At 62.2% G+C, this 57,671-nt stretch carries 43 protein-coding genes and 6 rRNA genes (1 of these 49 only partly in view); 41 read left to right on the plus strand and 8 right to left on the minus strand.

What is annotated here, in order from left to right; genetic code table 11:
- Nucleotides 1–96: 96 nt before the first annotated feature.
- Entirely contained in the window at nucleotides 97–585 is a 489-nt protein-coding gene (locus AYX22_RS01070; protein WP_024818962.1) for an inorganic diphosphatase, read from the minus strand.
- A gap of 212 nt (nucleotides 586–797) precedes the next feature.
- Here AYX22_RS01070 and dacB point away from each other — a divergent pair, with 212 nt between their 5' ends.
- The 20 genes from dacB (at nucleotide 798) to AYX22_RS01170 (ending at nucleotide 24,750) form a co-directional block, all read left to right on the plus strand.
- Nucleotides 798–2,240: a D-alanyl-D-alanine carboxypeptidase/D-alanyl-D-alanine-endopeptidase gene (gene dacB, locus AYX22_RS01075; protein ID WP_207597416.1), complete on the plus strand. Its 1,443-nt coding sequence runs from the start codon at nucleotides 798–800 to the stop codon at nucleotides 2,238–2,240.
- Nucleotides 2,241–2,301: 61 nt separating this feature from the next.
- The gene (locus AYX22_RS01080) at nucleotides 2,302–3,423 is read left to right on the plus strand and encodes a zinc-dependent metalloprotease (protein WP_207595730.1); all 1,122 of its coding nucleotides are present in this window, start codon (nucleotides 2,302–2,304) and stop codon (nucleotides 3,421–3,423) included.
- Nucleotides 3,424–3,542: 119 nt separating this feature from the next.
- The gene (gene tilS, locus AYX22_RS01085; RefSeq protein ID WP_207597417.1) at nucleotides 3,543–4,613 is read left to right on the plus strand and encodes a tRNA lysidine(34) synthetase TilS; all 1,071 of its coding nucleotides are present in this window, start codon (nucleotides 3,543–3,545) and stop codon (nucleotides 4,611–4,613) included.
- A gap of 31 nt (nucleotides 4,614–4,644) precedes the next feature.
- The gene (hpt, locus tag AYX22_RS01090) at nucleotides 4,645–5,196 is read left to right on the plus strand and encodes a hypoxanthine phosphoribosyltransferase (protein WP_011772910.1); all 552 of its coding nucleotides are present in this window, start codon (nucleotides 4,645–4,647) and stop codon (nucleotides 5,194–5,196) included.
- Nucleotides 5,197–5,356: 160 nt separating this feature from the next.
- Nucleotides 5,357–6,187, plus strand: coding sequence for a hypothetical protein (locus AYX22_RS01095; protein ID WP_207595731.1), 831 nt, complete (start codon nucleotides 5,357–5,359; stop codon nucleotides 6,185–6,187).
- Nucleotides 6,188–6,426: 239 nt separating this feature from the next.
- On the plus strand, nucleotides 6,427–8,496 hold the full coding sequence (gene ftsH / locus AYX22_RS01100; RefSeq protein ID WP_089593194.1) for an ATP-dependent zinc metalloprotease FtsH: 2,070 nt from the start codon (nucleotides 6,427–6,429) through the stop codon (nucleotides 8,494–8,496).
- 10 nt (nucleotides 8,497–8,506) lie between these two features.
- Nucleotides 8,507–9,142, plus strand: a complete 636-nt coding sequence (folE, locus tag AYX22_RS01105; RefSeq protein WP_089593195.1) for a GTP cyclohydrolase I FolE — start codon at nucleotides 8,507–8,509, stop codon at nucleotides 9,140–9,142.
- Nucleotides 9,143–9,147: 5 nt separating this feature from the next.
- The gene (folP, locus tag AYX22_RS01110; RefSeq protein ID WP_207595732.1) at nucleotides 9,148–10,053 is read left to right on the plus strand and encodes a dihydropteroate synthase; all 906 of its coding nucleotides are present in this window, start codon (nucleotides 9,148–9,150) and stop codon (nucleotides 10,051–10,053) included.
- An 11-nt stretch (nucleotides 10,054–10,064) separates the two neighbouring features.
- Nucleotides 10,065–10,424 (plus strand): dihydroneopterin aldolase, encoded by a 360-nt coding sequence (gene folB / locus AYX22_RS01115; protein ID WP_207595733.1) that lies wholly within the window; start codon nucleotides 10,065–10,067, stop codon nucleotides 10,422–10,424.
- Nucleotides 10,421–10,966 carry a 2-amino-4-hydroxy-6-hydroxymethyldihydropteridine diphosphokinase gene (gene folK / locus AYX22_RS01120; protein WP_207595734.1) on the plus strand — a complete coding sequence of 182 codons (546 nt, stop codon included), beginning with the start codon at nucleotides 10,421–10,423 and terminating at the stop codon, nucleotides 10,964–10,966. The genes folB and folK overlap by 4 nt, the downstream gene beginning before the upstream one ends.
- Nucleotides 10,963–11,484 (plus strand): DUF3180 domain-containing protein, encoded by a 522-nt coding sequence (locus AYX22_RS01125; RefSeq protein ID WP_207595735.1) that lies wholly within the window; start codon nucleotides 10,963–10,965, stop codon nucleotides 11,482–11,484. Before folK ends, AYX22_RS01125 begins: the two co-directional genes overlap by 4 nt.
- A complete protein-coding gene (locus tag AYX22_RS01130) occupies nucleotides 11,465–11,977 on the plus strand; it encodes a PH domain-containing protein (protein WP_207595736.1) in 513 nt (170 codons plus the stop codon). Before AYX22_RS01125 ends, AYX22_RS01130 begins: the two co-directional genes overlap by 20 nt.
- Nucleotides 11,974–13,596 (plus strand): PH domain-containing protein, encoded by a 1,623-nt coding sequence (locus AYX22_RS01135; RefSeq protein ID WP_207595737.1) that lies wholly within the window; start codon nucleotides 11,974–11,976, stop codon nucleotides 13,594–13,596. Before AYX22_RS01130 ends, AYX22_RS01135 begins: the two co-directional genes overlap by 4 nt.
- Entirely contained in the window at nucleotides 13,589–14,497 is a 909-nt protein-coding gene (locus tag AYX22_RS01140; RefSeq protein WP_207595738.1) for a DUF2520 domain-containing protein, read from the plus strand. The genes AYX22_RS01135 and AYX22_RS01140 overlap by 8 nt, the downstream gene beginning before the upstream one ends.
- A 5-nt stretch (nucleotides 14,498–14,502) precedes the next feature.
- Nucleotides 14,503–15,405: a pantoate--beta-alanine ligase gene (gene panC / locus AYX22_RS01145; protein WP_207595739.1), complete on the plus strand. Its 903-nt coding sequence runs from the start codon at nucleotides 14,503–14,505 to the stop codon at nucleotides 15,403–15,405.
- Nucleotides 15,406–15,510: 105 nt separating this feature from the next.
- Nucleotides 15,511–17,022 carry a DHA2 family efflux MFS transporter permease subunit gene (locus AYX22_RS01150; RefSeq protein ID WP_207595740.1) on the plus strand — a complete coding sequence of 504 codons (1,512 nt, stop codon included), beginning with the start codon at nucleotides 15,511–15,513 and terminating at the stop codon, nucleotides 17,020–17,022.
- A 784-nt stretch (nucleotides 17,023–17,806) separates the two neighbouring features.
- Nucleotides 17,807–19,326, plus strand: a 16S ribosomal RNA gene (locus AYX22_RS01155).
- Nucleotides 19,327–19,866: 540 nt separating this feature from the next.
- Nucleotides 19,867–23,024 (plus strand): 23S ribosomal RNA (locus AYX22_RS01160).
- A 154-nt stretch (nucleotides 23,025–23,178) separates the two neighbouring features.
- Nucleotides 23,179–23,295 (plus strand): 5S ribosomal RNA (rrf, locus tag AYX22_RS01165).
- Together the 16S, 23S and 5S rRNA genes form the textbook arrangement of a ribosomal RNA operon.
- Before the next feature lie 120 nt (nucleotides 23,296–23,415).
- A complete protein-coding gene (locus AYX22_RS01170; RefSeq protein WP_231941989.1) occupies nucleotides 23,416–24,750 on the plus strand; it encodes an ISL3 family transposase in 1,335 nt (444 codons plus the stop codon).
- Nucleotides 24,751–25,053: 303 nt separating this feature from the next.
- On the opposite strand, the gene AYX22_RS01175 is transcribed toward AYX22_RS01170, so the two are convergent.
- The 3 genes from AYX22_RS01175 to AYX22_RS01185 all read right to left on the minus strand — a co-directional run bounded on the left by AYX22_RS01175 (nucleotide 25,054) and on the right by AYX22_RS01185 (nucleotide 27,803).
- Complete coding sequence (locus tag AYX22_RS01175) at nucleotides 25,054–26,388, minus strand: ISL3 family transposase (protein WP_231941989.1); 1,335 nt, start codon at nucleotides 26,386–26,388, stop codon at nucleotides 25,054–25,056.
- Nucleotides 26,389–26,667: 279 nt separating this feature from the next.
- Nucleotides 26,668–27,021: an ankyrin repeat domain-containing protein gene (locus AYX22_RS01180; RefSeq protein ID WP_207595741.1), complete on the minus strand. Its 354-nt coding sequence runs from the start codon at nucleotides 27,019–27,021 to the stop codon at nucleotides 26,668–26,670.
- A 188-nt stretch (nucleotides 27,022–27,209) separates the two neighbouring features.
- On the minus strand, nucleotides 27,210–27,803 hold the full coding sequence (locus tag AYX22_RS01185) for an HhH-GPD-type base excision DNA repair protein (protein ID WP_207595742.1): 594 nt from the start codon (nucleotides 27,801–27,803) through the stop codon (nucleotides 27,210–27,212).
- Between the two features lie 546 nt (nucleotides 27,804–28,349).
- Between AYX22_RS01185 and AYX22_RS01190 the strand changes: the two genes are divergently transcribed.
- The 5 genes from AYX22_RS01190 (at nucleotide 28,350) to rrf (AYX22_RS01210) (ending at nucleotide 38,203) form a co-directional block, all read left to right on the plus strand.
- A 16S ribosomal RNA gene (locus AYX22_RS01190) occupies nucleotides 28,350–29,869 on the plus strand.
- 738 nt (nucleotides 29,870–30,607) lie between these two features.
- A complete protein-coding gene (locus tag AYX22_RS01195; RefSeq protein WP_242703473.1) occupies nucleotides 30,608–31,222 on the plus strand; it encodes a transposase family protein in 615 nt (204 codons plus the stop codon).
- 53 nt (nucleotides 31,223–31,275) lie between these two features.
- Nucleotides 31,276–32,610 (plus strand): ISL3 family transposase, encoded by a 1,335-nt coding sequence (locus AYX22_RS01200; protein WP_231941989.1) that lies wholly within the window; start codon nucleotides 31,276–31,278, stop codon nucleotides 32,608–32,610.
- A gap of 630 nt (nucleotides 32,611–33,240) precedes the next feature.
- Nucleotides 33,241–37,932: ribosomal RNA gene (locus AYX22_RS01205) — 23S ribosomal RNA — on the plus strand.
- 154 nt (nucleotides 37,933–38,086) lie between these two features.
- Nucleotides 38,087–38,203, plus strand: a 5S ribosomal RNA gene (gene rrf, locus AYX22_RS01210).
- Between the two features lie 61 nt (nucleotides 38,204–38,264).
- Here rrf (AYX22_RS01210) and AYX22_RS01215 read toward each other — a convergent pair.
- The gene (locus AYX22_RS01215) at nucleotides 38,265–39,128 is read right to left on the minus strand and encodes a LysR substrate-binding domain-containing protein (protein WP_242703474.1); all 864 of its coding nucleotides are present in this window, start codon (nucleotides 39,126–39,128) and stop codon (nucleotides 38,265–38,267) included.
- 71 nt (nucleotides 39,129–39,199) lie between these two features.
- On the opposite strand from AYX22_RS01215, the gene AYX22_RS01220 reads away from it, so the two are divergent.
- On the plus strand, nucleotides 39,200–40,078 hold the full coding sequence (locus AYX22_RS01220) for an alkaline phosphatase family protein (RefSeq protein WP_242703475.1): 879 nt from the start codon (nucleotides 39,200–39,202) through the stop codon (nucleotides 40,076–40,078).
- An 8-nt stretch (nucleotides 40,079–40,086) separates the two neighbouring features.
- Nucleotides 40,087–40,932: an EamA family transporter gene (locus tag AYX22_RS01225; RefSeq protein WP_242703476.1), complete on the plus strand. Its 846-nt coding sequence runs from the start codon at nucleotides 40,087–40,089 to the stop codon at nucleotides 40,930–40,932.
- Here the strand turns inward: AYX22_RS01225 and AYX22_RS01230 are convergent.
- The 3 genes from AYX22_RS01230 to AYX22_RS01240 form a co-directional block, all read right to left on the minus strand.
- Complete coding sequence (locus tag AYX22_RS01230) at nucleotides 40,929–41,762, minus strand: alpha/beta hydrolase (protein WP_207595744.1); 834 nt, start codon at nucleotides 41,760–41,762, stop codon at nucleotides 40,929–40,931. The genes AYX22_RS01225 and AYX22_RS01230 overlap by 4 nt on opposite strands.
- Before the next feature lie 80 nt (nucleotides 41,763–41,842).
- Nucleotides 41,843–42,697: an alpha/beta hydrolase gene (locus AYX22_RS01235; RefSeq protein ID WP_207595745.1), complete on the minus strand. Its 855-nt coding sequence runs from the start codon at nucleotides 42,695–42,697 to the stop codon at nucleotides 41,843–41,845.
- 9 nt (nucleotides 42,698–42,706) lie between these two features.
- The gene (locus tag AYX22_RS01240) at nucleotides 42,707–43,603 is read right to left on the minus strand and encodes an alpha/beta hydrolase (RefSeq protein ID WP_207595746.1); all 897 of its coding nucleotides are present in this window, start codon (nucleotides 43,601–43,603) and stop codon (nucleotides 42,707–42,709) included.
- A gap of 76 nt (nucleotides 43,604–43,679) precedes the next feature.
- Here AYX22_RS01240 and lysS point away from each other — a divergent pair, with 76 nt between their 5' ends.
- From lysS to AYX22_RS01310, 14 genes are all read left to right on the plus strand, one after another.
- On the plus strand, nucleotides 43,680–45,209 hold the full coding sequence (lysS, locus tag AYX22_RS01245) for a lysine--tRNA ligase (RefSeq protein WP_089593211.1): 1,530 nt from the start codon (nucleotides 43,680–43,682) through the stop codon (nucleotides 45,207–45,209).
- Nucleotides 45,210–45,211: 2 nt separating this feature from the next.
- Nucleotides 45,212–45,385, plus strand: a complete 174-nt coding sequence (locus AYX22_RS01250; protein WP_207595747.1) for a hypothetical protein — start codon at nucleotides 45,212–45,214, stop codon at nucleotides 45,383–45,385.
- A 129-nt stretch (nucleotides 45,386–45,514) separates the two neighbouring features.
- A complete protein-coding gene (locus AYX22_RS01255; RefSeq protein ID WP_172326157.1) occupies nucleotides 45,515–45,841 on the plus strand; it encodes an Lsr2 family protein in 327 nt (108 codons plus the stop codon).
- 370 nt (nucleotides 45,842–46,211) lie between these two features.
- The gene (locus AYX22_RS01260; protein WP_089593213.1) at nucleotides 46,212–48,704 is read left to right on the plus strand and encodes an ATP-dependent Clp protease ATP-binding subunit; all 2,493 of its coding nucleotides are present in this window, start codon (nucleotides 46,212–46,214) and stop codon (nucleotides 48,702–48,704) included.
- 156 nt (nucleotides 48,705–48,860) lie between these two features.
- A complete protein-coding gene (locus AYX22_RS01265; RefSeq protein ID WP_207595748.1) occupies nucleotides 48,861–50,078 on the plus strand; it encodes a glycosyltransferase in 1,218 nt (405 codons plus the stop codon).
- Nucleotides 50,079–50,195: 117 nt separating this feature from the next.
- Nucleotides 50,196–52,313, plus strand: coding sequence for a S9 family peptidase (locus AYX22_RS01270; RefSeq protein WP_207595749.1), 2,118 nt, complete (start codon nucleotides 50,196–50,198; stop codon nucleotides 52,311–52,313).
- An 83-nt stretch (nucleotides 52,314–52,396) separates the two neighbouring features.
- Nucleotides 52,397–52,906 carry an amino-acid N-acetyltransferase gene (locus AYX22_RS01275; protein WP_207595750.1) on the plus strand — a complete coding sequence of 170 codons (510 nt, stop codon included), beginning with the start codon at nucleotides 52,397–52,399 and terminating at the stop codon, nucleotides 52,904–52,906.
- 169 nt (nucleotides 52,907–53,075) lie between these two features.
- Nucleotides 53,076–54,524 (plus strand): FAD-binding oxidoreductase, encoded by a 1,449-nt coding sequence (locus AYX22_RS01280; RefSeq protein ID WP_207595751.1) that lies wholly within the window; start codon nucleotides 53,076–53,078, stop codon nucleotides 54,522–54,524.
- Nucleotides 54,525–54,536: 12 nt separating this feature from the next.
- Nucleotides 54,537–54,725, plus strand: a complete 189-nt coding sequence (locus tag AYX22_RS01285; RefSeq protein WP_207595752.1) for a hypothetical protein — start codon at nucleotides 54,537–54,539, stop codon at nucleotides 54,723–54,725.
- 183 nt (nucleotides 54,726–54,908) lie between these two features.
- Nucleotides 54,909–55,910, plus strand: a complete 1,002-nt coding sequence (gene dhaK, locus AYX22_RS01290) for a dihydroxyacetone kinase subunit DhaK (RefSeq protein WP_207595753.1) — start codon at nucleotides 54,909–54,911, stop codon at nucleotides 55,908–55,910.
- A 2-nt stretch (nucleotides 55,911–55,912) separates the two neighbouring features.
- Nucleotides 55,913–56,575 (plus strand): dihydroxyacetone kinase subunit DhaL, encoded by a 663-nt coding sequence (gene dhaL / locus AYX22_RS01295; RefSeq protein WP_207595754.1) that lies wholly within the window; start codon nucleotides 55,913–55,915, stop codon nucleotides 56,573–56,575.
- Complete coding sequence (dhaM, locus tag AYX22_RS01300) at nucleotides 56,572–57,258, plus strand: dihydroxyacetone kinase phosphoryl donor subunit DhaM (RefSeq protein ID WP_207595755.1); 687 nt, start codon at nucleotides 56,572–56,574, stop codon at nucleotides 57,256–57,258. Before dhaL ends, dhaM begins: the two co-directional genes overlap by 4 nt.
- A 90-nt stretch (nucleotides 57,259–57,348) precedes the next feature.
- Complete coding sequence (locus tag AYX22_RS01305; RefSeq protein WP_035760998.1) at nucleotides 57,349–57,525, plus strand: CsbD family protein; 177 nt, start codon at nucleotides 57,349–57,351, stop codon at nucleotides 57,523–57,525.
- A 101-nt stretch (nucleotides 57,526–57,626) separates the two neighbouring features.
- Nucleotides 57,627–57,671, plus strand: the 5' portion of a protein-coding gene (locus AYX22_RS01310) for a DUF4235 domain-containing protein (protein WP_207595756.1). 216 nt of this gene lie beyond the right edge of the window; the window shows 45 of its 261 coding nt (coding positions 1–45); the start codon lies at nucleotides 57,627–57,629; its stop codon lies off the right edge, out of view.

Below are 57,671 nucleotides of genomic sequence, written 5' to 3' on the forward strand. Positions count from 1 at the left end.
ACGGCGGCTGGTGCGGTTCGCAGGGAACCGCACCAGCCGCCGTCGAGCATCACGTGCAAGTACGCGACGCGGAAGCGTAACGCGAAGGACTAAGCCCTAGTGTGCTGCCGGAACGTAGCGCTTGATGGAAGCTTCCAGCTCGGCTTCGGCAGCGGCGCGGTCGCCCCAGCCCTCGGCCTTGACCCACTTGCCGGGCTCCAGGTCCTTGTAGCGCGTGAAGAAGTGCTCGATTTCCTTGATCAGGAATTCGCTGACGTCGCTGACTTCCTGGATGTGGTCGAAGCGTGCGTCAACGGGGACGCAGAGGACCTTGGCGTCTCCGCCGCCGTCGTCGGTCATGTTGAAGACGCCGATGGGGCGGGATTCAACGATGACGCCCGGGTGGAGGTCGAAGTCCTGCAGGAGCACCAGTGCGTCCAGCGGATCGCCGTCTTCGCCCAGGGTGTTCTCGAAGAAACCGTAGTGCGTGGGGTACTGCATGGAGGTGAAAAGGACGCGGTCCAGGCGGACACGGCCGGTTTCGTGGTCAACTTCGTACTTGACGCGCGATCCCTTGGGGATCTCGATGGTCACGTCGTGCTTCATGGAATGCTCCTTGACGGGTGTGGGTGGGGCGTTGCTCCGCCGAAGCGGCCGTCACGGGTGACGGTGCCTCAGGCAGGCTGCTCAGCCCGGGGCTGGCGGCAGGCAAAAGGACAGCCGGTGCCGCCGACTACTATTGAGGATATAGCGAGAGGCCCGGGTTTCTTGAACCGGCGGGGACATTTCAGGACTGACAGGACCAAGCAACTTCCATGATGGGCGTTAAAAACGGGGATACCCGCTGGGTATCTGCGGCGTGGGGGCGCTTGAAATGGCCGTTGCTGTTGGCCGGAGTCCTGCTGTGCCTCGGTGCCGTGGTGGTGGCCGGTATGGTGCCGGGCCTGCTGACCATGCCCAAGCCGTCGCCGTCGGTTCCCGCTTGGCACCAGGAGCCGGACCGCTTGGCTGACGTCAGCGGAGTGCTTCCCCTGGACGCCAATGCCCCCGTTCCCATGCCCGCTGAGGTTGCCCGGCAGCTTGACGCCACCCTGAAACCGGCCGGCGGGGGCAGTATCAGTGGCATGGTGATGGACGCGTCCACCGGCAAGGTCCTCTTTGACCGTGACGCCAACGCCAACCGGATCCCGGCCTCCAATATGAAGTTGCTGACCGCCGTGGCTGCGTTGAAAGCCCTCGGTCCGGAGGCGCGTTTTACCACCCGGGTGCTCGCAGCCGAGGATCCCTCCACCGTGGTGCTGACCGGCGGAGGGGACGTACTGCTGGGTGCTTCAGCATCGGATCCGTCGGCGGTTCTTGGACGCGCCGGTCTGGCTTCGCTGGCCTCGGATACTGCGGCGGCTTTGGCTGCGGCAGGCGTCAAGGGACCTGTCACCGTGCGAGTGGACGATTCACTCTTCGCCGGCGCACCCCTTAACCCTGCGTGGAGCCTGGACGACGTCGCCGCCGGCGAGACAGCACCGTTGTTTTCCCTCGCGTTGAACTCAGGCCGCTATGCTCCGGATGTCGTGACCGGTCCGCGCCCCCAGGATTCCGCCGTCACCAGCGCCGAGGCGTTCGCCGAGAAGTTGGCGGCTGCCGGCGTTGAGGTGGGTCCCGGCGTCGAACGCGGCAAAGGCCTCCCCGCCAAGGTGCTGGCGGCCGCCGAATCGGCCACAGTCAGCGATCAGGTGGACCTCATGCTTGAGTCCTCGGACAACTTCCTCGCCGAGGCGCTGGGGCGGATGACCGCCTTGGCTTCCGGTCAAAAGGCCACGTACGACGGCGCCACCGCGGCCGTGCGCCAACGGTTGGGGGAGCTGGGGATCGCCGCCGGTTCGATGCAATTGGCCGACGTCTCCGGACTGGCCTTGGAAAACCAGGTCAGTGCCCGCCAGTTTGCCGAGGTGGTCCGTGCCATCACCAGCGGACCGGACCTCTCCCTGCGCACCGCGCTGGACGGGTTCCCGGTGGCCGGCCTGACCGGAACCCTGGATGACAGATATGTGGACGCCTCTACCGCGGAGGGCGCCGGGCTGGTCCGGGCCAAGACGGGGACGCTCAATACGGTGATCGCCCTGAGTGGTTACGTGGTCGACGCCGACGGGCGGTTGTTGGTGTTCTCCTTCATCGGCAACGACCTTGAACCGGGGGCTGCTGCCAACAAGGTGGCCATGGACCGGTCGGCGTCGGTGTTGGCCTCGTGCGGTTGCCGGGGCTGAATGCTCCGCGTGGAGCGAACTTAAGAGCCCGCTGTCAGTCTCGTGTGGTGTGATGGTCCGTATGGTGTCATCTGCCCGCGATTCGTCAGCAGGGGCCCCGTCCCTGATCAATTGGGACCTGGCCGCCTCTACGGCTGCCCGGCTTGCCCCTCCCGGTCCGGAGCTTAGCGCCGGGGAGATTGGCAAGGCGGTGGAGAACCTGCGCTTCAACGCGGACATCTCCGTCCCGCACGTCCACGACATCACCGGGTTGGACGCTGCCCGGGATCTGCGTGACTCGCACGTCCTGGTGGTGGACCGCGCTTCCTGGTCCAAGGCCAACACGCAGAGCTTCGCGGTGATGCTCCAACCCGCGTTGAAAACGATGCTGGACAGCCGCAGCGGAGTGTCCATGACCCCAGCCGCAGCCGCAGCCAGCGGTGCCATCACCGGCACCCAGCTTGGCGCTGTGCTGGCCTTCCTTTCCAGCAAGGTCCTTGGCCAGTACGATCCCTTTGCTGCCCTGGCCCCTGAATCCAACGTTCCGCCCGGCGGCCGGCTCCTGCTCGTAGCGCCGAACATCATCTCCGTGGAGCGCGAACTCAACGTCCACCCGGACGACTTCCGCCTCTGGGTCTGCCTGCATGAACAAACACACCGCGTGCAATTCGCTGCCGCGCCGTGGCTCCGGCACCACATGCTCGACGAAATCGAGAAGCTCAGCGGCAACCTCCTGGGCAACATGGACTCCCTGGTGGAGCGCGCTGGTGCGGTGGCCAAGTCCCTGCGTGACCGCACTCCCTCAGACAAGACTCCGGGCCGCGGCGCCATCCTGGACCTCCTCCAGAACCCTGAGGAGAAGGCGTCCCTGTCCCACATCACGGCCGTCATGAGCCTCCTCGAGGGTCACGCCAACGTGGTGATGGACGCTGTGGATTCGAGCATCGTTCCTTCGGTGAAGACCATCCGCCAGCGCTTCAACGAGCGCGGCAAGGACCGCGGGGTAGTGGAGAAGTTCATCCGCAACCTCCTCGGCCTGGACGCCAAGATGCGCCAGTACACCGATGGCGCCAAGTTCGTCCGCGAAGTCGTAGCCGTGGCAGGCATGGACGGCTTCAACAGGGTGTGGGAATCTGCCGACTTCCTCCCCACCGAAGAAGAGATCCACAACTCCAAGCTGTGGCTTGAGCGGATGGGCCTTTGAGCATTCCTTCCGGTTCCGCCGCCGCTGGCTCCGGCGTCGATTCCGCTGCCGGTCGCGGCGGTAAGGGTCGACGGCGGCCCGGGCGCCTTGCGCCGGTGGTCGGCAAGGCGCGGAAACAGTTGCAGAACGCCTTGGCCTCCGCGGGTCATCCCCAGCGGGTGCTCGTAGCCTGCAGCGGTGGGCCGGATTCGTTGGCTTTGGCAGCCATAGCCGCGTACTTCGGCCGGCGTGGCCACGTCGATGGACATCCGGTAACGGTTGCCGGTGTGGTGGTGGATCATCAGCTGCAGCCGGGCTCTGCAGAGGTCGCCTCCCGGACTGCCGCGGTGTTGCGCGAGCTGGGTCTGTCTCCGGTGGAGGTGCGCACTGTGGAAGTCGCGGCCACTGGGTTCGGCCCTGAGGCCGCGGCCAGGGATGCCCGCCATGCTGCGTTGGAATCTGCTGCCGCGGACCTGGCGTGTGATGTGATCCTTCTTGGCCACACCCTGGACGACCAAGCCGAGCAGGTGTTGCTGGGCTTGGCCCGTGGTTCAGGGACTCGGTCTTTGGCGGGGATGAGGCCTGCCCGCGGTCGCCTTCTCCGCCCTTTCCTGGGCCTTCGCCGAGCCGAGACCCTGGAAATTTGCGAGGTCGAGGAACTTTCGCCTTGGCACGATCCCAGCAACGCCGACCCTTCCTTTGCCCGGTCCCGGACCCGCGTGGAAGTCATGCCTGTCCTGGAAGAGAAGCTGGGGCCGGGGGTCGCCGAGTCGCTTGCCCGGACCGCCGCAATACTGCAGCAGGATGCCGATTTCCTCGAAGATCTGGCCAACGAGACCTATCTCTCACTTGTCCAGCGTGAAGACGGCGGGGCATGGCTTCCGGAAGACGCCGTACGTGAGCTGCCCGCAGCGCTGAGGTTCCGGGTCATCGCGAAGGCTGCCGCCGACGTCGGGGGTCAACAACCTGGCTACGGACGGCTCCAAGCCGCGGAAGCGCTGCTGCGGCGACAAGGGTCGGCCGGACCCGTGGAGCTTCCCGGCCACGTCAGTGTTTACCGGTTGTCCCTGAGCGATTTGGAGCAGGAGCGTTCGGTTTCCGCCGGTGCTCCGGCTGCCAGTAGTCCGCGCGATTCGGCCGGCGCCGGTCCCCGCGAAGCCGCGCGCTGTGGGAAGCTAGTATTCCGGCATCAGAAACCGTCCCAACAGTAGCCGCACCCGAGCATCAAAACAGGAGCCATTGGTGGATTCAAACGACGTCCAGGCAGATCTCAAGCACGTTCTTTACACCAAAGAGCAGATCCAAACGCGCATCGCGGAACTCGCAGCGCAGATCGACAAGGACTACGAGGGCCGCGACATCTTGATCGTCGGTGTCCTCAAGGGTGCGGTCATGGTCATGGCTGACCTGGCGCGCGCTCTGCACAGCCACGTCAGCATGGACTGGATGGCTGTCTCGTCTTACGGTTCCGGTACCCAGTCTTCCGGCGTGGTCCGGATCCTCAAGGACCTTGACACCGACCTCATGGGCAAGGATGTCCTGATTGTTGAGGACATCATCGATTCCGGACTGACCCTTTCCTGGCTCAAGTCCAACCTCGAATCCCGTGGCACGGCCAGCGTCGAGATCTGCACGGCCTTCCGCAAGCCGACCGCCGCCAAGGTGGAGATCGACGTCAAGTACGTTGGCTACGACATCCCCAACGAGTTCGTGGTGGGCTACGGCCTCGACTACGCCGAAAAGTACCGCAACCTGGACTTCGTGGGCACCTTGGCCCCACACGTTTACGAGTAAATCCCTCGTCGCCTTCCGCCGCATCACGTTCCGCCAACGTATCTGTCATCTCAGGATGCGTTTGGGCCGGGCGGGTGCGGCGTTCGCGTTAACGGCTTCATTCGTTGGGCGGCCGCATTCAAGGGGTGCCCTGGGGGAGCCCCCGGAGCTACACTGAACCATGACCGGTGCCCCTGCCCGTCTCCTGGCATGGCTCGTCGTCTTGTCGACGTTTCTCACGGCCTGCACTCCTGCGGTAGATGTCAACGGGACAGCTGCCGCCCAGTCCAGTGCGGCCGCGTCGGCCCCGCCAATCGCCGGTGACGTCGCAACTCATGCGCCCGCCACCGTCGCCACACTGCCCCCTGCGCCTGCTCCGCCTCCCGCGCCTGCACCTCCACCGCCGGTACCCCAGGCTTTCGCGCTGAACCTCTACCAAGAGGGTGACTTCGTGCCGCAGTACACGTTTGATTGGTGCGTAGCCGCCAGCATCCAGATGGCACACAACCTCATTGACGATACGGGCGGCGCGTCTTGGGCAGCCCCCGCACAGCAAAGCGAGCTGTGGGAGATGGCCCGCGCCCGGTCATCGAATTCATTCAACGGTGCCAACCCCCGGGGTTGGGCGCAGGTGTTGACTGAGGTTGGTATGGGCCCGTACTCGGTGGTCAGCGTCGCGACCTACGAGGACACGCTGCAGACGGCGGCGCGTGCCATAGCGGAAACTGGCCGGCCAGTGGGGTTGGTCATGTGGAGCGGCCGGCATGCTTGGGTGATGAGCGGCTTTGAGTCCATGGGTGATCCCGCGCAGTTCCCGGAGTTTCAAATAACGGGGATTCGCGTCCTGGATCCGCTTTATCCCCACGGCAGCGGGCAGTGGGGTCCCTCTCCGGAGCCCAACAGCCTGCTTACTCCGGAGCAGTTGGCCACACAGTTTGTGGTCCGTGAACCCCGGCGCTGGAGTACGGACCTGCCCGCTGGTTATTTGCTGGTGCTTCCGGTCGCAGCCTGACCAAGCAGCATCGAGACCACTCGGAAGCAACCAAGGTGGTGCACTGCCCACCAAGCGTAAATCCCTGTCCCATCGCCCTCGAGGCGAGTATCCTGTGTACGCCCAGAGGGAACTTTTGGACTTTCCGGTGCGTGAATTACTGGGAACGGTGTATAGCTTGAAACTGAAGCAGCACCACTCGCGCGCAGAAGTTGCGCCTTGCAGCACTACCAGGAGGGACGGGGCAAAACCCCGATCAGATGAAAGCTAAGAGTTTCTTCAAGGGCCCGGGCATCTGGATTGTTGTCGTCGTTGGCTTGCTCCTGGTGGCATTCGCAACACTGGCTCCGGGCGGTTCAACGCGCATTGACACCAAGGAAGGCCTGGAGCTCCTTTCCCAAAGCGGGAAGGTTGAGCAGGCCAAGATCTTCGACGCCGAAAACCGCGTTGACCTGGTGCTCAAGGACAACCTGAACCTGGACGGCCAGGACAAGGGCAAGAACGTTCAGTTCTTCTACGTCACGGATCGTGGTCCGGATGTGGTGAAGGCAGTCACCAACGCCAACCCGGAAAAGGGCTTCACGGACCAGCCGATCGAGAACAACTGGTTCTCCGGCCTGTTCTCGCTGCTCATCCCGGTGCTGCTCCTCGGTGTGCTGTTCTGGTTCCTGCTTTCCCGTATGCAGGGCGGCGGCTCCAAGGTGATGCAGTTCGGCAAGTCCAAGGCCAAGCTGGTCAACAAGGACATGCCGCAGGTGACCTTCTCCGACGTAGCCGGTGCTGACGAAGCTGTGGAAGAGCTCCAGGAAATCAAGGAGTTCCTCCAGGAACCGGCCAAGTTCCAGGCTGTTGGCGCCAAGATCCCCAAGGGTGTGCTGCTTTACGGCCCTCCAGGTACCGGTAAGACGCTGCTTGCCCGCGCTGTTGCAGGCGAAGCCGGCGTTCCCTTCTTCTCCATCTCCGGCTCGGACTTTGTTGAAATGTTCGTCGGCGTTGGTGCTTCCCGCGTCCGTGACTTGTTTGAGCAGGCCAAGGCCAGCTCTCCGGCCATCATCTTCGTTGATGAGATCGACGCCGTTGGTCGTCACCGTGGTGCCGGCATCGGCGGCGGCAACGACGAACGTGAGCAGACGCTGAACCAGCTCCTCGTGGAGATGGACGGCTTCGACGTCAAGACCAACGTCATCCTCATCGCTGCCACCAACCGCCCGGACGTCCTGGACCCCGCGTTGCTGCGCCCGGGCCGCTTCGACCGGCAGATCACCGTGGAAGCCCCGGATATGATCGGCCGCGAGCAGATCCTGAACGTTCACGCCAAGGGCAAGCCCATGGCGCAGGGCATCGACCTCAAGGCTGTTGCCAAGAAGACCCCGGGTTACACGGGCGCCGACCTGGCCAACGTCCTGAACGAGGCCGCACTTCTGACCGCGCGTTCCAACGCCAACCTGATTGACGACCGCGCACTGGATGAGGCAATCGACCGTGTCATGGCCGGCCCGCAGAAGCGCAGCCGGGTCATGAAGGAACTCGAACGCAAGATCACCGCGTATCACGAAGGTGGGCACGCTTTGGTTGCCGCTGCCCTTCGTAATTCGGCACCGGTCACCAAGATCACCATCCTTCCCCGTGGCCGCGCACTCGGCTACACCATGGTGATTCCTGAGGACGACAAGTACTCGATCACCCGTAACGAACTGCTGGACCAGATGGCCTACGCCATGGGTGGCCGCGTTGCTGAGGAAATCGTGTTCCACGACCCCTCCACCGGTGCTTCCAATGACATCGAGAAGGCAACCTCCACAGCCCGCAAGATGGTCACGCAGTACGGCATGAGCGAACGCGTTGGCGCTGTGAAGCTGGGCCAGGGCGGCGGCGAGCCGTTCCTCGGCCGCGACGCCGCACAGGAACGCAATTTCTCCGACCAGATCGCCTACGTGGTGGACGAAGAAGTGCGTCGACTCATCGACCAGGCGCACGACGAGGCCTATGCCATCCTCACGGAAAACCGGGACGTCCTGGACCGTCTGGCACTGGAACTCCTTGAACGGGAAACCTTGAACCAGGCTGAGATTGCCGAGATCTTCCATGACATCCGGAAGCGTGATTTCCGTGAGATCTGGCTGTCCAAGGAATCCCGTCCGGTCCAGTCCATCCCGCCCGTGGAAAGCCGGGCAGAAAAGGCTGAACGCGAAGCCCAGGAGGAAGCCAAGCAGGCGCGTCTGGACGAACCCCTGGACGTCGTCGCTCCGCACGCGCAGGGGGTCAGCAGCCAGGACTCCTTCCAGGCACCGCGACCAGACGGCGGCAACGACTCCACGCATCACGGCTAAGCTATCTGCCGTGACTCATTTCGACGACGACGACGACCTCGCCGCCGCCCACGGCTCCGCCGCGGGCTCCAAGCACGCCCATAAAGTAGACCGTCCGCGCATTGAAGCGGCGGTCCGCGAGATCCTCTTGGCTATTGGTGAAGACCCTGACCGTGGCGGCCTCCAGGACACGCCCAAGCGCGTGGCCAAGGCGTACGCCGAGGTTTTTGCCGGGCTCCACCAGCATCCGGCGGATGTCCTTTCCACCACGTTCGACCTCGATCATGAAGAGCTCGTCCTGGTGAAGGACATTCCGTTCTATTCGACCTGCGAGCACCACCTGGTGCCGTTCCACGGAGTGGCGCATGTCGGTTACATCCCGTCACATGACGGGAAGGTGACAGGCCTCAGCAAGCTGGCGCGGTTGGTCGACATCTACGCGCGCCGGCCGCAGGTGCAGGAGCGCCTCACGACGCAGATCGTTGAGGCGTTGGTGAAGCACCTCAACCCGCGTGGTGCCATTGTGGTCGTCGAATGTGAACACATGTGTATGTCCATGCGCGGCATCCGCAAGCCCGGCGCGAAGACCGTCACCAGTGCGGTGCGCGGTCAGCTCCATGACCCGGCCACCCGCGCCGAGGCCATGAGCCTCATACTCGGAAGGTAATCTCTATGGACTCCCTCGCTGCAGCACCCGGAACCGGCCCGGCCACAAGCCCGTTGCCGGTTCTCCGTAAGCCGCGGCCCGCGGCCAGGTTCGAGGACCTGCCGACGGACCGCACGCTCGTCATGGGAATCCTCAATGTCACCCCGGATTCCTTCAGTGACGGCGGCACCCACCGGACGCCGGACACGGCTATCGCGCTTGGTTTGCGCATGTTTTACGCCGGCGCGGACATTATCGACGTCGGTGGCGAGTCCACGCGCTCTGGCGCCGAGCCGGTTTCCCCGGAAGAAGAACAGCGCCGTGTCATTCCGGTGATTCAGGCGTTGGTCAAGGCTGGCGCGCTGGTCAGCATCGACACGATGCACACGTCCACGGCCGCCGCGGCAGTGGAGGCTGGTGCGGCCATCATCAACGATGTTTCCGGCCTCACCATCGAGCCCGGTATGCCGGAGCTCGTAGCCCGGACCAAGGTCCCGTACATCCTTACGCACCGCCGCGGCGATGCCATGACCATGGACAGCCTGACGGACTACCACAACGTGACCCAGGACGTGGTGGCTGAACTCAGCGGCGTCCGCGACAAGTTGTACGCAGCGGGCGTTGCCCCGGAGCAGATCATCATTGATCCCGGAGTCGGTTTCTCCAAGAACGAGGACCAGAACTGGGAAATCCTCAAGAACCTTGATCAGCTCTTCGGGTTGGGCCACAAGGTGATGGTGGCTGCTTCCCGCAAGCGGTTCCTCGGTTCGCTGCTCACTGTTGCGGGCAAGTCGGCTGCTCCGCTGGAACGCGACGCCGCCACCGCTGCAATCACCGCTTTGAGCGCCGCCAAGGGCGCCTGGGCTGTCCGCGTCCACGACGTCGGACCCAGCCTTGACGCCGTCAAGGTCGCCGCCCGCATCGCACGCTGATAGGAAACGCTGTGGACAGGATCACGCTGACGGGCGTCACCGCCGTGGGTTATCACGGGGTGTTCGATTTTGAGCGCCGTGACGGCCAGCCTTTCGTGGTGGATGCAGTGCTCCACACGGATTTCACCAAGGCCGCGGAGACAGATGACCTGCAGTACACAGCGCACTATGGTGAAGTTGCCGAGCTGATCACCCGGCACATCGAGGGCGAGCCCTTGAACCTGATCGAGGGTCTGGCCGTCAGGATCGCGGAGGGCATCCTCGCGAACTACAGCGTGGCCGCCGTCGACGTCACCGTCCACAAGCCCAAGGCTCCCATTGAGGTGCCGTTCGGCGACGTTACGGTCAGTGTGCACCGGGAGCGATCATGACATCCGGCTACACCAAGGCCATCCTGGCCCTCGGCAGTAACCTGGGGGAGCGCAACGACACCCTTTCCACTGCGGTTGCGGCCTTGGTGGATCCGCCGGAGGTGCGGCTCCTTGGAGTTTCCCCGGTGGTGCAGACCAAGGCAGTCGGTGGTCCGGAAGGGCAGCCGGACTTCCTGAACATGGTCATGGCCGTGGAAACCACGTTGACCCCGCTGGAACTCTTGAGGCATTGCCACGACGTCGAACAGCAGCACCACCGTACGCGCGAGGTTCGCTGGGGTCCCAGGACGCTGGATGTGGACATCGTCGTGTTCGGCGACGTCGTCAGTGACGATCCCATTCTTACTCTTCCCCATCCGCGGGCAGCTGAGCGTGCATTCGTGCTCTATCCGTGGTCGTTGTTGGAACCGCACGCACAGTTGAACGGGCGCAGTGTTGCTGAGTTGGCTGCCGTCGCCGCTGACATGCCGGATATCCGGCGCTTCGATGGTTATGGCGACGTAGCCGGCGTGCCTGCGACGGGAGCAGTGGAACAGCCATGAAAGCAATGCGCCCGGTGGTTCTGGTGCTCATCGCCGTCATCGCTGCGGTCATTGGATGGTTGGCAACCGCCACCACCAACCGCTTCAGCATGCCCACCCCGGTCCTGCCGGTATCCGCGCTGGTGACCATGGCCGTTATTGCCGGCCTCACACTCATCATGGGCATTCGTGTGCTGCGCTGGCGCAACGGCAAGAAGAAGAACCTGCTCAATCCGATTCTGGCGGCCAGGACATTGATCCTTGCCCAGGCCTGCGCCTATGCGGGAACCTTGCTGCTTGGCTGGCATGCCGGAATCTCGATGGACCTTCTCCGGATCGGCAGCTTGCGCGGCGGCGAGGGAATACTGTGGAACGCCTTGCTGATGGGCGGCGGTGGCGTGGTCATGGTGGTGGTTGGGCTCGTGGTGGAGCGTTTCTGCCGGATCCCACCCGAGGATCTTGAAGGTGGCACTGCCGGACCGGGGCCCCGTCGCGGCGAAACCAAAGGCGAAGGCGAGTATGCATACCGAGGCGATTGATCCTCCCGGCGTCCAGTGGCTTCGGGTTTCCCCGAAGTACGTCACCGTGCGGTTGGTGGAGTGGGCCATCGGCAATGTCCTGATGCTGACAGTCCTCAGTTTGCCGCTCATATTCGTGCTGCTGGGTTGGTGGCGTTGGCCTCCTTTGTGGCTCGCCATCACGGTTCCCGCAGTGATGCTGGTCCTGGCGCTGTGGCGGCTGGTGTTGATTCCCCGCCAGGTACGCGCCATCGGCTACGCAGAACGCGACGACGACCTCCTCATCCGCCGCGGCATCTTCTTCCAACGCACCATGGTGGTTCCCTACGGCCGGATGCAGTACGTGGACGTTGCGGTTGGTCCGGTTGAACGCAGCTTGGGACTGTGCACGCTCAAACTCCACACGGCATCGACCGGAACCAACGCGCACCTGCCTGGTCTTCCGGCAGAGGAAGGCGCACGGCTGCGCGAACAGCTTTCGGCCCGTGGAGAAGCCAGGCTGGCCGGGCTGTGAGCCCGGAAGGCAACGCGGCGGTGAGCCTGCCGGATCAACCGGAAGCAAAGGTCGACGGCGACTGGAACCGCGTCCACCCGGCATCACCTTTCGTTCGTGGCTGGGTGGCACTTGCCGCCGTCGGGTTCTTCTTTGGCCGTGACGCATTCGAACGCATGTTGCAGGGCAGGGATTTTCTGGATCCAAACCTGAACGGCCGTGTGCCGTGGCTTTTGGCCGGCGGCGCCGTGGTGCTGCTGTTGACGGTGGGCAGTTTCATCCTGAGCTGGTACTTCACGCGTTACCAGGTGGCCGAAGGGTACGTGCGCGTCAACACTGGTTTCCTGTTCAAGCAGCAGCGGCAGGCCAGATTGGACCGTGTCCAGGCCATCGACATTGTTCAGCCGCTCTTGGCGAGGATATTTGGCCTCGCTGAACTCAAATTTGAAGTGGCCGACGCCGGCGAGTCGGCGGTGCGGCTCGCTTACCTTCCGCTCGCCCAGGCGAAGCAATTGCGCGCCACCATCCTTGCGCGGGCGGCCGGCGTTGTCAGCGAGCCCGGTAAGGAAGAGGAAATTCCTGAGGCACCCGAGCATGTGGTGCTGTCTGTGCCTCCGGCACGGCTCATTGGATCCCTCGTGTTGAGCGAGCAAACCGTCGGAATCCTGGTCGGTGCCGCCGTGGTGGTAGCTGTCTCTGTTTTCACAGAGAACCAGACGCTGTTCCTGGCGCTGATCCCCGGCATCCTGGGCATCGGCGCAGCCTACTGGAATTCCTTCAACAAGGGCTACAACTTCACGGCAGCCATTTCGCCGGACGGTATCCGCCTTCGATACGGTCTCCTGGACACCCAGGCGCAGACCCTGCCTCCCGGACGCATCCAGGCAGTCATGGTGACGCAGCCGCCTCTCTGGAGGATCTTTGGCTGGTACCGGATGCACGTCAACGTGGCGGGTTATGGGATATCGGGCAGTACCGAGGGTGCCGCCCGGACCATGCTGCTGCCCGTCGGAATGAAGCCCGATGTCCTGCGAATGATGTCCTTGGTGCTGCCGGACCCGGGGGTTGAGGACCCGGAGCGCGTCTTCACGGCCGGACTGGATGGGTTGGCTCCGGCCGCGCCCGACGCCGCCCCGACAGATGAATTTGTCACCACACCCCGCCGCGCACGGTTGCTTGCTCCACTTGGCCGGCGTCGCAACGGATTCCTTGCCACGCGCACGGCGTTGTTGATCCGATCCGGCCGTTGGTGGCACACGCTGGTCCTTGTGCCGCATCAGCGGACGCAGTCCATGGCGCTCCACCAGGGGCCGCTGGCTCGCCGCTTCGGAGTGGCCGACCTTGTCCTCCACACCACCGCCGGACCTGTTTCTCCCAGGGTCTTCCAAGCTGATGCGGCCCAGGCCGTGGAACTCTTCGACCAACAGGCTGCCCGCGCCCGGGAAGCCCGGAAACGGCAGACGAGCGAGCAGTGGCTGGCGCAAGTGGCACCGCAGGCCCCGGAGGTTGCAGCCGCAGCGGAGGTTGCGACCACAGCGGAACAGCCGCCCCCGCCGGCACAGTCCGCGCAGCCGGCCCGGCCAATCCAGCCGGAACACCCCCACACTTCACCGCAACAGGAGGACCGCCACGATGGCTAGGCCAGGACGACTCGGAGTCGGAATCATCGGCGCCGGCAAGGTGGGTGCCGTGTTGGGTGCCGCTTTGCGCGCGGCCGAGCACGCCGTCGTCGGGGTTTCTGCTGTGTCGGAGGCGAGCCGTGAGCGTGCCGAAAACCTGCTGCCCGGTGTTCCGGTCCTGGAGATCCAGGACATCGTGGAGCGTTCGGAACTGGTGCTGTTGGCCGTTCCGGACGACGCCCTCGGGGAGTTGGTGGCGGGGCTCGCCAAGCTGGGCGCCTGGCAGCCGGGCCAACTGGTGGCACACACGTCCGGCCGGTTCGGCGTGGGAATCCTCAACCCTGTCCGTGCGGTGGGCGCGATCCCGCTGGCGCTGCACCCGGCCATGACTTTCACGGGCATGAGCTTGGACCTGACCCGGCTCATGGATTGCACTTTCGGTGTTACCGCGGATGCGGCCATGCTGCCGATCGCTCAAGCCCTCGTGGTGGAGATGGGTGCCGAACCGGTGGCCATTGCCGAAGCCGACCGCACCCTCTACCACGCGTCCCTTGCGCATAGCTCGAACCACATGGTCACGCTGGTGGCCCAGGCATCCCAGATGCTGCGGGAGATCGGCGTCGAAAACCCGGAGTCCATGCTGGGTCCGCTGTTGCGCGCCACACTGGAGAACGCCCTTGCATCCGGCGAATCGGCGCTGACCGGTCCGGTGGCGCGTGGAGATGTGGGTACCGTTTCCGCGCATGCCCAGGCACTGAAAGAGTACGACGGCGGTGCGGGCGGCGATGTTCTCGCGGCCTACCAGGCCATGGCGCGGGCCACCGCACGCAGGGCGGAAAACCGCGGGCTCCTGCGGCCCGAACAACTGAATGAGATCGACGAAGCCTTGGGTGCCGACCCCAAGTCGCCGGAAGGATACTGAACAGCATGGCCATCAAACTCGTGACTACCGCGGCGGAACTGCGTGCTGAAAGTGCACGCTTGCTGGCATCGAAGGGCGGGAATTCGCAGGGATTGGTCCCCACCATGGGTGCCCTGCACTCAGGCCACGCGGCACTGGCACGGACCGCCGCGGCCGAGAACGACGTGGTGGTGGCCACCATCTTCGTCAACCCGCTGCAGTTCGGCGACGCCGTTGACCTGGACCGCTACCCGCGCACGCTCGACGCCGACATGGCCCTGCTGGACGCCGAAGGCGTTGACCTCGTGTTCGCGCCGTCCGTTGACGAGGTGTATCCCGGCGGACAGCCCCTGGTGCGGGTAACCTCCGGACCGTTGGGCGAAAAATGGGAAGGTGCTTCGCGCCCCGGTCACTTTGACGGCGCCCTGACCGTAGTGGCCAAGCTGCTGCACTACGGACTTCCCGGAGGTGCTGCCGTTGACGGCACGACGGCGGCCTACCGGGCTTACTTTGGCCAGAAGGACGCGCAGCAGTTGGCTTTGGTAAAGCGGATGGTCTCGGACCTGAACTTCCCGGTGGAGATCGTTCCTGTGCCCATCGTTCGCAGTGAGGACGGCCTGGCGCTTTCAAGCCGAAACAGGTTCCTTTCCGATGAGGAACGAGAGGCCGCCCTTGTGTTGTCGCGGGCTTTGCGCCTTATCGAGTCCCGGGCAACCGCGCACGAACCACTGGACCTGGACTCCGCCGTCGCGCTTGTTGAATCCCAACCGTTGGTGCAACTGGACTATTTCGACGTCGTCGACCCCAACACTTTGGAACCGCTCGCCGAAAACTGCAAGGAGACACCGTTCCGCGGGGAAGGGCTGGCGATCATTGCGGCGAAGGTGGGGCCTGTGCGGCTCATCGACAACGCTCCTTTGTTCTCCTAGCGTTAGGAATTTTTCTACTGACGGGAATTGGATAGGCCTTTAGACTGTTCTAGTCTTCACCGGCATCGATCGCCGGACACCAAATCCAACCCTTGGGGAACCCTCATGTCTACCGACGTCACGTCCGACGCCAACGGCAAGCCTGAATCCGGAGCATCCGGTTCGGTCGCCTCTGTAGAGGCAACGCCTTACCAGGCCCCGCCGGCTCCGGCGTCGCAGGCGCCGGTTTCCGGGAAGATGTCCCGTGAATCCGTGACGGTCATCGTCACCCTTTTGGTGGCAACCTTCGTGGTGATCCTCAATGAGACCATCATGAACGTCGCCCTCCAGCGCCTCATGACGGACCTCCAGGTGAGTGCGTCCACTGTGCAGTGGCTGGCTACCGGCTTCATGCTGACCATGGCCGTCGTCATTCCCACGACAGGTTTCATCCTTCAGCGGATGAGCACCCGCGGGGCGTTCATGCTGGCCATGGGTCTCTTCAGCGGTGGTACTTTGCTGGCCGCCTTGGCGCCGGGTTTCCTGGTGCTTTTGCTGGCGCGCATCGTTCAAGCCGGCGGCACTGCCATCATGCTGCCGCTGTTGATGACCACCATCCTGACGCTGGTACCCATGTCCAAACGCGGAGCCGTCATGGGCAACGTCAGCATTGCCATCTCGGTTGCTCCGGCTATGGGCCCCACCGTTTCCGGCATCATCCTGGACCACTTCTCCTGGCGCTTCATGTTCGTATTCGTGCTGCCTGTTGCCTTGGCGGCTTTCGCGATAGGTGCCAAGTACCTCACCAACGTGGGGGAGCGCGAGAAGACCACGCTTGACGTGCCTTCCGTTATCCTCACTGTTCCCGCTTTCGGTGGCCTGGTCTACGGTCTGAGCCAGATTGGTGGCGCCGAGGCCGGCGTTGTTCCCGTGATCGCGCTGGTGGTTGGTGTCCTCTGCCTGGCACTTTTTGTCTTCCGGCAGCTCAAGCTCCAGAAGTCCGACGCCCCGCTGCTGGATCTTCGTGCCTTCAAGTTCCGCATGTTCACGGTGTCCACGCTGCTGATGGTGGTAGCCATGATGGCCCTGTTCGGTGGTGTGATTCTGTTGCCGCTGTACCTCCAGAACACCCTGCACCTGCAGCCGTTGGAGACTGGACTCGCACTGCTGCCGGGCGGTTTGGCCATGGGCCTGCTGGGTCCGGTCATCGGACGGATTTTCGACAAGGTTGGCCCCCTGCCGCTCACCGTCACCGGTTCTGTGCTCATGGTCCTGACGCTGTGGCAGTTCTCCCGCTTGGATGAGGGAAGCTCGCTTGGCTGGGTCATTGCCCTGCACGTCACCCTGAGCCTTGGCCTTGCCCTGCTCTTCACGCCGGCGTTCACCACTGGCCTGAACCCGCTGCCGCCGCACCTCTACTCGCACGGATCGGCGATCATCAGCACCGCGCAGCAGGTAGCCGGTGCAGCCGGTACGGCGCTGCTGGTGTCCATCTATGCGGTGGTTTCTGCATCTTCGAACCAGGTCGCCGGCATGCAGGCGGCGTTCATGGCCGCCACTGTTATCGCGGTTGCTGCTGTGGTGCTCGGTGCCATGATGCGCAAGACCGACGGCGCCGCAGGACACGGCGGCCACTGAACCCGCGGTTGCTGACGACCGGTTTCCCGCAAAGCTCTCCCACCGTGGTGGGGGAGCTTTGTTGGTTAACGGGGTGGCGCCGTTGGTAGGGGTGGCGCCCTTGGTTAGGGGGTGGCGGTCGGTCGTGCAGCGTCCACCTTCCGACGCTCGCTCACATCCCTCGGGTTTGATGGCGTCGCTCGCTCACATCCCGCGGGTTTGGGGCGGATGCTCTCTCATGTTCCTTGGGTTTGGTTGGGGTTCGACGGCGGTGGTGGGGTTGTGTGATGGGCTTCACTTGGGTTGGTTTGGGGTGTGGTGGGGTGGTTTTGGGGGTGTTTTCCTTGTGTTGGCGGGGTTTTTGGGTGGTGTTGGGGTGGATTTGGTGTGGGGGTGGGGCGCGTGTAAAGTTATTCGAGTCGCCGCCGCTGATGCGGAAAGATGGCGACCGACTCCCTTCAAATTGCCGGTTTCGGTGGTGCTTTTGTGTGCTGCTGGTTGGTGTGGGAGGCCCGGGTTCTGGTTTGCTTTGTGCGGCTGGTTCGGGTAAGTTTGAAAAGTTGCTCCGGAGCGATCCTGGACCCTTGTGGGTGTGGGTGGTGCCGGTAGTGTCTGTTGTTTGAGAACTCAATAGTGTGCCAAGTTTGTTGATACCGATTGTTTTATTGATTGGTTGAAATTATGGCTGGATCATTGCGCACCCCCGTGTGTGGTGGTCTGGTTTTCAGCTGGTTTCGAATTTTGTGCAGCCGTGCCGGCCGTTATTTCCGGTGGGTGTGGTTGTGTCTGTTTGATTTGTTTTACTTCAACGGAGAGTTTGATCCTGGCTCAGGATGAACGCTGGCGGCGTGCTTAACACATGCAAGTCGAACGATGATCCCAGCTTGCTGGGGGATTAGTGGCGAACGGGTGAGTAACACGTGAGTAACCTGCCCTTGACTCTGGGATAAGCCTGGGAAACTGGGTCTAATACCGGATATGACCGTCTGACGCATGTCAGGTGGTGGAAAGCTTTTGTGGTTTTGGATGGACTCGCGGCCTATCAGCTTGTTGGTGGGGTAATGGCCTACCAAGGCGACGACGGGTAGCCGGCCTGAGAGGGTGACCGGCCACACTGGGACTGAGACACGGCCCAGACTCCTACGGGAGGCAGCAGTGGGGAATATTGCACAATGGGCGCAAGCCTGATGCAGCGACGCCGCGTGAGGGATGACGGCCTTCGGGTTGTAAACCTCTTTCAGTAGGGAAGAAGCGAAAGTGACGGTACCTGCAGAAGAAGCGCCGGCTAACTACGTGCCAGCAGCCGCGGTAATACGTAGGGCGCAAGCGTTATCCGGAATTATTGGGCGTAAAGAGCTCGTAGGCGGTTTGTCGCGTCTGCTGTGAAAGACCGGGGCTCAACTCCGGTTCTGCAGTGGGTACGGGCAGACTAGAGTGCAGTAGGGGAGACTGGAATTCCTGGTGTAGCGGTGAAATGCGCAGATATCAGGAGGAACACCGATGGCGAAGGCAGGTCTCTGGGCTGTAACTGACGCTGAGGAGCGAAAGCATGGGGAGCGAACAGGATTAGATACCCTGGTAGTCCATGCCGTAAACGTTGGGCACTAGGTGTGGGGGACATTCCACGTTTTCCGCGCCGTAGCTAACGCATTAAGTGCCCCGCCTGGGGAGTACGGCCGCAAGGCTAAAACTCAAAGGAATTGACGGGGGCCCGCACAAGCGGCGGAGCATGCGGATTAATTCGATGCAACGCGAAGAACCTTACCAAGGCTTGACATGAACCGGTAATACCTGGAAACAGGTGCCCCGCTTGCGGTCGGTTTACAGGTGGTGCATGGTTGTCGTCAGCTCGTGTCGTGAGATGTTGGGTTAAGTCCCGCAACGAGCGCAACCCTCGTTCTATGTTGCCAGCGCGTTATGGCGGGGACTCATAGGAGACTGCCGGGGTCAACTCGGAGGAAGGTGGGGACGACGTCAAATCATCATGCCCCTTATGTCTTGGGCTTCACGCATGCTACAATGGCCGGTACAAAGGGTTGCGATACTGTGAGGTGGAGCTAATCCCAAAAAGCCGGTCTCAGTTCGGATTGGGGTCTGCAACTCGACCCCATGAAGTCGGAGTCGCTAGTAATCGCAGATCAGCAACGCTGCGGTGAATACGTTCCCGGGCCTTGTACACACCGCCCGTCAAGTCACGAAAGTTGGTAACACCCGAAGCCGGTGGCCTAACCCTTGTGGGGGGAGCCGTCGAAGGTGGGACCGGCGATTGGGACTAAGTCGTAACAAGGTAGCCGTACCGGAAGGTGCGGCTGGATCACCTCCTTTCTAAGGAGCTGCTAGCAGCTGTTCCGTGTTCTGTGTATGCAGTTCGTGGTGGTTGTCAGTGTTGCCCATTGCGCAGGCGTCTGTTCTGCGGTGGGTGCTCATGGGTGGAATATCAACGAATCAAACTTGTTTGGCATGGCCTTTACCGGTTGTGTCCTGGTGCCAGTACGGCAGCATGTGTCTCTGCTTTTTGTGGGGGTGGGTGTTGTTGGGAACGCTGCCGGGGTGCATGGTTTGTGGGGGTTGTGTTTGGCGCACTGTTGGGTCCTGAGGCAACAGGACCTTTTTGCAGCAATGCAGAGGGCATCGTTCTGGTGTTTCTTTTGTTCCTGCTTCCGGTTCTGCCGCGTGTCCCTGTGTGGGGTGGTGGTGGTCTGGTTGATGGGGTTGTTGTTTGAGAACTACATAGTGGACGCGAGCATCTGAGACATGCATGGCTGGCCTTTCGGGGTTGGTGTGTGTGTTTCTACAGCAATTTCTTATGAATGAACCTGGCCCTTGTGGTCGTGGTTCTCTCGAGTAAGTTTTTGATCTTTGTGTGGTCAAGTTTTTAAGGGCACACGGTGGATGCCTTGGCATTAGGAGCCGAAGAAGGACGTAGGAATCTGCGATAAGCCTGGGGGAGTTGATAACCGAGCGTTGATCCCAGGATGTCCGAATGGGGAAACCCCGCACAACGCTGCAAGGTGATTGTGTGACCCGCATCTGAACACATAGGGTGCGTGGGGGGAACGCGGGGAAGTGAAACATCTCAGTACCCGCAGGAAGAGAAAACAATAGTGATTCCGTTAGTAGTGGCGAGCGAACGCGGATCAGGCTAAACCGTTCCATGTGTGATAGCCGGCGGGCGTTGCATGGGCGGGGTTGTGGGACTTTCCGTGATGGTTCTGCCGGACCGTTGGGGTGATGTGCAGGCATAGGTGAACGGTCTTGAAAGGCCGGCCAGAGAGGGTGGGAGCCCCGTAACCGTAATGTTGTGTGCAGCCTGGAGAGTATCCCAAGTAGCACGGGGCCCGAGAAATCCCGTGCGAATCTGTCAGGACCACCTGATAAGCCTAAATACTTCCTAATGACCGATAGCGGACCAGTACCGTGAGGGAAAGGTGAAAAGTACCCCGGGAGGGGAGTGAAACAGTACCTGAAACCGTGTGCTTACAATCCGTCGGAGCAACCGCGAGTGATCGCATAGTAGTTGTGACGGCGTGCCTTTTGAAGAATGAGCCTGCGAGTTAGTGTTACGTCGCGAGGTTAACCCGTGTGGGGTAGCCGTAGCGAAAGCGAGTCTGAACAGGGCGAGTGTAGTGGCGTGATCTAGACCCGAAGCGGAGTGATCTACCCATGGCCAGGTTGAAGCGACGGTAAGACGTCGTGGAGGACCGAACCCACTTCAGTTGAAAATGGAGGGGATGAGCTGTGGGTAGGGGTGAAAGGCCAATCAAACTCCGTGATAGCTGGTTCTCCCCGAAATGCATTTAGGTGCAGCGTTGCGTGTTTCTTGCCGGAGGTAGAGCTACTGGATGGCCGATGGGCCCTACAAGGTTACTGACGTCAGCCAAACTCCGAATGCCGGTAAGTGAGAGCGCAGCAGTGAGACTGTGGGGGATAAGCTTCATAGTCGAGAGGGAAACAGCCCAGACCACCAACTAAGGCCCCTAAGCGTGTGCTAAGTGGGAAAGGATGTGGAGTTGCGAAGACAACCAGGAGGTTGGCTTAGAAGCAGCCATCCTTGAAAGAGTGCGTAATAGCTCACTGGTCAAGTGATTCCGCGCCGACAATGTAGCGGGGCTCAAGTACACCGCCGAAGTTGTGGATTTCACACATTGCCCTAGCCTTCGTGGTTCAGGGGTGTGGAGTGGTAGGGGAGCGTCGTGTGGGCAGTGAAGTCGCGGTGGAAACCAGCGGTGGAGCCTACACGAGTGAGAATGCAGGCATGAGTAGCGAAAGACGGGTGAGAAACCCGTCCGCCGAATGATCAAGGGTTCCAGGGTCAAGCTAATCTGCCCTGGGTAAGTCGGGACCTAAGGCGAGGCCGACAGGCGTAGTCGATGGACAACGGGTTGATATTCCCGTACCGGCGAAAAACCGCCCATGCCAAGCGGGGGATACTAACCGCCCGGAGCCTGCCCGCTCACCCTTGTGGTGTTGTGGGTTTTGGCCGAGCGCGGGACCTGATCCCGGGAGGTAAGCGTATTAACAGGTGTGACGCAGGAAGGTAGCCGGGCCGGGCGATGGTTGCCCCGGTCTAAGGATGTAGGGTCAGGGATAGGCAAATCCGTTCCTGTGTGCTTCGAGCACGTTCCTGAGATCTGATGGGACTCCCGTATGGGGGGATCCGGTGATCCTATGCTGCCTAGAAAAGCATCGACGCGAGGTTTTAGCCGCCCGTACCCCAAACCGACACAGGTGATCAGGTAGAGAATACCAAGGCGATCGAGAGAATTATGGTTAAGGAACTCGGCAAAATGCCCCCGTAACTTCGGGAGAAGGGGGGCCTGCCCCGTGATGGAGACTTGCTCTCCGTGAGCGGGTGTGGGCCGCAGAGACCAGGGGGAAGCGACTGTTTACTAAAAACACAGGTCCGTGCGAAGTCGCAAGACGATGTATACGGACTGACTCCTGCCCGGTGCTGGAAGGTTAAGAGGACCGGTTAGCCACCTTGTGTGGCGAAGCTGAGAATTTAAGCCCCAGTAAACGGCGGTGGTAACTATAACCATCCTAAGGTAGCGAAATTCCTTGTCGGGTAAGTTCCGACCTGCACGAATGGAGTAACGACTTCCCCGCTGTCTCAACCATAAACTCGGCGAAATTGCAGTACGAGTAAAGATGCTCGTTACGCGCAGCAGGACGGAAAGACCCCGAGACCTTTACTATAGTTTGGTATTGGTGTTCGGAGTGGCTTGTGTAGGATAGGTGGGAGACGTTGAAACCCGGACGCCAGTTCGGGTGGAGTCATCGTTGAAATACCACTCTGGTCACTTTGGACATCTAACTTCGGCCCGTGATCCGGGTCAGGGACAGTGCCTGATGGGTAGTTTAACTGGGGCGGTTGCCTCCTAAAAAGTAACGGAGGCGCCCAAAGGTTCCCTCAGCCTGGTTGGCAATCAGGTGTCGAGTGTAAGTGCACAAGGGAGCTTGACTGTGAGAGAGACATCTCAAGCAGGGACGAAAGTCGGGACTAGTGATCCGGCGGTACATTGTGGAATGGCCGTCGCTCAACGGATAAAAGGTACCTCGGGGATAACAGGCTGATCTTGCCCAAGAGTCCATATCGACGGCATGGTTTGGCACCTCGATGTCGGCTCGTCGCATCCTGGGGCTGGAGTAGGTCCCAAGGGTTGGGCTGTTCGCCCATTAAAGCGGTACGCGAGCTGGGTTTAGAACGTCGTGAGACAGTTCGGTCCCTATCCGCTGCGCGCGCAGGAAATTTGAGAAGGGCTGTCCTTAGTACGAGAGGACCGGGACGGACGAACCTCTGGTGTGTCAGTTGTACTGCCAAGTGCATCGCTGATTAGCTACGTTCGGATGGGATAACCGCTGAAAGCATCTAAGCGGGAAGCTCGCTTCAAGATGAGATTTCCATACACATTTATGTGTGAGAGGCCCCCAGCCAGACCACTGGGTTGATAGGCCGGATGTGGAAGCGAGGACTAAAGACTCGTGAAGCTGACCGGTACTAATAGGCCAACAACTTACACCACACAACACACTGCACGCGTCCACTATGTGGTTCCCGAACAACAACCCGCACCAAGGGTTGCCGGAACCAACAACTAAATAACAACACCACAGTTGTAACCACAAAGTCTTCCCACCCACCCCCACCAACAAGGGGGCCGGGACGGGTAACAGAGTTACGGCGGTCATAGCGTGGGGGAAACGCCCGGTCCCATTCCGAACCCGGAAGCTAAGACCCACAGCGCCGATGGTACTGCACCCGGGAGGGTGTGGGAGAGTAGGACACCGCCGGACAACCATTAAGGCAAGAGCCCCGACCACAGGTCGGGGCTCTTCCCCTTTAACGGCTCTTCGCGGTTGATGGTGAAACAGGTTCCGTGTCTTGAAATCTGAAGGGCTCGTAGCCCTGCTGTGATGGATGTTCTCTACGCATTCATCAAGAGTCAGGAGCTACGAGCCTTGAACGAGCCTACTTCGCCGCGCCCCGATGCTGCCACCGCCATTTTCAACCTGCCCGACTACCGGGTCACCGGCACCGAGGTCCTCGCCTTCGGGCAGCGACGGATCCGCGTCGTGGCCACCGCCGAGGCCGGCTGCCCGTCCTGCGGCGTGATCAGCACCCGCGTGCATTCACGCCGGTCACAACGCCTGCGTGACATCCCTGTCGCCGGCCCGGTCGAAGTGGTCTGGGCCAAGCGGAGGTTCTTCTGCGATGAGTACCTGTGCCCCCGCCGGACATTCACCGAGGAGACAGCCGAGGTACCGCGCCGGGCACGGTCCACCCGCCGGCTCCGTGAGGCCCTGGTGGCCGCCGTGATCGGTTCCGGGAGGGCCGCCGCCGAGGCTGCCTCTTCATTCGGTGTCTCGTGGTGGCTTGTCCAGCGGGCACTGGATTCCGCGGCGCTGACGCTGCCCGATGTCGATGCCCTGGCACCGCGGATGCTCGGCATCGATGAACACCGCTACCGGTCCGTGCGGTTCTTCCGCGACCCTGCCACGAAGGCCTGGAAACGCTACGAACCCTGGATGACCACCATCGTCGATCTCGACACCGGACAAGTCCTCGGGATCGTTGACGGCCGCGACAGCGAGGGGGTAGGAGACTGGCTGTTCGCCCGCCCGCTTCAGTGGCGGCTGGGCGTGCAGGTCGTTGCCATCGACCCCTCGGCGGCGTTCCGCAAGGCCCTGCGGATGTGGCTTCCACGCACCGCTGTCTCAGTCGACGCGTTCCACCTGGTCAAGCTCGGCAACGACATGCTCACCGAAGTCCGGCAACGACTCACCCAGCAGACCCATGGTCGGCGGGGGCGCTCCATCGATCCGGTCTGGGCCAACCGGCGACTGCTCCTGCGCGCCGGGGACACGCTCTCGGATCGGGCCCGGGACAGGCTCAGCAACGTGTTCGCGACCGACGATGTCACCGGGAAGCTGCAGGCCGCGTGGCTGGTCAAGGAACAGCTCCGGGCCCTGCTGACTACCGGCTCTCTTGCCGACGCTGCCGCCGCGAAGGACCGGCTGCAGGTCCTGGTCGAGCGAGCCGCGCAGCCGGAGACGAACCGGCTGTGGCGCACAATCTGCCGGTGGTGGAAAGAGATCGAAGTCCTCATTGTCACCGGTGCGACAACCGCGAAAGTGGAAGCCAACAACACCGCGATAAAACACATAAAGAGGACGGGTCGGGGATTCACCAACGCACGCAACTACAAAACCCGTATCCTGTTGCGCAGTGCCGCCAGAACAGCGGCATGAACATCCCTCACGGCAGAACGTTCACCACGAACCGTGAAGAGCCCCTTTAACCACCCAACCCCTAAACCAAGACCCCTGCAGCGCCACTCTCGGGCGGAACTGCCTTCCCCGTCTAAAGCAATGCCCGGCGGGCTTACTCCTTGGTACCTCGAACTGGAAGAGAACTCGGGGCTCAACTTCGGCGGTGGCGGCAACGCTCAATTCGATCCGGAATCCGCTACGTTCGACTGGGCCTGCTGATAGCGCAATCAGGGGTATCTGGCTCTTCACGGTTCGTGGTGAACGTTCTGCCGTGAGGGATGTTCATGCCGCTGTTCTGGCGGCACTGCGCAACAGGATACGGGTTTTGTAGTTGCGTGCGTTGGTGAATCCCCGACCCGTCCTCTTTATGTGTTTTATCGCGGTGTTGTTGGCTTCCACTTTCGCGGTTGTCGCACCGGTGACAATGAGGACTTCGATCTCTTTCCACCACCGGCAGATTGTGCGCCACAGCCGGTTCGTCTCCGGCTGCGCGGCTCGCTCGACCAGGACCTGCAGCCGGTCCTTCGCGGCGGCAGCGTCGGCAAGAGAGCCGGTAGTCAGCAGGGCCCGGAGCTGTTCCTTGACCAGCCACGCGGCCTGCAGCTTCCCGGTGACATCGTCGGTCGCGAACACGTTGCTGAGCCTGTCCCGGGCCCGATCCGAGAGCGTGTCCCCGGCGCGCAGGAGCAGTCGCCGGTTGGCCCAGACCGGATCGATGGAGCGCCCCCGCCGACCATGGGTCTGCTGGGTGAGTCGTTGCCGGACTTCGGTGAGCATGTCGTTGCCGAGCTTGACCAGGTGGAACGCGTCGACTGAGACAGCGGTGCGTGGAAGCCACATCCGCAGGGCCTTGCGGAACGCCGCCGAGGGGTCGATGGCAACGACCTGCACGCCCAGCCGCCACTGAAGCGGGCGGGCGAACAGCCAGTCTCCTACCCCCTCGCTGTCGCGGCCGTCAACGATCCCGAGGACTTGTCCGGTGTCGAGATCGACGATGGTGGTCATCCAGGGTTCGTAGCGTTTCCAGGCCTTCGTGGCAGGGTCGCGGAAGAACCGCACGGACCGGTAGCGGTGTTCATCGATGCCGAGCATCCGCGGTGCCAGGGCATCGACATCGGGCAGCGTCAGCGCCGCGGAATCCAGTGCCCGCTGGACAAGCCACCACGAGACACCGAATGAAGAGGCAGCCTCGGCGGCGGCCCTCCCGGAACCGATCACGGCGGCCACCAGGGCCTCACGGAGCCGGCGGGTGGACCGTGCCCGGCGCGGTACCTCGGCTGTCTCCTCGGTGAATGTCCGGCGGGGGCACAGGTACTCATCGCAGAAGAACCTCCGCTTGGCCCAGACCACTTCGACCGGGCCGGCGACAGGGATGTCACGCAGGCGTTGTGACCGGCGTGAATGCACGCGGGTGCTGATCACGCCGCAGGACGGGCAGCCGGCCTCGGCGGTGGCCACGACGCGGATCCGTCGCTGCCCGAAGGCGAGGACCTCGGTGCCGGTGACCCGGTAGTCGGGCAGGTTGAAAATGGCGGTGGCAGCATCGGGGCGCGGCGAAGTAGGCTCGTTCAAGGCTCGTAGCTCCTGACTCTTGATGAATGCGTAGAGAACATCCATCACAGCAGGGCTACGAGCCCTTCAGATTTCAAGACACGGAACCTGTTTCACCATCAACCGCGAAGAGCCGGGTATCTGGCCGTAGCCGTCTATGCGCTTAGACAAGGCCAAGAACAGTCCACGACATGTCACGTAAGCCGATCCCCTACCGAACGCTCTGGTGCTCTCCTTTGAGAGCCTGGGCGTTAGGTCAGCCGCACCCTTAGGGCACCGGCATCTCATCGGTGGGTCCCACAAAGCCCGGGCGTGAACAGCGCCTAAGAAGAATCACTCCTGCGTTCAGCGGCGGCTTCCATTCGTCTTGTGCCAGTACTCGGCGCCCTTGCTGCTGGAACGCAGGATGGCGTCCGGCTGCGAAGCTGGCCACATCTCCAGCAGGTAGTAATCGATAACCTCTTCGGAGAACTCTCCGTCTTCTCCTGCATCGCGGGCCTTCGCACTGACCCGCAAACGGTAGCTTCCGGGCGGCACATCCCTTAGTTCACCGCTCGCATCCGCTGCGGCGACAGCATATTCTTGGGCAGCGAAATGTAGTGGCGTGAAACCAGCTTTGTCATTGGCATCGGGGGAAGCCCCCTCAGCCAGCAGCGCCTCCAGGGTGGCAACATCGTTTTCCAAGGCGGTGTGGTTCATTCTGTCCATAAGCGCCGTCGGCGGGCTTTCGCTTCAGCGATGAACCTTCTGTTTCAAGCCCCGTCGAACGTTCCAGTGCCATTCATCGTGCTTGAGCGACGACCTGCCTGAGTTCAAACAGAGGTGTGGCCGATGATGGCAATCCAGGAGAGCCGTGCACGAACGTCAGAAGGTAGAGTCGGCGCGAACTAGGCGTTGGACGACTTCGCGGCCTTCGCCGCTGCCTTTGCTGCCTGTTTGCTGGCACGGACCTTGACCAAGGACTCAGGATCCACGATGTCGGCAACGGACAAGTACGATCCTTCCTCGCCGTAGTGGCCGGCGGCTTCCCGCCATCCATCGGCTTGAAGGCCGCATTGCTTGCCAAGCAGGGCCAGGAAGATCTTCGCCTTCTGCTCGCCGAAGCCTGGCAACGCTTTAAGTCGGCGCAGTACCTCGGGACCGTCGGGGTTGCCGCGGGTCCAGATCAAGGCAGCATCACCATTCCAGTCGCTGTGGACCGTTTCCGCCAGTGCCTGGACCCTGCCGGCCATGGAACCGGGGAAGCGATGGACGGCCGGCTTCTCCTTGAATACTTCGACGAAACCAACGGGATCGTGCTCAGCGATGGTGGCTGGATCCAAGGACCCGAGGCGGGCACGAATCTTCTCAGGGCCAGCAAAGGCAGATTCCATGGTGACCTGTTGATCGAGCAACATGCCCGTGAGCAACGCAAAAGCGTCGTCACTGAGCAGTCTGTCGGCGGCGGCATCTCCCGTGATGTGCAGTTCCATGCGTTCCATCCTCCCACCAGGCGGCGTCAACGTCATTGGCCCGCTGATTGCGACCCATAACTGTGCAGTGCGCTGCAGCCACGCTGCATATCTTCCCTGCCGTGCGGCGGAGCTGATGCCCTGACGTCCGGCGCGTTCGACGGCGGTTTGGTGGGGTTTTGGGGGTGGGTGGGGTGGGGTGTGGGGGTGGATTTGCGTTGGGGGTTGGGGGCGTGTATTGTTTTCTGAGTCGCCGGGTGCGAAACGGAAAGCCGGAAGGTGTGTACGGTTCGGTAGGCGGCCAAAAATAACTCTTCTTTTCCAATGGCCCTGTTTGGGTGCGCTGCTTTGTGTGGTGTGCTGTGGGTGATGTTTTGGGGGGTCTGTTGTTTGAGAACTCAATAGTGTGCCAAGTTTGTTGATACCGATTGTTTTATTGATTGGTTGAAATTATGGCTGGATCATTGCGCACCCCCGTGTGTGGTGGTCTGGTTTTCAGCTGGTTTCGAATTTTGTGCAGCCGTGCCGGCCGTTATTTCCGGTGGGTGTGGTTGTGTCTGTTTGATTTGTTTTACTTCAACGGAGAGTTTGATCCTGGCTCAGGATGAACGCTGGCGGCGTGCTTAACACATGCAAGTCGAACGATGATCCCAGCTTGCTGGGGGATTAGTGGCGAACGGGTGAGTAACACGTGAGTAACCTGCCCTTGACTCTGGGATAAGCCTGGGAAACTGGGTCTAATACCGGATATGACCGTCTGACGCATGTCAGGTGGTGGAAAGCTTTTGTGGTTTTGGATGGACTCGCGGCCTATCAGCTTGTTGGTGGGGTAATGGCCTACCAAGGCGACGACGGGTAGCCGGCCTGAGAGGGTGACCGGCCACACTGGGACTGAGACACGGCCCAGACTCCTACGGGAGGCAGCAGTGGGGAATATTGCACAATGGGCGCAAGCCTGATGCAGCGACGCCGCGTGAGGGATGACGGCCTTCGGGTTGTAAACCTCTTTCAGTAGGGAAGAAGCGAAAGTGACGGTACCTGCAGAAGAAGCGCCGGCTAACTACGTGCCAGCAGCCGCGGTAATACGTAGGGCGCAAGCGTTATCCGGAATTATTGGGCGTAAAGAGCTCGTAGGCGGTTTGTCGCGTCTGCTGTGAAAGACCGGGGCTCAACTCCGGTTCTGCAGTGGGTACGGGCAGACTAGAGTGCAGTAGGGGAGACTGGAATTCCTGGTGTAGCGGTGAAATGCGCAGATATCAGGAGGAACACCGATGGCGAAGGCAGGTCTCTGGGCTGTAACTGACGCTGAGGAGCGAAAGCATGGGGAGCGAACAGGATTAGATACCCTGGTAGTCCATGCCGTAAACGTTGGGCACTAGGTGTGGGGGACATTCCACGTTTTCCGCGCCGTAGCTAACGCATTAAGTGCCCCGCCTGGGGAGTACGGCCGCAAGGCTAAAACTCAAAGGAATTGACGGGGGCCCGCACAAGCGGCGGAGCATGCGGATTAATTCGATGCAACGCGAAGAACCTTACCAAGGCTTGACATGAACCGGTAATACCTGGAAACAGGTGCCCCGCTTGCGGTCGGTTTACAGGTGGTGCATGGTTGTCGTCAGCTCGTGTCGTGAGATGTTGGGTTAAGTCCCGCAACGAGCGCAACCCTCGTTCTATGTTGCCAGCGCGTTATGGCGGGGACTCATAGGAGACTGCCGGGGTCAACTCGGAGGAAGGTGGGGACGACGTCAAATCATCATGCCCCTTATGTCTTGGGCTTCACGCATGCTACAATGGCCGGTACAAAGGGTTGCGATACTGTGAGGTGGAGCTAATCCCAAAAAGCCGGTCTCAGTTCGGATTGGGGTCTGCAACTCGACCCCATGAAGTCGGAGTCGCTAGTAATCGCAGATCAGCAACGCTGCGGTGAATACGTTCCCGGGCCTTGTACACACCGCCCGTCAAGTCACGAAAGTTGGTAACACCCGAAGCCGGTGGCCTAACCCTTGTGGGGGGAGCCGTCGAAGGTGGGACCGGCGATTGGGACTAAGTCGTAACAAGGTAGCCGTACCGGAAGGTGCGGCTGGATCACCTCCTTTCTAAGGAGCTGCTAGCAGCTGTTCCGTGTTCTGTGTATGCAGTTCGTGGTGGTTGTCAGTGTTGCCCATTGCGCAGGCGTCTGTTCTGCGGTGGGTGCTCATGGGTGGAATATCAACGAATCAAACTTGTTTGGCATGGCCTTTACCGGTTGTGTCCTGGTGCCAGTACGGCAGCATGTGTCTCTGCTTTTTGTGGGGGTGGGTGTTGTTGGGAACGCTGCCGGGGTGCATGGTTTGTGGGGGTTGTGTTTGGCGCACTGTTGGGTCCTGAGGCAACAGGACCTTTTTGCAGCAATGCAGAGGGCATCGTTCTGGTGTTTCTTTTGTTCCTGCTTCCGGTTCTGCCGCGTGTCCCTGTGTGGGGTGGTGGTGGTCTGGTTGATGGGGTTGTTGTTTGAGAACTACATAGTGGACGCGAGCATCTGAGACATGCATGGCTGGCCTTTCGGGGTTGGTGTGTGTGTTTCTACAGCAATTTCTTATGAATGAACCTGGCCCTTGTGGTCGTGGTTCTCTCGAGTAAGTTTTTGATCTTTGTGTGGTCAAGTTTTTAAGGGCACACGGTGGATGCCTTGGCATTAGGAGCCGAAGAAGGACGTAGGAATCTGCGATAAGCCTGGGGGAGTTGATAACCGAGCGTTGATCCCAGGATGTCCGAATGGGGAAACCGGCTCTTCGCGGTTGATGGTGAAACAGGTTCCGTGTCTTGAAATCTGAAGGGCTCGTAGCCCTGCTGTGATGGATGTTCTCTACGCATTCATCAAGAGTCAGGAGCTACGAGCCTTGAACGAGCCTACTTCGCCGCGCCCCGATGCTGCCACCGCCATTTTCAACCTGCCCGACTACCGGGTCACCGGCACCGAGGTCCTCGCCTTCGGGCAGCGACGGATCCGCGTCGTGGCCACCGCCGAGGCCGGCTGCCCGTCCTGCGGCGTGATCAGCACCCGCGTGCATTCACGCCGGTCACAACGCCTGCGTGACATCCCTGTCGCCGGCCCGGTCGAAGTGGTCTGGGCCAAGCGGAGGTTCTTCTGCGATGAGTACCTGTGCCCCCGCCGGACATTCACCGAGGAGACAGCCGAGGTACCGCGCCGGGCACGGTCCACCCGCCGGCTCCGTGAGGCCCTGGTGGCCGCCGTGATCGGTTCCGGGAGGGCCGCCGCCGAGGCTGCCTCTTCATTCGGTGTCTCGTGGTGGCTTGTCCAGCGGGCACTGGATTCCGCGGCGCTGACGCTGCCCGATGTCGATGCCCTGGCACCGCGGATGCTCGGCATCGATGAACACCGCTACCGGTCCGTGCGGTTCTTCCGCGACCCTGCCACGAAGGCCTGGAAACGGGCTCTTCGCGGTTGATGGTGAAACAGGTTCCGTGTCTTGAAATCTGAAGGGCTCGTAGCCCTGCTGTGATGGATGTTCTCTACGCATTCATCAAGAGTCAGGAGCTACGAGCCTTGAACGAGCCTACTTCGCCGCGCCCCGATGCTGCCACCGCCATTTTCAACCTGCCCGACTACCGGGTCACCGGCACCGAGGTCCTCGCCTTCGGGCAGCGACGGATCCGCGTCGTGGCCACCGCCGAGGCCGGCTGCCCGTCCTGCGGCGTGATCAGCACCCGCGTGCATTCACGCCGGTCACAACGCCTGCGTGACATCCCTGTCGCCGGCCCGGTCGAAGTGGTCTGGGCCAAGCGGAGGTTCTTCTGCGATGAGTACCTGTGCCCCCGCCGGACATTCACCGAGGAGACAGCCGAGGTACCGCGCCGGGCACGGTCCACCCGCCGGCTCCGTGAGGCCCTGGTGGCCGCCGTGATCGGTTCCGGGAGGGCCGCCGCCGAGGCTGCCTCTTCATTCGGTGTCTCGTGGTGGCTTGTCCAGCGGGCACTGGATTCCGCGGCGCTGACGCTGCCCGATGTCGATGCCCTGGCACCGCGGATGCTCGGCATCGATGAACACCGCTACCGGTCCGTGCGGTTCTTCCGCGACCCTGCCACGAAGGCCTGGAAACGCTACGAACCCTGGATGACCACCATCGTCGATCTCGACACCGGACAAGTCCTCGGGATCGTTGACGGCCGCGACAGCGAGGGGGTAGGAGACTGGCTGTTCGCCCGCCCGCTTCAGTGGCGGCTGGGCGTGCAGGTCGTTGCCATCGACCCCTCGGCGGCGTTCCGCAAGGCCCTGCGGATGTGGCTTCCACGCACCGCTGTCTCAGTCGACGCGTTCCACCTGGTCAAGCTCGGCAACGACATGCTCACCGAAGTCCGGCAACGACTCACCCAGCAGACCCATGGTCGGCGGGGGCGCTCCATCGATCCGGTCTGGGCCAACCGGCGACTGCTCCTGCGCGCCGGGGACACGCTCTCGGATCGGGCCCGGGACAGGCTCAGCAACGTGTTCGCGACCGACGATGTCACCGGGAAGCTGCAGGCCGCGTGGCTGGTCAAGGAACAGCTCCGGGCCCTGCTGACTACCGGCTCTCTTGCCGACGCTGCCGCCGCGAAGGACCGGCTGCAGGTCCTGGTCGAGCGAGCCGCGCAGCCGGAGACGAACCGGCTGTGGCGCACAATCTGCCGGTGGTGGAAAGAGATCGAAGTCCTCATTGTCACCGGTGCGACAACCGCGAAAGTGGAAGCCAACAACACCGCGATAAAACACATAAAGAGGACGGGTCGGGGATTCACCAACGCACGCAACTACAAAACCCGTATCCTGTTGCGCAGTGCCGCCAGAACAGCGGCATGAACATCCCTCACGGCAGAACGTTCACCACGAACCGTGAAGAGCCTGGAAACGCTACGAACCCTGGATGACCACCATCGTCGATCTCGACACCGGACAAGTCCTCGGGATCGTTGACGGCCGCGACAGCGAGGGGGTAGGAGACTGGCTGTTCGCCCGCCCGCTTCAGTGGCGGCTGGGCGTGCAGGTCGTTGCCATCGACCCCTCGGCGGCGTTCCGCAAGGCCCTGCGGATGTGGCTTCCACGCACCGCTGTCTCAGTCGACGCGTTCCACCTGGTCAAGCTCGGCAACGACATGCTCACCGAAGTCCGGCAACGACTCACCCAGCAGACCCATGGTCGGCGGGGGCGCTCCATCGATCCGGTCTGGGCCAACCGGCGACTGCTCCTGCGCGCCGGGGACACGCTCTCGGATCGGGCCCGGGACAGGCTCAGCAACGTGTTCGCGACCGACGATGTCACCGGGAAGCTGCAGGCCGCGTGGCTGGTCAAGGAACAGCTCCGGGCCCTGCTGACTACCGGCTCTCTTGCCGACGCTGCCGCCGCGAAGGACCGGCTGCAGGTCCTGGTCGAGCGAGCCGCGCAGCCGGAGACGAACCGGCTGTGGCGCACAATCTGCCGGTGGTGGAAAGAGATCGAAGTCCTCATTGTCACCGGTGCGACAACCGCGAAAGTGGAAGCCAACAACACCGCGATAAAACACATAAAGAGGACGGGTCGGGGATTCACCAACGCACGCAACTACAAAACCCGTATCCTGTTGCGCAGTGCCGCCAGAACAGCGGCATGAACATCCCTCACGGCAGAACGTTCACCACGAACCGTGAAGAGCCGGGAAACCCCGCACAACGCTGCAAGGTGATTGTGTGACCCGCATCTGAACACATAGGGTGCGTGGGGGGAACGCGGGGAAGTGAAACATCTCAGTACCCGCAGGAAGAGAAAACAATAGTGATTCCGTTAGTAGTGGCGAGCGAACGCGGATCAGGCTAAACCGTTCCATGTGTGATAGCCGGCGGGCGTTGCATGGGCGGGGTTGTGGGACTTTCCGTGATGGTTCTGCCGGACCGTTGGGGTGATGTGCAGGCATAGGTGAACGGTCTTGAAAGGCCGGCCAGAGAGGGTGGGAGCCCCGTAACCGTAATGTTGTGTGCAGCCTGGAGAGTATCCCAAGTAGCACGGGGCCCGAGAAATCCCGTGCGAATCTGTCAGGACCACCTGATAAGCCTAAATACTTCCTAATGACCGATAGCGGACCAGTACCGTGAGGGAAAGGTGAAAAGTACCCCGGGAGGGGAGTGAAACAGTACCTGAAACCGTGTGCTTACAATCCGTCGGAGCAACCGCGAGTGATCGCATAGTAGTTGTGACGGCGTGCCTTTTGAAGAATGAGCCTGCGAGTTAGTGTTACGTCGCGAGGTTAACCCGTGTGGGGTAGCCGTAGCGAAAGCGAGTCTGAACAGGGCGAGTGTAGTGGCGTGATCTAGACCCGAAGCGGAGTGATCTACCCATGGCCAGGTTGAAGCGACGGTAAGACGTCGTGGAGGACCGAACCCACTTCAGTTGAAAATGGAGGGGATGAGCTGTGGGTAGGGGTGAAAGGCCAATCAAACTCCGTGATAGCTGGTTCTCCCCGAAATGCATTTAGGTGCAGCGTTGCGTGTTTCTTGCCGGAGGTAGAGCTACTGGATGGCCGATGGGCCCTACAAGGTTACTGACGTCAGCCAAACTGGCTCTTCACGGTTCGTGGTGAACGTTCTGCCGTGAGGGATGTTCATGCCGCTGTTCTGGCGGCACTGCGCAACAGGATACGGGTTTTGTAGTTGCGTGCGTTGGTGAATCCCCGACCCGTCCTCTTTATGTGTTTTATCGCGGTGTTGTTGGCTTCCACTTTCGCGGTTGTCGCACCGGTGACAATGAGGACTTCGATCTCTTTCCACCACCGGCAGATTGTGCGCCACAGCCGGTTCGTCTCCGGCTGCGCGGCTCGCTCGACCAGGACCTGCAGCCGGTCCTTCGCGGCGGCAGCGTCGGCAAGAGAGCCGGTAGTCAGCAGGGCCCGGAGCTGTTCCTTGACCAGCCACGCGGCCTGCAGCTTCCCGGTGACATCGTCGGTCGCGAACACGTTGCTGAGCCTGTCCCGGGCCCGATCCGAGAGCGTGTCCCCGGCGCGCAGGAGCAGTCGCCGGTTGGCCCAGACCGGATCGATGGAGCGCCCCCGCCGACCATGGGTCTGCTGGGTGAGTCGTTGCCGGACTTCGGTGAGCATGTCGTTGCCGAGCTTGACCAGGTGGAACGCGTCGACTGAGACAGCGGTGCGTGGAAGCCACATCCGCAGGGCCTTGCGGAACGCCGCCGAGGGGTCGATGGCAACGACCTGCACGCCCAGCCGCCACTGAAGCGGGCGGGCGAACAGCCAGTCTCCTACCCCCTCGCTGTCGCGGCCGTCAACGATCCCGAGGACTTGTCCGGTGTCGAGATCGACGATGGTGGTCATCCAGGGTTCGTAGCGTTTCCAGGCCTTCGTGGCAGGGTCGCGGAAGAACCGCACGGACCGGTAGCGGTGTTCATCGATGCCGAGCATCCGCGGTGCCAGGGCATCGACATCGGGCAGCGTCAGCGCCGCGGAATCCAGTGCCCGCTGGACAAGCCACCACGAGACACCGAATGAAGAGGCAGCCTCGGCGGCGGCCCTCCCGGAACCGATCACGGCGGCCACCAGGGCCTCACGGAGCCGGCGGGTGGACCGTGCCCGGCGCGGTACCTCGGCTGTCTCCTCGGTGAATGTCCGGCGGGGGCACAGGTACTCATCGCAGAAGAACCTCCGCTTGGCCCAGACCACTTCGACCGGGCCGGCGACAGGGATGTCACGCAGGCGTTGTGACCGGCGTGAATGCACGCGGGTGCTGATCACGCCGCAGGACGGGCAGCCGGCCTCGGCGGTGGCCACGACGCGGATCCGTCGCTGCCCGAAGGCGAGGACCTCGGTGCCGGTGACCCGGTAGTCGGGCAGGTTGAAAATGGCGGTGGCAGCATCGGGGCGCGGCGAAGTAGGCTCGTTCAAGGCTCGTAGCTCCTGACTCTTGATGAATGCGTAGAGAACATCCATCACAGCAGGGCTACGAGCCCTTCAGATTTCAAGACACGGAACCTGTTTCACCATCAACCGCGAAGAGCCGCCAAACTCCGAATGCCGGTAAGTGAGAGCGCAGCAGTGAGACTGTGGGGGATAAGCTTCATAGTCGAGAGGGAAACAGCCCAGACCACCAACTAAGGCCCCTAAGCGTGTGCTAAGTGGGAAAGGATGTGGAGTTGCGAAGACAACCAGGAGGTTGGCTTAGAAGCAGCCATCCTTGAAAGAGTGCGTAATAGCTCACTGGTCAAGTGATTCCGCGCCGACAATGTAGCGGGGCTCAAGTACACCGCCGAAGTTGTGGATTTCACACATTGCCCTAGCCTTCGTGGTTCAGGGGTGTGGAGTGGTAGGGGAGCGTCGTGTGGGCAGTGAAGTCGCGGTGGAAACCAGCGGTGGAGCCTACACGAGTGAGAATGCAGGCATGAGTAGCGAAAGACGGGTGAGAAACCCGTCCGCCGAATGATCAAGGGTTCCAGGGTCAAGCTAATCTGCCCTGGGTAAGTCGGGACCTAAGGCGAGGCCGACAGGCGTAGTCGATGGACAACGGGTTGATATTCCCGTACCGGCGAAAAACCGCCCATGCCAAGCGGGGGATACTAACCGCCCGGAGCCTGCCCGCTCACCCTTGTGGTGTTGTGGGTTTTGGCCGAGCGCGGGACCTGATCCCGGGAGGTAAGCGTATTAACAGGTGTGACGCAGGAAGGTAGCCGGGCCGGGCGATGGTTGCCCCGGTCTAAGGATGTAGGGTCAGGGATAGGCAAATCCGTTCCTGTGTGCTTCGAGCACGTTCCTGAGATCTGATGGGACTCCCGTATGGGGGGATCCGGTGATCCTATGCTGCCTAGAAAAGCATCGACGCGAGGTTTTAGCCGCCCGTACCCCAAACCGACACAGGTGATCAGGTAGAGAATACCAAGGCGATCGAGAGAATTATGGTTAAGGAACTCGGCAAAATGCCCCCGTAACTTCGGGAGAAGGGGGGCCTGCCCCGTGATGGAGACTTGCTCTCCGTGAGCGGGTGTGGGCCGCAGAGACCAGGGGGAAGCGACTGTTTACTAAAAACACAGGTCCGTGCGAAGTCGCAAGACGATGTATACGGACTGACTCCTGCCCGGTGCTGGAAGGTTAAGAGGACCGGTTAGCCACCTTGTGTGGCGAAGCTGAGAATTTAAGCCCCAGTAAACGGCGGTGGTAACTATAACCATCCTAAGGTAGCGAAATTCCTTGTCGGGTAAGTTCCGACCTGCACGAATGGAGTAACGACTTCCCCGCTGTCTCAACCATAAACTCGGCGAAATTGCAGTACGAGTAAAGATGCTCGTTACGCGCAGCAGGACGGAAAGACCCCGAGACCTTTACTATAGTTTGGTATTGGTGTTCGGAGTGGCTTGTGTAGGATAGGTGGGAGACGTTGAAACCCGGACGCCAGTTCGGGTGGAGTCATCGTTGAAATACCACTCTGGTCACTTTGGACATCTAACTTCGGCCCGTGATCCGGGTCAGGGACAGTGCCTGATGGGTAGTTTAACTGGGGCGGTTGCCTCCTAAAAAGTAACGGAGGCGCCCAAAGGTTCCCTCAGCCTGGTTGGCAATCAGGTGTCGAGTGTAAGTGCACAAGGGAGCTTGACTGTGAGAGAGACATCTCAAGCAGGGACGAAAGTCGGGACTAGTGATCCGGCGGTACATTGTGGAATGGCCGTCGCTCAACGGATAAAAGGTACCTCGGGGATAACAGGCTGATCTTGCCCAAGAGTCCATATCGACGGCATGGTTTGGCACCTCGATGTCGGCTCGTCGCATCCTGGGGCTGGAGTAGGTCCCAAGGGTTGGGCTGTTCGCCCATTAAAGCGGTACGCGAGCTGGGTTTAGAACGTCGTGAGACAGTTCGGTCCCTATCCGCTGCGCGCGCAGGAAATTTGAGAAGGGCTGTCCTTAGTACGAGAGGACCGGGACGGACGAACCTCTGGTGTGTCAGTTGTACTGCCAAGTGCATCGCTGATTAGCTACGTTCGGATGGGATAACCGCTGAAAGCATCTAAGCGGGAAGCTCGCTTCAAGATGAGATTTCCATACACATTTATGTGTGAGAGGCCCCCAGCCAGACCACTGGGTTGATAGGCCGGATGTGGAAGCGAGGACTAAAGACTCGTGAAGCTGACCGGTACTAATAGGCCAACAACTTACACCACACAACACACTGCACGCGTCCACTATGTGGTTCCCGAACAACAACCCGCACCAAGGGTTGCCGGAACCAACAACTAAATAACAACACCACAGTTGTAACCACAAAGTCTTCCCACCCACCCCCACCAACAAGGGGGCCGGGACGGGTAACAGAGTTACGGCGGTCATAGCGTGGGGGAAACGCCCGGTCCCATTCCGAACCCGGAAGCTAAGACCCACAGCGCCGATGGTACTGCACCCGGGAGGGTGTGGGAGAGTAGGACACCGCCGGACAACCATTAAGGCAAGAGCCCCGACCACAGGTCGGGGCTCTTCCCCTTTAACCACCCAACCCCTAACCACCCACACACCCCAGCACCGCATCCACCACATGGCTCCGCTGCTTGTCCCGTCGAAATACCAGGTACTCCGTTATCGGCGGTATCGAATCAACGAAGTCAAGCAGCACCAACCGGGGATCGTCGTTGAATTCATCCTCTGCGATGACCCCAACGCCCAGGCCGGCGATCACTGCCGCGTGAACTGCCTCCCGGCTATCGGTCTCGAGTACTTCCGCTGGTTGCAGCTGGGCTGCGGAGAGCGCTGTTTCGATGGACCTACGGGTGACGGAACCGATCTCCCTGATGATCAGCGGGTGGTCTACGAGGTCCCGGAGCCGGATCACCTTGCTGCCGGCCAACAGGTGGTCCTGCCGAACAAAGGCCACAAGGTCCTGCGTACCGAGGCGGCGCGCCATCAAGTCCGGATGTGGCGTTTCATCGGCGATGATGCCGACATCAACAGTCCCGGCCAGGACTCTTCTGCGTACCTCAGCGGAGTTTCCGCTGACGAGTTGGATACTGACTCCCGGGTTCAGCCGACGGAAGGTGCTGAGCACGCCCACGGCGTTGATGGGAGCGTCGGTGCCGAAGCGGAGCTCTCCTTGCATGGCGTTGCGAGCCCTGGCCAGGACGGTCTCGGCTTCGAGCTCGGCGGCGAACAACCTGGCTGTGACTGCCAGGAGCTCTCTTCCCAAAGGCGTCAGCTCCACGGACCGTCCAGCCCGCTGCAGGAGCTGGACCTCATGGAGCCGTTCCAAAAGGCGGACCTGCTCGGACAGGGTTGGTTGGCTCACTTTCGCCGCTGCAGCCGCAGCGACGTAACTGCCGTGGGTAGCTACGAGGTGGAACGCCCGCAGGTGCGTGAGATTCATAGGCATGGCCTAAGTCTCCTATAGGCGTGAGTGGCGGCCCCTATGTGTCGCCTCAGAAGCCACGTACCGTCATTGCTGTGAAGAATGATCCCCACGTCCTGGTAGTAGGAATCGACGGTGTCCGTTACGACCGCCTCCTGTCAGCGGTGACACCCGCCTTGGACCAGATTGCCCGGAACGGCTTCCTGCTCCCCGTCAGCGTTCACGGGAAGAATGCCACTATTTCCGGGCCAGTGTGGGCCACGGTGGCCACCGGGGTTTATGCGGACCGGCACAAGGTCACCGGGAACAGTGACCATCCACCGGAGCTCGATGCCTACCAGGACTTCACTTCGGTGCTGCGTGGGGCCCGGCCGGAATTGCACACGATGGTTGCCGCGAGCTGGTTTCCTGTGGCGGCACCCACAGCGTGCGGGCCTCTCTTCTCTTCCCGTGGTTGGGTGCCGGAGGAGGACCCTGAAGAAGCGAACGACGCCGGCAGCTGGGCCGCTGCCGACAACGCCGTCGCAGATTATGCAGCCGGACGGTTGGAACACGAGGACCTTGCGGCATCCTTTGTGTACTTTGGCGAGGCTGACGTCGAAGCCCATAACAACGGCACGGGTATCGGCTACCTTTCAGCCATTCAACGCTGCGACTCCCGCGTCAATAGCCTGTTGGAAGCTATTGAGTCGAGGCCTCGTCGTGGTGACGAACACTGGGCCGTCATAGTGGTGACTGACCACGGACACGTCGATGCCGGTGGTCACGGGGGAGAGACCGAGGACGAGCGTACAGCCTGGATCGCTGCCTGCGGCGCAAGCGTGCCCCGGAACGTCATGGCCGTGGACCATGCCGACATCTTCGCCCAAGTACTGGCAACCTTTGGTGTTGCAACAGGGGACACTGAAGGGCTCGCCTTCGGTGCCAGGACTGACCCGCAGGAGCGACCCGCAACACCGGCAGCTTCCCGTTGACCCTTACGGTGACAGCGGCAGTTCTCCTGGCGGCGGTCCTCCACAGCGCGTGGAATGCCTTGGCCAAGGCGATTCCGGACCGGCTTGCCTCGTCCACCATGATTGCCTTGGCCTATCTCGTGTCCGGCCTGGTGGGGGCAGCGGTTTTCGGAGTTCCCCCACAGCAGTCGTGGCCCTATGTCGTGGCGTCGGCGGCCTTGCAGACCTGCTATCTCATCCTGCTGACCACGTCCTACAAGCACGGCGAATTCTCCCAGGTTTATCCGCTGGCCCGCGGCCTTGCCGTCCTGTTGGTCACGGGGGTCGCCACCACTTTCCTGGCAGAGAAACTGAGTTTCTGGCAACTGGCGGGGGTCGCGGTCGTCGCTGGTTCCTTGCTGAGCCTGGCCCTCACAAAACACAGTGCAACGGCCCGCGCCGGCAGGAACCGTCAGGGCACCTTCTTCGCTGTGCTCACGGGGGCAGCCATCGCGGCTTATACCGTGGTGGACGGTGTGGGAGTCCGGGTTTCCGGGCAACCGATGGCCTATGTCTCGTGGCTCTTCCTGCTGCAGGGCATGGTGATTCCCTTGATCTGCTGGCGCATGGCCTCCGAACGCCGTTCTTTCCCACGACGAGTGGCGCGGTACTGGAAGCCGGGATTCATCGGAGGGCTGGTGTCCATGCTGGCCTACGGAATTGTGGTCTGGGCACAGAGCCTGGCGCCGCTCGCCTTGGTGTCGGCGCTGCGCGAGACCAGTGTCCTGTTGGCTGGCGTCATCGGCGCGGTGTTCTTCAACGAAAAGTTCAGCCGGCTCCGCTTGGTCTTGACGGCCATCGCGGTGGCCGGCATCGCCGCCATCCAGCTCGGCTAGCCAGAGAAGAACTCCGACAACTCCGAGATCAGCTTCTCCGGAGCCTTGATGGGACCGTCGTGTCCCGAGCCAGGGAGGATGCTGTAGCTGGATCCGGAGAGGACGTCATGGATTTGGCCGCACGCAACACCGAAGTAGGCGGGGCTCTTTTCGCCCACGACGATCAGCGTCTCCAGTGGAAGGGCAAGGAAGGGCTCGGCGGGCATGTCGGCAGCGATGACGGCCTTAATTTCCCGGACACCGCAGGTCATCAGTTCGCGCATCTGCTTGCCCAAAGGCGTACCGGCGGCCAGCTTGTTGGCCAGGGTCAGCATGGACAATGGCATGCGTGCGAAGGCGCCGCCGGTCTCCACGCCCTTGATCAGGACGGCGAGGGCGCGGTCATAGTCTCCCGCCGCCGTCGCGCGTTCATAATCCGGCGTCCAGTCGGCCTTGACGCTGTGGTTTACCGACACGGCAGGATCGTAGACGGCAAGCCGCTCCACGGGCAGGGTCCGCGCAGCGTGCAGCGCTACTGCGCCGCCAAAGCTGTGCCCAAAGACATCGGTGCTGGAGGTGTGTTTCATGACGGCGTCCAGGTCCCGGATGTCCGCCTCAAGCGTGTAATCCTCAGCCTGCGGGGATGAATCGCCGCGTCCACGTCGGTTGAAAGTATGAACGGGCCGGCCCAGGGCTTCGCTGAGTTTCTGCGCAAAACGCGAGTAATCGGCAGCCGTCACCATTGAGGCAGGAACGACGACGACGCCGGAGCCCGCCGCTTCCAGCCCACCGCCCGTGGTGAGTACTTCGAGGTGTCCGCCGTCGTGGGTCATGATGATGTCGCGCGTCATGACTTGAGCCTAACCGAGCCACCTGAATGCAGGCAGCATGCCGCCCCATATGTGGAAAAGCAGTCAGTGTGGAGAAGCAGTCAGCGTTTGAAGTAGTCCGAGATATCCGAGACGAGTTCGTTCACTGCGGCAGGAATGGACCCATGGAATCCCTTGGGCGAAACCTCCAACGTGCTGCCGGGAACGGCCCTGTTCAGCCGAGCAGCGGTGACCTTGTAGAACTGGGGGCTCTTCTTGCCCACCATGAAGTGCGTGCTGGGAGGCAGGACGGAGAAGTCGCGCGGAGAATCAGCGGCTTCGAAGGCAGCCTTGAGTTCACCAACACCTGAGGGCATGAGCTCGCGGAAAAGCTTGTTCACTTTGGTCCGCGAAACCACAGCCATGAGTCCCGCCAGAATCGGCTCGGGTACCCGTGCAAGGGCAGTTCCGGGGTGCATGCCCCTTTTCATCCGGGCCATCGCGCGGTTGAGGTCGCCTTTGTCCACCGAATCCGCGAAGCCGGCCAGCCAATCTGTGTCCATGCTGCCGTCGATGTTCACCGCCGCGTCGTAGACAGCGAGCTTGTCCGGCTCGTGGTGCGTGCCCGCAAAGGCCTGGGCTGCATTCAAGGCCACGGACCCACCCAGGCTGTGGCCAAAGATGTTCCGGGCGCCGGTGGCATCCATGATGGTGCGGACATCGGCGATCTCCGTAGCCATGGAGTAGCAGTGCGGCTGCTCGGTGGATTTGCCCCGGCCCCGGCGGTCGTACACGTCCACAGCCCAGCCATCACCGAGGCCCTTGGCCAAAGCGACGGAAAAGGGCCGATAAATGAGTGCCGTGAGGAACGCTCCACCGATGAGGACCACCCGGCGCTCCCCGGGCGCGTCTTCGGTGCCGTAACTGTACAAGGCGAGCCGTCCGCCGTCGTGCGTCTGAATATCGCGTTCCCTCACCGGAACATCCTAGGTGGCATCGGGAAGTTCGCCGTGGAACCGGGTCCCGGAGAGGAACCGCGCTATGCGGGCGGCGAGCCGCTTGCCCGGCCGCAACGGCCCTTCGTGGAACTGCAGCGGCACCACAGCAAAGTCGATCACCGGCACGGCCCCGGCCAGGGTGCGGCCGGTCTCTGCGAAATACGACGGACTCCAACCTCCGCTGAGCATCAACGTGGGCGTAGAGAGTTCCATGAAGTCGTGAAGGTGGGCATCGGCGTCCAGGACTGCGCGCATTTCGGTGACTGCCGTGGGCAGCAAGGAGCGCATCTCCAAGCCCAGGCGGGTCCGGGCCGACAGGACACTGAGCGTGCGCAGCGCCCCCATGGGCAGATAGGAAATCGGCCCGGCAGTCCCCAGGCCCTGCACCAGATGCGCCCACGCGTGATCCAGCTGACCGGCAGTGACCGCTTCCTCAAGCTCGGGCCGCCACCGGCTGCTGAGATTGCCTGACAGCGACACTGCAGCGTCGTAAGTGACCAGTTTGTTGATCCTGGCCCGCCTCGCGGCTTGCAGCGCCACGAAGCCGCCATAACTGTGCGCCACAACGTCAGAGGAGCCGGTCTTCTCCATCACCACGAGGAGGTCCGCGATCTCGGTTTCCACCGAATAGCCCGACGGCTGCGGCGCAGACCGCCCCCGGCCGCGCCGGTTATAGCTGTGAACCGGGCGCCCCAGCATGACGCTGAGCGTCCGCGCGAACGGCCAGTACAGCGAGTCCGTCACCAAAGTGCCATGAACAAGCACGACGCCGGCCGGTTCAGCGGATTCCTTTGAGCCGGGAATTGACGCTGCTGACGCGGGCCGGAAGGTGTGCACCTCGAGCTGCCCGCCGCCGTCGACCGTTTCAACTGTCCATGTCTCCACAGCTCCGAGTCTATGCGTTTGCTTGATCCTGGGGCCCGGAAGTGAAGGTCCGCAATGACCGGTAAACTTAAGGACTGTGACTTCCGCAAACACCCCAGCCCTGAACACCTCCGCAGAGCCCATCGATGCCAGCGAGCAGATGCGCATCCGTATGGAAAAGCGCGCCAAGCTGATCGAGCGAGGCACGGAGGCTTATCCCGTGGGTGTTGAACGGACCCATTCCCTCGGCGAGATCCGCGAGAAGTACGCACACTTGGAAGCAGATGAAACCACCGGCGACACCGTTGGTGTCACCGGGCGTGTCGTGTTCGTGCGCAACACCGGCAAGCTGTGCTTCGCCACCCTCCAGGAGGGCGGCGTGGACGGCAAGGGCGTCCGGCTGCAGGCCATGCTGAGCCTTGCCAACGTCGGCGAGGAAGCGCTCGCTGAATGGAAGGCCCTGGTTGACCTGGGCGACCACGTGTTCATCAAGGGCGAGGTCATCTCCTCCCGCCGCGGTGAGTTGTCCGTCATGGCCGACTCCTGGTCCATGGCGTCAAAGGCGCTGCGCCCCCTCCCGGTACTGCACGCAGAACTGAACGAGGAAACCCGCGTACGCCAGCGCTACGTGGACCTCATGGTCCGCGATGAAGCCCGTGAGATGGTCTACAAGCGCGCAGCAATCACCCGCTCGGTGCGCGACACCCTGGACCGCCATGGCTACGTGGAGGTGGAAACCCCCATCCTGCAGCTGGTCCACGGCGGCGCTACCGCGCGCCCGTTTGAAACGCACATGAATGCGTTCGACCAGAAGATGACACTGCGTATCGCTACCGAGCTCTTCCTCAAGCGCGCCGTTGTGGGTGGCATCGATCGCGTTTACGACATGGGCCGTGTTTTCCGCAATGAAGGCGTGGACTCCACGCACAGCCCCGAATTCACCACCCTGGAATGCTACGAAGCCTGGGCGGACCAGTTCGTTATGGCCGAGCGCATGAAGGAAATCATCCTTAATGTGGCTGACGTTGTAGGGACGCGCACCATCCAGACGGATGCCGGCGAAATCAACCTCGACGGCGAATGGGCCTGGGTTTCGGTTTACCCGGGTATTTCCGAAGCCGTGGGTGTGGAAATTACTCCGGACACCACGGTGGAGGAACTGCTGGCAATTGCGGCCAAGCACGAAGTCAAGGTGGACCCCAAGTGGGACGCCGAGAAGATTGTGGTTGAGCTGTTTGGCGAGATCGTGGAACCCACCCTGCTGAACCCGACCTTTGTTTATGACTACCCGCCGTCGGCACAGCCGCTGGCCCGACCACACCGTGAAGACGGGCGCCTCATCGAGGCCTGGGACCTGATCATCGGCGGCATGGAGCGCGGCACGGCCTTTTCCGAACTCATTGACCCCGTCATCCAGCGCGAACGCCTGACGGAGCAGTCCCGCCGCTCCGCCGCCGGTGATGAGGAAGCCATGCAACTGGACGAGGACTTCCTCCGTGCCCTCGAATACGGCGCGCCGCCCATGGGCGGCATCGGGCTCGGCATTGACCGTTTGGTCATGCTCTTCACCGGGGCCGGCATTCGCGAAACCATTCTGTTCCCCTTGCTGAAGCCTGAAGGACACTGACCATGGAGTACATCGCAGTTCTTGCGCCGTCCATAGTTGTAGGTTTGATCTTCTGGTTTGCCATGAAGTCGATCTTCAATGCAGACAAATCCGAGCGTCAGGCAGAAGCCCGCGCCCAGGCCGAAGCGAATTCAAAAAATGCCGGCCCGGCGCCCGAAGGTCCAGCCGCTAAATAGGCTCCTAAATGGGTTCCACTTTCACGTGAATCCATTTGTGCTTTGACGTGTGTGCTTGCCGTGAACGATAATCGAGAAAGGAACCCGGGGAATTTCTGATTATCCATCCCTCCAAAAGAGAGGCAACTCATGGCACAGAAAGTAAAAATCATCCTCGTCGATGACCTGGATGAAGGGGCTGCGGACGAAACTGTCCGCTTCGGCCTGGACGGTGTGAGCTACGAAATGGACCTGTCCACAGCAAACGCAGCGTCGCTGCGGAAGGCCCTGGAACCGTTTGTCGCGAAGGCCCGGAAGACCTCTTCCGGCCGCGGGACGCGGGGTCGCGCTACTCCGGCCCGCAACCAGGATTCCGCACAGATCCGTCAGTGGGCCCGGGATAACGGTTACACGGTCAACAGCCGCGGACGTATTCAGGCTGAAATTCAGGAAGCCTACCAAAAGGCCAATTCCTGATTCACCGCTTCAATGCCCCGGCAGTCACTGCCGGGGCATTGGTTGTTTAAGGAGCTGGGTTTGTTGGGTTCCGCCGGGGCTTGTCGGCGGAATAATCCGTGAATCTGCCCAGTGCTGGACGGCCCGTTTACCGGAGCTATTGGGGGAGTGGCAAACCGTCCCGATTACTCCTCTGTGGAATACTCCCGGGGTGGCCCGGCGGCAGGTTGCCCGGGCCGGCTGGCAGGATGTCACCGTCGCCTGCCCCGGTCAAGGGGAAGTGCCCGTTTTATTCCTCCACGGCGTCATGTTTCCCCTGTGGCGAACACGCCCCAAAAGTGTTGCTCCGGCACGTAGCATCAAAGTACGTCGTAGCTAGGAGTGTGGCGAAATGTTTGAGAGATTTACGGACCGTGCCCGTCGCGTGGTCGTCCTTGCCCAAGAAGAGGCACGGATGCTCAACCACAATTACATCGGTACCGAGCACATCCTCTTGGGTCTGATCCACGAGGGTGAAGGCGTTGCTGCCAAGGCGCTCGAGTCCCTGAGCATTTCGCTCGATGGCGTTCGCGAGCAAGTACAGGAGATCATCGGCCAGGGCCAGCAAGCCCCGTCCGGTCACATCCCCTTTACGCCGCGCGCCAAGAAGGTGCTTGAGCTTTCCCTTCGTGAAGCACTGCAGCTCGGCCACAACTACATCGGTACTGAGCACATCCTGCTCGGCCTCATTCGCGAAGGCGAAGGCGTGGCCGCACAGGTGCTGGTGAAGCTTGGCGCAGACCTGAACCGGGTCCGCCAGCAAGTCATCCAGCTGCTCTCCGGGTACCAGGGCAAGGAGACCGCAGGCAGCGGCTCCGGCCAGGGTCAGCCGGAAGGTACCCCTGCCGGCTCGGTGGTGCTTGACCAGTTCGGACGCAACCTCACCCAGGCTGCCCGCGAAAACAAGCTCGATCCTGTGATCGGCCGCGAGCAGGAGATGGAACGCGTCATGCAGGTCCTCTCCCGCCGTACCAAGAACAACCCGGTGCTGATCGGTGAGCCCGGCGTTGGTAAGACTGCCGTCGTCGAAGGCCTCGCCCAGGCGATTGTCCGCGGCGATGTCCCGGAGACCATCAAGGACAAGCAGCTGTATACGCTTGACCTCGGATCCCTGGTTGCCGGCTCCCGTTACCGCGGTGACTTCGAAGAGCGCCTGAAGAAGGTCCTCAAGGAAATCCGCACCCGCGGCGACATCATCCTCTTCATTGACGAGATCCACACCCTCGTCGGTGCAGGTGCTGCCGAAGGCGCCATTGATGCTGCGTCCATCCTGAAGCCGATGCTCGCCCGTGGGGAACTCCAGACCATCGGGGCCACCACTCTTGACGAGTACCGCAAGCACATCGAAAAGGACGCCGCGCTTGAGCGCCGCTTCCAGCCGATCCAGGTCAAGGAACCCTCGGTTGCGCACGCGATCGAGATCCTCAAGGGACTGCGCGATCGTTACGAGGCACACCACCGCGTGACGATTACCGACGGCGCTCTCGCCTCGGCTGCGCAGCTGGCCGAACGCTACATCTCGGACCGCTTCCTGCCGGACAAGGCGATCGACCTCATCGATGAAGCCGGCGCACGCCTGCGCATCCGCCGCATGACCGCTCCGCCGGAGCTCAAGGCCATGGACGAGCGCATTGCCGACGTGAAGATGGAGAAGGAATCCGCCATCGACGCCCAGGACTTTGAGGGTGCTGCCTCGCTGCGCGACAAGGAGCAGAAGCTCATTGCCGAACGCGCGGAGAAGGAGCGCACCTGGAAGTCCGGCGGCATGGACGACATCTCCGAGGTTGACGAGGACCTGATCGCTGAAGTTCTCGCGAACTCCACGGGTATCCCGGTCTTCAAGCTCACCGAGGAAGAATCTTCCCGCCTGCTCAAGATGGAAGACGAACTGCACAAGCGCGTCGTCGGCCAGGACGAAGCCATCAAGGCACTGTCCCAGGCCATCCGCCGCACCCGTGCAGGCCTGAAGGACCCCAAGCGTCCCGGTGGCTCGTTCATCTTTGCCGGCCCCACGGGCGTCGGTAAGACCGAGCTTGCCAAGGCACTTGCCGAGTTCCTGTTCGGTGAAGAGGACGCCCTCATCACGCTGGACATGTCCGAGTACTCCGAGAAGCACACGGTTTCGCGTCTCTTCGGTGCACCTCCGGGCTACGTCGGCTACGAAGAAGGCGGCCAACTGACGGAGAAGGTCCGTCGTCGTCCGTTCTCCGTGGTTCTGTTCGATGAAGTGGAGAAGGCCCACGCCGATCTCTTCAACTCGCTGCTGCAGATTTTGGAAGACGGCCGCCTGACCGACTCCCAGGGCCGCGTGGTGGACTTCAAGAACACCGTGATCATCATGACCACCAACCTTGGTACCCGCGATATTTCCAAGAGTGTGGCTACGGGCTTCCAGTCCGGCACGGACACCCAGACCGGCTACAACCGGATGCGGGCCCGGGTTACCGAAGAGCTCAAGCAGCACTTCCGCCCCGAGTTCCTCAACCGCGTTGACGACGTCGTGGTATTCCCGCAGCTGACGCAGGACGAGATCATCGAGATTGTGGACCTGTTCGTGAACCGTCTGGAGCGCCGCCTCAAGGACAAGGACATGGGCATCGAACTCACCCCCGCTGCCAAGGTTCTCCTGGCCACGCGTGGTTACGATCCCGCCATGGGTGCCCGGCCGTTGCGCCGCACCATCCAGCGCGAGATCGAGGACCAGCTGTCCGAGAAGATCCTGTTCGGCGAGATCCACTCCGGCGACATCGTCGTGGTGGACGTTGACGGCGAAGGTGACGACGCCAAGTTCACGTTCGAAGGCAACGCCAAACCGCGTATTCCGGAGATCGCTCCGACCGCGTAAGGCCAACGCTTTATCCCGGAAGCCCCACCCGCTCCGCAAGGAGCAGGTGGGGCTTCTGCGTTGGGCGGCCCGGAGTTTTTGTCCAGGCAGAGACTTTAAGGTGGCTTCTGGAGGGCGTTATCTGTACAAAACTTCACGAACCGGATCGGGGATCAAATGCGGGTACTTATGGTGGCTCCGGGGACGCGCGGGGATGTGGCGCCCATGGCCGGTCTGGGAGGTCGCCTGCAAGGGCTGGGGTACGAGGTTGCCGTTGCCGCGAACCCTCCCTATGCCCCTCTGGTTGTTGAGTCGGGATGCGAGTTCAGGCCGCTGCCGGGGAACCTGACGGAACTCATCAAGCAGCCGGCCCCGGGTGCGAAAGCCTCAGCTGACAGCGTGCTGACGTTCTGGCGGAAGCTTGGCGAGTACATGGACAACGCAGCCAAGGGAACCCTGGCTGCCGCCGAGGCCGGGGCCGATGTCATCATGGCCAACTCGGTGGCACCCTATGCCTATGACATTGCCGAGGCTTTCGGCGTCCCGGCCATAGGCGCACACTTACAGCCGACCGAACCGAGTGCGGCCTACCCGCCTGTGCTGATGAATTCGGCTCGAAGCCTGGGTGCGCTGGGGAACAGGATCATTGGCGAGCGGGCAGCAGCGGGGCCGGCCCCCTACGATGCTCCCAGCGCCCGCTTGCGCAAGCAGCTCGGCCTGCGCAAGGAGAGTCGAGCAGCGGGCGAACGTCGTCGGAGGAAGGCTCGGGCGACCATTCTTCATGGCATCAGTCCTACCGTCCTGCCGCGTCCGGCCGATTGGCACGCGGGATTGGTGATGGCCGGATATTGGTGGCCCCCGGAACACAGCGGCTGGGAGCCATCCGCCGACCTTGTGGACTTTCTCGCCGACGGTCCAGCGCCCGTCTTCGTTGGTTTCGGCAGCAGTGCACACATTGACCCCGGCTTCATCCTCGAGGCCACGCGTCGTGCCGGAGTTCGGGCTGTTGTGCAGGGTGCCGAGGGGGTGTTGGGCGATGATGCCATGGGTGTTGGAAGTGTCCCGCACAAATGGCTGTTCCCCCGCATGGCTGCCGTTGTCCACCATTCCGGCGCTGGAACCACTGCCGCCGGCTTGCGCGCCGGCGTGCCGTCGGTAGGTGTTCCCGTGTATACGGACCAGCCACTCTGGGCCTCGCGGATCGCGGCGCTGGGCGCCGGTCCCCAACCGCTTCCGTACAAGAAGCTGTCCCCGGAGCGCCTTGGTGACGCGATCGCGGAAGCCGTAAGAACGCCGTCGTATGCGCAGCAAGCGGAGGTCCTGGCGGCCGCCATAGGCAAGGAAGACGGGACTGTGCCCGTGGTCGAGACCTTGCGGAAACTTCCCTCCAAGTAGCAGCAGGGCGCGTTGGGAGCACGCATGACGGGCCGCGCTGGGAATCAAGGCGGAACGGGATATGTGAAAGTACTGTTTCACTGTGAGTGAACCACCCTGTGATCGGGGGCACAATGCATGTTGAATCGGATCATGGACTCTGCAGACACTCTGACTCCGGGCGAGCAGCCCGAAACTCCCTTCCACCATATGGACCACTACCTCGCCATCCCGCGGATCAGCGGCCTCACCCTCAGCCCCGATGGCAAGCGTTTGGTCACCACCGTGTCAACGCTGAACGGGAAGGGAACCGAGTTCGCTTCGGCCCTCTGGGAGATCGACCCCACCGGCGGGAAGCGCGCACGCCGAATCACCCGCAGTTCCAAGGGTGAGGCGGGGGCGGCGTTCGCGGCATCCGGCGACCTCTACTTCACCTCGGCGCGCCCGGACCCGGACAGTCCGGACGCTGACCCGGTAAACGCCCTGTGGCTCCTCCCCGCCGACGGTGGAGAAGCCCGCGTGGTGCATTCGCGCCCAGGCGGCATCGGTTCCGTCATGACCGCGAAGGACGTAGACGCCACGTTCGTCGTCGCAGAGGTCCTGGCAGGATCCGCCGACGAGGATAACGACGAGGAGCGCCGAAAGGCCCGCAAAGACAACAAGGTTTCCGCCATCCTGCACAGCGGCTACCCGGTCCGCTATTGGGACGCCGACCTCGGCCCCGCAGAGCCGCGGATCTTTGCCGTTGAGCAGGGTGACGAGCAGGAACCCGGCAAGCCGTCAACGGTGGACGCCTCGGCGCCGCTCAAGCTCCGCAACCTGACAGCCGGCGTCGGCGGCTCGCTGCGTGAGTCAAAAACAGTGGTGAGCCCGGACGGGAAGACCATTTACACCAGCATGTCCAAGGCGCTCGCCAAGGCCGACAGCCGCGAGGTGCTGGCCGCCATCGACGTCGCCACCGGGAACGTCAAGGTGCTGCTGGACCACGAGGGCATGAGCTATTTCCCTGGACCCGTCAGTCCGGACAACGGCACGCTCGTTGTGGAAAGCGAAAGCGACACCACACCCACGCAGGCGCCCCAGGTGAAGCTGCACCTGCTCAACGTCGCCGGCGGCGAAACCACGGACCTCGAGCCGCTGGCACACCACTGGGATCGCTGGGCCACTGTCCTCGCCTGGCTTCCGGATGGCAGCGCCGTCCTGGCCAAAGCGGACGACGACGGCGCGTCGCCGGTTTTCCGGATCAACGTCGCTGACGGTGAAGTCACCCGGGTGACGCAGGACGCTTCCGCCTATTCCGACGTCGTGCTTTCTCCCGACGGGGCCGCGGCGTATGCCCTGCGGAGCTCGTACGAATTCCCGGCCGAAGCTGTTCGGATAAACCTCGCCACCGGAGAAGTGACCAGGCTGCAGGCACCCGCTGAGCGGCCTGTGTACAAGGGTCGCCTGGAGCGCGTTGAAACGACAGCGGACGACGGTTCACGAGTCCCCGCCTACCTCGCCCTCCCTGAAGGGGCATCGGCCGGGAAGCCTGCGCCGCTCCTGCTGTGGATCCACGGCGGCCCGCTGGGTTCGTGGAACGCCTGGACGTGGCGCTGGAACCCCTGGCTGCTCGTCGCCAAGGGCTACGCCGTGCTGCTGCCCGATCCGGCGCTCTCCACAGGCTACGGCCAGGAATTCATCCAGCGTGGCTGGGGCGAGTGGGGCAAGAAGCCCTTCACGGACCTCATGGCCATCACCGACGCGGTGGTGGGGCGCCCGGACATTGATGAGTCGCGGACAGCTGCGATGGGGGGATCGTTCGGCGGCTACATGGCCAACTGGGTGGCCGGCCAAACCGACCGGTTCAAGGCGATTGTTACCCACGCGAGTTTGTGGGCGCTGGACCAGTTCGGTCCCACCACGGATGCCGCCCAGTACTGGCTGAAGGAAATGACCGTGGAAATGGCCATGGAGAACTCTCCGCACCTGAACGTGGGAAACATCAAGACACCCATGCTGGTGATCCATGGCGACAAGGACTACCGGGTTCCGATCGGCGAGGGACTGCGTCTCTGGTACGAACTCCTGTCCTCTTCGCAATTGCCCGCCGACGACAACGGCCAGAGCCCACACCGCTTCCTCTACTTCCCTGACGAAAACCACTGGGTGCTCCAGCCGCAGCACGCGAAGATCTGGTACGGAGTGGTGGAGCACTTCCTGGCCAAGCAGGTGCTGGGCGAGGACGTTGCTTTGCCGGAGGAGCTGGGGGTCTAGGCGATTCGTTCGGCCCAGCCCCGCATTCAGTCATGCGCGGGGCTGGGGCGTCCGGCACCTGTTTGCCTCGCTAGGATGGGGGAGTGAATTCGACCTTCAGCCTCCGCCCTGCCCGCACCAGTGATGTGGCTGCGATCAAGAGGCTGGTGGCGCCCTTGGCCGAGGAGCGGATCCTCATGGCCAAGGAGACTGTGGCTTATTACGAGAGCCTGCAGGAATTCCGGATCGCCGAGTCTGACGACGGGGAAGTCATTGGCTGCGGCGCTCTCCATGTGATGTGGGAGGACCTGGCCGAGATCCGCACTCTTGCGGCTGCCGATTCCTGGCGGGGGCGGGGCGTGGGGCACGTCCTGGTGGAGAATCTCCTTGAGGAAGCGCGCGCCCTTGGCGTGAGCCGTGTATTCTGCCTGACGTTCGAAGTGGACTTCTTTAAGCGCCACGGATTTGAAGTCATGGCTGACCAGTCGGCCGTCGATCCCCAGGTGTACTCCGAGCTGCTGCGCTCACATGACGAAGGCGTGGCGGAGTTCCTGGACCTGGCCCGGGTGAAGCCGAACACCTTGGGCAATACCCGCATGATCAAGCAGCTCTAGGCCTGCCAATCCTTACTTCCGCGTCGAGATCCTGAAGAAAAAAGACGCGTCTTTCAAGAGTGCCCGATTATGAGTGATTTAATACTCTTTTCTTATCTAAAATTGATGGATAAACTGATCAAGGCTTGCTGGGGAAGCTTCCACCACATCGGTCAATTGAGAGAAGATCATGCAGTCCCACGCGTCCCTTTCAGATGTTTCAGAACTCCAACTCAGCGTGCGCGGTCCAGTGTTCACGCCTGCCGATCCCGGCTTCGCCGCTGAAGTAGCGGCCTTCAATTTATCCACACAGCACCAGCCCGATCTCGCCTTCGGAGCCCTCGACGCAGAGGATGTCTCGGCGGCGATACGCTGGGCAGCGGAACGCGGCGTGCCCGTGTCTGTCCAGTCAACCGGGCACGGCGCCACGAACGCGATCGAGGGTGGCCTGCTGATCAGCACCCGACGAATGCTCGAGCTCAGTATTGATCCCCTGGAGAAGACAGCCCGCGTGGGTGCGGGCGTCCGCTGGAAGGCCGTGGTGGATCTCGCCGGGACCTTCGGCCTCATGGGGCTCTGCGGTTCAACCACTGATGTAGGCGTGGTGGGTTACACGCTGGGTGGTGGGCTGCCGATCCTGGGCCGCAAATACGGATTCGCTTCCGACCACGTGATTGCGTTTGAAATAGTCACGGCAGACGGAACCCTGCGCAGGGTAACCAAGGACGAGGATTCGGAGTTGTTCTTCCTCCTGCGCGGCGGCAAGGGCAACTTGGGAATCGTCACGGCCATGGAGTTCCACCTCTTCCCCGGCTCGGACCTCTACGCCGGCGGAATCTACTTTGATGGTGAGCAAGCTCCTGAAGTATTGCAGGCGTTCAGGGATTGGGCGCCTGCCCTGCCGGTAGAGGCCTCGGCGTCACTGGCCTTCCTGCGGCTGCCGGACATGGAAATGGTGCCGGAACCTCTGCGCGGAAAGTTCGTGATCCACCTCCGTTATGCCTACCAAGGTGACCTGGCGGCGGCGGCAGAACTCCTGGAGCCGATGCGCCGGAGTGCACCGTTCATGATGGATGCCACCGGCCCCCTTGACGCTACTGCCTTCGACTCCATCCACCAGGACCCGGACCAACCGGTTCCCGTGATGGAACACGGGTTCCTCTTGGACAGGCTGGATGCGCCTGAAACCGAAACACTTCTGCGGCACTTTGGCCCCGGCGTCGAAAGTCCCGTGCTGTTGGCCGAGCTCCGGTTGCTCGGCGGTGCTTTGGCGAAGAGCGCAGACGGCGATGACATTGTGGGTGGCCGCGATGCTGCGTTCAGCTTCTTCATGGGTGCCATTGCCGTCCCGCCGGTGGTTGCGATGTTGCCCGCGGTTTTCAATGCTGTCCATGAGGACCTTCGGCCCGCCGCCAATGCCGGAACCTTCGTGAACCTGCACGGCCACTTTGTGGATGCCGAAGACAGGGAGCGGCCCTGGCGGGCAACTGCATTGGAACGGCTCCGCAAGGCAAAGGCTGAGTTGGACCCGCAAAACATGTTCAGCTTCGGGCATGTAGTGGGGCTCCCGGTCATTGACCAGACAGTGCTGCTTGAAGACGTTGTGACTGCCGGCGGCGACGCCGTGCTGAACAACTAGGGGCTGAGGGCGATGAACAACCGCGTCACATTCCCCGACTTCTCCGCCTTCCAGATCGACATTCCGCACGGATCATGGCCGCACGAAGCGTCATGGTCCGGGGACAGGCACTCCGACCCGGATCTGTACTCTGCCTTCTGGCCCGAGTTTCACGCCAGGCAGGAATCCGAGGCGGTGACGGCACCGCAGGCTGAGGAATAGCAGGCACAGAACCGGCCTGCGGAGGCGGGCAGGGCGGAAGGGGCAGTTCGGCAGTGGCCAGGGCCTCGCGCTGAAAAGCCCCGAGCGGGATAACTCCGCACCAAGGGCGCCCAAGGCCTACCGTGGGCCGGGCCGCCGGTAGTAGGGTCAGAGCACCAGCCGCAGCACGCCCAGGAGCATCCCATGAAAAAGCTCATAAATGATCCACGCGCAGTGGTGGACGAGTCCGTCGAAGGGTTCGGCATGGCCCATGCCGACATTGTGGACGTCCATCCCGAGCCCAAGTACGTCATACGAAAGGGTGCTCCAGTGGAGGGCAAGGTTGCCTTGGTCTCCGGTGGAGGGAGCGGTCACGAGCCCCTGCACGCAGGTTTCGTGGGGCTCGGCATGCTCGATGCCGCTGTGCCCGGCGCCGTCTTCACCTCGCCAACCCCTGACCAGATCATTCCAGCCACGGTCGCCGTCGACTCAGGAGCCGGCGTCGTTCATATCGTGAAGAACTACACCGGCGACGTCCTGAACTTTGAAACCGCCGCCGAGATGGCGCAGGCCGAAGGCGTGCACGTGCGTTCGGTCCTGGTGAACGACGACGTCGCGGTGGAAGATTCGCTGTACACGGCAGGCCGGCGCGGGGTAGGCGGTACGGTCCTGGTGGAAAAGATCGCAGGGGCATCAGCTCAGCGTGGTGACGATCTTGACACCGTCACGGCCATCGCCGAACGGGTGGTGGCCAACGTTCGGACGATGGGTGTGGCACTGTCCGGCTGCACAGTGCCACACGCAGGCACGCCGAGCTTCGAGCTGGAAGACAACGAGATCGAGATCGGTATAGGCATTCACGGCGAACCGGGCCGGCACAAGATCGCCATGGAAAGCGCTGACGCGATCACGGACCGCCTGCTGGAGCCTGTGCTGGAGGATCTTGCCCTGGCATCCGGGGACAAGGTGCTGCTGTTCGTGAACGGCATGGGTGGAACCCCGCAAAGCGAGCTCTACATCGTCTACCGGCGTGCCGCCCAGGTCCTGGCCGAACGTGGTGCCACCGTGGAGCGTTCGCTGGTGGGCAACTACGTGACCTCCCTGGAGATGCAGGGCTGTTCGGTCTCGGTCCTGCGCCTTGATGACGAGATGACCCGGCTCTGGGATGCCCCTGTCCACACTGCAGCACTGCGCTGGGGTGCCTGAATATGGGGTTGACTGTTGACTGGGCCACGGACTGGTTGAAACTTTCCGCCAAGGCCATGGAAGAGCACCGCGTGGAACTGATCGAACTGGACCGGGCGATCGGCGACTCGGACCACGGCGAAAACATGGACCGCGGGTTTCAGGCCGTCCTCCAGAAACTCGACGAGGCGCCACCCGCAACTCCCGGAGCCGCGCTCAAAGCCGCCGCGATGGCCCTCATGTCCAAGGTGGGTGGCGCTGCCGGACCGTTATACGGGACGGCCTATCTGCGGGCAGCTACCTCGCTGGGCGATGCCGCCGAGATCGACGCTGAAACCCTGGCGGCCGCTCTCACCGCCGCACGTGATGGCGTGGTGGCGCGCGGCAAAGCCGAGCTTGGGGACAAGACCATGATCGACGCGTGGACACCCGCCGTGGAAGCGGCCCAAAAAGCAGCAGCGGGCGGCGCGGATCCGGTGGGCGTCCTGGAGGCAGCTGCCGAAGCAGCTGAGACCGGGGCGATGGCAACGGATCCCTTGGTGGCGCGTAAAGGGCGGGCCAGCTATTTGGGGGAGCGCAGCGCAGGGCACCGCGACCCCGGGGCGGCCTCAACGGCGCTGCTCCTCCGTGCGGCCGCCGCGGCTGCTGCCGGTTCCACGGCTGAGACAGGAACCGACGCCGTATGACGGTTGGGATCGTGGTGGTTTCACACAGCAGCAAGATAGCCGAGGGAGCGGTGGAGCTCGCCGCGCAGATGGCGCCCGACGTCGAATTGGTCGCCGCCGGGGGCACTGACGACGATCGGATCGGAACCAGCCTGGAGAAGGTGCTGGCCGCCGTCGAGCAGTCCCTGGTTGATTCCGGTGGTGACGGCGTGGTGGTACTGACCGATCTGGGCTCGGCGGTGATGACGGCCGAGTCTGCCATGGAGTTTGCCAGCGACCCTGATGCCGTGCTCCTCGCGGATGCGCCATTGGTTGAGGGGCTGGTGGCGGCCGCCGTCGCGGCCCAAGGAGGTTCCGGCGTCGCGGATGTCCGCAAGGCCGCGGAAGCCGCGGGGTACCGGCCTGCGGAGCCTGTGGAGCCTGCTGAAGCGGCCGGCGCCATTGCGCCGGACGCCAGCGGCGACTTCGAGCTCATCAACCCTTTGGGCATGCACGCCCGGCCCGCCGCGAAGATCGCAGGCGGCCTGTCCGGGTTGGACGCCGAGGTGACCGTGAACGGCGTCGATGGCATGTCCATCATGGCGCTCATGGCGCTCGCGGCCGGCCAGGGTTCCACGCTTCGTGTCGAAGCCCGCGGCAAGGATGCGCAGAGAGCTGTTGACTATGTTCGCCGGTTGGTGGAAGAGGGGTTCGGGGAGCTCTAGTTCGGACGGATTTGCTGTCAAATATTGCTAAGTATGCTGATTAGTGATGTTGTAGAGGTACAGGTTCACTACAAGGAAGAGGTGCGAATCATGGGTGCTGACGACAAGATGGAGAACGCTGGCGAGAAGCTTGGTGGCAAGGCCAAGGAAGCTGCCGGAAAGCTGACGGACAACGAGCGTCTTGAAGCAGAAGGCAAGGGCGACCAGACGAAGGCCGACCTCAAGGGCGCCGGCGAGAAGCTGAAGGACGCCTTCAAGAAAGACTAGGTATCCGGACAGGGCCGCTGCGGTTGCAGCGGCCCTGCCTTGTTTTGTGAGGCGATTGTTGTGGCGCCGTCCGCCGGCGCCAAACTTGATGGAGGATCTACGTGAACATACTGGTGAAAATTTTCGGCCTGGCAATCGGTCTTGGC

It is taken from the genome of Arthrobacter sp. D5-1 (assembly GCF_017357425.1).
In the GTDB taxonomy this organism is placed as follows: Bacteria; Actinomycetota; Actinomycetes; order Actinomycetales; family Micrococcaceae; genus Arthrobacter.

Excerpts from the sequence above, each read along its gene's own strand:
- AYX22_RS01130 (WP_207595736.1), top strand. The coding sequence starts at position 11,465 with ATGCATACCGAGGCGATTGATCCTCCCGGCGTCCAGTGGCTTCGGGTT.
- AYX22_RS01195 (WP_242703473.1), top strand. The coding sequence starts at position 30,608 with ATGGATGTTCTCTACGCATTCATCAAGAGTCAGGAGCTACGAGCCTTG.
- dacB (WP_207597416.1), top strand. The coding sequence starts at position 798 with ATGGGCGTTAAAAACGGGGATACCCGCTGGGTATCTGCGGCGTGGGGG.
- ftsH (WP_089593194.1), top strand. The coding sequence starts at position 6,427 with ATGAAAGCTAAGAGTTTCTTCAAGGGCCCGGGCATCTGGATTGTTGTC.
- AYX22_RS01170 (WP_231941989.1), top strand. The coding sequence starts at position 23,416 with ATGGATGTTCTCTACGCATTCATCAAGAGTCAGGAGCTACGAGCCTTG.
- panC (WP_207595739.1), top strand. The coding sequence starts at position 14,503 with ATGGCCATCAAACTCGTGACTACCGCGGCGGAACTGCGTGCTGAAAGT.
- folP (WP_207595732.1), top strand. The coding sequence starts at position 9,148 with ATGGACTCCCTCGCTGCAGCACCCGGAACCGGCCCGGCCACAAGCCCG.
- AYX22_RS01270 (WP_207595749.1), top strand. The coding sequence starts at position 50,196 with ATGTTGAATCGGATCATGGACTCTGCAGACACTCTGACTCCGGGCGAG.
- AYX22_RS01305 (WP_035760998.1), top strand. The coding sequence starts at position 57,349 with ATGGGTGCTGACGACAAGATGGAGAACGCTGGCGAGAAGCTTGGTGGC.
- AYX22_RS01140 (WP_207595738.1), top strand. The coding sequence starts at position 13,589 with ATGGCTAGGCCAGGACGACTCGGAGTCGGAATCATCGGCGCCGGCAAG.
- folK (WP_207595734.1), top strand. The coding sequence starts at position 10,421 with ATGACATCCGGCTACACCAAGGCCATCCTGGCCCTCGGCAGTAACCTG.
- AYX22_RS01260 (WP_089593213.1), top strand. The coding sequence starts at position 46,212 with ATGTTTGAGAGATTTACGGACCGTGCCCGTCGCGTGGTCGTCCTTGCC.
- AYX22_RS01180 (WP_207595741.1), bottom strand. The coding sequence starts at position 27,021 with ATGAACCACACCGCCTTGGAAAACGATGTTGCCACCCTGGAGGCGCTG.
- AYX22_RS01285 (WP_207595752.1), top strand. The coding sequence starts at position 54,537 with ATGAACAACCGCGTCACATTCCCCGACTTCTCCGCCTTCCAGATCGAC.
- AYX22_RS01125 (WP_207595735.1), top strand. The coding sequence starts at position 10,963 with ATGAAAGCAATGCGCCCGGTGGTTCTGGTGCTCATCGCCGTCATCGCT.
- AYX22_RS01250 (WP_207595747.1), top strand. The coding sequence starts at position 45,212 with ATGGAGTACATCGCAGTTCTTGCGCCGTCCATAGTTGTAGGTTTGATC.
- dhaM (WP_207595755.1), top strand. The coding sequence starts at position 56,572 with ATGACGGTTGGGATCGTGGTGGTTTCACACAGCAGCAAGATAGCCGAG.
- AYX22_RS01175 (WP_231941989.1), bottom strand. The coding sequence starts at position 26,388 with ATGGATGTTCTCTACGCATTCATCAAGAGTCAGGAGCTACGAGCCTTG.
- AYX22_RS01080 (WP_207595730.1), top strand. The coding sequence starts at position 2,302 with ATGGTGTCATCTGCCCGCGATTCGTCAGCAGGGGCCCCGTCCCTGATC.
- AYX22_RS01255 (WP_172326157.1), top strand. The coding sequence starts at position 45,515 with ATGGCACAGAAAGTAAAAATCATCCTCGTCGATGACCTGGATGAAGGG.
- AYX22_RS01185 (WP_207595742.1), bottom strand. The coding sequence starts at position 27,803 with ATGGAACGCATGGAACTGCACATCACGGGAGATGCCGCCGCCGACAGA.
- AYX22_RS01095 (WP_207595731.1), top strand. The coding sequence starts at position 5,357 with ATGACCGGTGCCCCTGCCCGTCTCCTGGCATGGCTCGTCGTCTTGTCG.
- AYX22_RS01150 (WP_207595740.1), top strand. The coding sequence starts at position 15,511 with ATGTCTACCGACGTCACGTCCGACGCCAACGGCAAGCCTGAATCCGGA.
- dhaK (WP_207595753.1), top strand. The coding sequence starts at position 54,909 with ATGAAAAAGCTCATAAATGATCCACGCGCAGTGGTGGACGAGTCCGTC.
- AYX22_RS01280 (WP_207595751.1), top strand. The coding sequence starts at position 53,076 with ATGCAGTCCCACGCGTCCCTTTCAGATGTTTCAGAACTCCAACTCAGC.
- AYX22_RS01200 (WP_231941989.1), top strand. The coding sequence starts at position 31,276 with ATGGATGTTCTCTACGCATTCATCAAGAGTCAGGAGCTACGAGCCTTG.
- AYX22_RS01230 (WP_207595744.1), bottom strand. The coding sequence starts at position 41,762 with ATGACGCGCGACATCATCATGACCCACGACGGCGGACACCTCGAAGTA.
- dhaL (WP_207595754.1), top strand. The coding sequence starts at position 55,913 with ATGGGGTTGACTGTTGACTGGGCCACGGACTGGTTGAAACTTTCCGCC.
- AYX22_RS01265 (WP_207595748.1), top strand. The coding sequence starts at position 48,861 with ATGCGGGTACTTATGGTGGCTCCGGGGACGCGCGGGGATGTGGCGCCC.
- AYX22_RS01215 (WP_242703474.1), bottom strand. The coding sequence starts at position 39,128 with ATGCCTATGAATCTCACGCACCTGCGGGCGTTCCACCTCGTAGCTACC.
- AYX22_RS01070 (WP_024818962.1), bottom strand. The coding sequence starts at position 585 with ATGAAGCACGACGTGACCATCGAGATCCCCAAGGGATCGCGCGTCAAG.